At 70.2% G+C, this 54,122-nt stretch carries 55 protein-coding genes and 1 riboswitch (1 of these 56 running past the window's edge); of the genes, 27 read left to right on the top strand and 28 right to left on the bottom strand.

What is annotated here, in order from left to right:
- The 3 genes in view from AB6A66_RS15645 to AB6A66_RS15635 are tightly spaced (at most 42 nt apart) and all read left to right on the top strand, a layout consistent with a single transcriptional unit that may run on beyond the window.
- Positions 1–206 carry the 3' portion of a thiol-disulfide oxidoreductase DCC family protein gene (locus AB6A66_RS15645; RefSeq protein ID WP_371056622.1) on the top strand. Its footprint begins 175 nt before the window's first position, so only the last 206 of its 381 coding nucleotides appear in the window; its start codon lies off the left edge, out of view; its stop codon occupies positions 204–206.
- Between the two features lie 42 nt (positions 207–248).
- Positions 249–836, top strand: a complete 588-nt coding sequence (locus tag AB6A66_RS15640) for a thymidine kinase (RefSeq protein ID WP_371037094.1) — start codon at positions 249–251, stop codon at positions 834–836.
- A gap of 41 nt (positions 837–877) precedes the next feature.
- Positions 878–1,132, top strand: a complete 255-nt coding sequence (locus AB6A66_RS15635; RefSeq protein WP_371056621.1) for a hypothetical protein — start codon at positions 878–880, stop codon at positions 1,130–1,132.
- Positions 1,133–1,216: 84 nt separating this feature from the next.
- On the opposite strand, the gene AB6A66_RS15630 is transcribed toward AB6A66_RS15635, so the two are convergent.
- The 8 genes from AB6A66_RS15630 to AB6A66_RS15595 form a co-directional block, all read right to left on the bottom strand.
- Complete coding sequence (locus AB6A66_RS15630) at positions 1,217–2,170, bottom strand: 2-hydroxyacid dehydrogenase (RefSeq protein WP_371037096.1); 954 nt, start codon at positions 2,168–2,170, stop codon at positions 1,217–1,219.
- Positions 2,167–2,505: a tRNA-binding protein gene (locus AB6A66_RS15625; RefSeq protein WP_371056620.1), complete on the bottom strand. Its 339-nt coding sequence runs from the start codon at positions 2,503–2,505 to the stop codon at positions 2,167–2,169. The genes AB6A66_RS15630 and AB6A66_RS15625 overlap by 4 nt, the downstream gene beginning before the upstream one ends.
- On the bottom strand, positions 2,498–3,313 hold the full coding sequence (proC, locus tag AB6A66_RS15620) for a pyrroline-5-carboxylate reductase (protein ID WP_371056619.1): 816 nt from the start codon (positions 3,311–3,313) through the stop codon (positions 2,498–2,500). Before proC ends, AB6A66_RS15625 begins: the two co-directional genes overlap by 8 nt.
- A gap of 36 nt (positions 3,314–3,349) precedes the next feature.
- On the bottom strand, positions 3,350–3,850 hold the full coding sequence (locus AB6A66_RS15615) for a YbjN domain-containing protein (RefSeq protein WP_371037099.1): 501 nt from the start codon (positions 3,848–3,850) through the stop codon (positions 3,350–3,352).
- Between the two features lie 299 nt (positions 3,851–4,149).
- Positions 4,150–7,272 (bottom strand): efflux RND transporter permease subunit, encoded by a 3,123-nt coding sequence (locus AB6A66_RS15610; RefSeq protein ID WP_371056618.1) that lies wholly within the window; start codon positions 7,270–7,272, stop codon positions 4,150–4,152.
- Complete coding sequence (locus AB6A66_RS15605; protein ID WP_371056617.1) at positions 7,269–8,462, bottom strand: efflux RND transporter periplasmic adaptor subunit; 1,194 nt, start codon at positions 8,460–8,462, stop codon at positions 7,269–7,271. Before AB6A66_RS15605 ends, AB6A66_RS15610 begins: the two co-directional genes overlap by 4 nt.
- Before the next feature lie 79 nt (positions 8,463–8,541).
- A complete protein-coding gene (gene bfr / locus AB6A66_RS15600) occupies positions 8,542–9,027 on the bottom strand; it encodes a bacterioferritin (RefSeq protein ID WP_371037102.1) in 486 nt (161 codons plus the stop codon).
- Positions 8,993–9,268, bottom strand: coding sequence for a bacterioferritin-associated ferredoxin (locus AB6A66_RS15595; protein ID WP_371037246.1), 276 nt, complete (start codon positions 9,266–9,268; stop codon positions 8,993–8,995). Before AB6A66_RS15595 ends, bfr begins: the two co-directional genes overlap by 35 nt.
- A 247-nt stretch (positions 9,269–9,515) precedes the next feature.
- Here AB6A66_RS15595 and AB6A66_RS15590 point away from each other — a divergent pair, with 247 nt between their 5' ends.
- The 4 genes from AB6A66_RS15590 (at position 9,516) to AB6A66_RS15575 (ending at position 12,989) form a co-directional block, all read left to right on the top strand.
- Positions 9,516–10,295, top strand: a complete 780-nt coding sequence (locus AB6A66_RS15590) for an HAD-IIB family hydrolase (protein WP_371056616.1) — start codon at positions 9,516–9,518, stop codon at positions 10,293–10,295.
- 13 nt (positions 10,296–10,308) lie between these two features.
- Positions 10,309–11,529: a glycosyl transferase gene (locus tag AB6A66_RS15585; RefSeq protein WP_371056615.1), complete on the top strand. Its 1,221-nt coding sequence runs from the start codon at positions 10,309–10,311 to the stop codon at positions 11,527–11,529.
- Between the two features lie 140 nt (positions 11,530–11,669).
- Positions 11,670–12,107 carry a cytochrome c gene (locus tag AB6A66_RS15580; protein ID WP_371056614.1) on the top strand — a complete coding sequence of 146 codons (438 nt, stop codon included), beginning with the start codon at positions 11,670–11,672 and terminating at the stop codon, positions 12,105–12,107.
- A 510-nt stretch (positions 12,108–12,617) separates the two neighbouring features.
- A complete protein-coding gene (locus AB6A66_RS15575; protein ID WP_371056613.1) occupies positions 12,618–12,989 on the top strand; it encodes a DUF6746 family protein in 372 nt (123 codons plus the stop codon).
- Between the two features lie 18 nt (positions 12,990–13,007).
- On the opposite strand, the gene AB6A66_RS15570 is transcribed toward AB6A66_RS15575, so the two are convergent.
- Complete coding sequence (locus AB6A66_RS15570; protein WP_371056612.1) at positions 13,008–14,744, bottom strand: alpha-amylase family glycosyl hydrolase; 1,737 nt, start codon at positions 14,742–14,744, stop codon at positions 13,008–13,010.
- Between the two features lie 216 nt (positions 14,745–14,960).
- Here AB6A66_RS15570 and AB6A66_RS15565 point away from each other — a divergent pair, with 216 nt between their 5' ends.
- Genes AB6A66_RS15565 through AB6A66_RS15550 form a run of 4 tightly spaced genes read left to right on the top strand, consistent with a single transcriptional unit; the run spans position 14,961 to position 18,938 of the window.
- The gene (locus AB6A66_RS15565) at positions 14,961–16,376 is read left to right on the top strand and encodes a circularly permuted type 2 ATP-grasp protein (RefSeq protein WP_371056611.1); all 1,416 of its coding nucleotides are present in this window, start codon (positions 14,961–14,963) and stop codon (positions 16,374–16,376) included.
- Between the two features lie 4 nt (positions 16,377–16,380).
- Positions 16,381–17,334 (top strand): alpha-E domain-containing protein, encoded by a 954-nt coding sequence (locus AB6A66_RS15560; protein ID WP_371056610.1) that lies wholly within the window; start codon positions 16,381–16,383, stop codon positions 17,332–17,334.
- Positions 17,331–18,149: a transglutaminase domain-containing protein gene (locus AB6A66_RS15555; RefSeq protein ID WP_371056609.1), complete on the top strand. Its 819-nt coding sequence runs from the start codon at positions 17,331–17,333 to the stop codon at positions 18,147–18,149. The genes AB6A66_RS15560 and AB6A66_RS15555 overlap by 4 nt, the downstream gene beginning before the upstream one ends.
- Positions 18,150–18,209: 60 nt before the next feature.
- Entirely contained in the window at positions 18,210–18,938 is a 729-nt protein-coding gene (locus AB6A66_RS15550; RefSeq protein ID WP_371056608.1) for a peptidase, read from the top strand.
- Here AB6A66_RS15550 and AB6A66_RS15545 read toward each other — a convergent pair.
- The 3 genes from AB6A66_RS15545 to AB6A66_RS15535 form a co-directional block, all read right to left on the bottom strand.
- A complete protein-coding gene (locus AB6A66_RS15545) occupies positions 18,935–19,411 on the bottom strand; it encodes a hypothetical protein (protein WP_371056607.1) in 477 nt (158 codons plus the stop codon). The two genes, AB6A66_RS15550 and AB6A66_RS15545, sit on opposite strands and share 4 nt — an antisense overlap.
- Positions 19,408–19,560, bottom strand: coding sequence for a hypothetical protein (locus AB6A66_RS15540; protein WP_371056606.1), 153 nt, complete (start codon positions 19,558–19,560; stop codon positions 19,408–19,410). The genes AB6A66_RS15545 and AB6A66_RS15540 overlap by 4 nt, the downstream gene beginning before the upstream one ends.
- A gap of 155 nt (positions 19,561–19,715) precedes the next feature.
- Complete coding sequence (locus tag AB6A66_RS15535; protein WP_371056605.1) at positions 19,716–20,759, bottom strand: zinc ABC transporter substrate-binding protein; 1,044 nt, start codon at positions 20,757–20,759, stop codon at positions 19,716–19,718.
- An 85-nt stretch (positions 20,760–20,844) separates the two neighbouring features.
- Here AB6A66_RS15535 and AB6A66_RS15530 point away from each other — a divergent pair, with 85 nt between their 5' ends.
- From AB6A66_RS15530 to AB6A66_RS15520, 3 genes are read left to right on the top strand one after another with little or no spacing between them, the layout of a single operon-like run.
- Positions 20,845–21,327, top strand: a complete 483-nt coding sequence (locus AB6A66_RS15530; RefSeq protein WP_371037115.1) for a transcriptional repressor — start codon at positions 20,845–20,847, stop codon at positions 21,325–21,327.
- Positions 21,324–22,073 carry an ATP-binding cassette domain-containing protein gene (locus AB6A66_RS15525; RefSeq protein WP_371056604.1) on the top strand — a complete coding sequence of 250 codons (750 nt, stop codon included), beginning with the start codon at positions 21,324–21,326 and terminating at the stop codon, positions 22,071–22,073. The genes AB6A66_RS15530 and AB6A66_RS15525 overlap by 4 nt, the downstream gene beginning before the upstream one ends.
- On the top strand, positions 22,073–22,870 hold the full coding sequence (locus AB6A66_RS15520; protein WP_371037117.1) for a metal ABC transporter permease: 798 nt from the start codon (positions 22,073–22,075) through the stop codon (positions 22,868–22,870). The genes AB6A66_RS15525 and AB6A66_RS15520 overlap by 1 nt, the downstream gene beginning before the upstream one ends.
- A gap of 18 nt (positions 22,871–22,888) precedes the next feature.
- Here AB6A66_RS15520 and AB6A66_RS15515 read toward each other — a convergent pair whose 3' ends face one another.
- From AB6A66_RS15515 to AB6A66_RS15495, 5 genes are all read right to left on the bottom strand, one after another.
- Complete coding sequence (locus AB6A66_RS15515; protein WP_371056603.1) at positions 22,889–24,919, bottom strand: TRAP transporter permease; 2,031 nt, start codon at positions 24,917–24,919, stop codon at positions 22,889–22,891.
- A gap of 4 nt (positions 24,920–24,923) precedes the next feature.
- Complete coding sequence (locus AB6A66_RS15510) at positions 24,924–25,331, bottom strand: DUF1850 domain-containing protein (protein ID WP_371037119.1); 408 nt, start codon at positions 25,329–25,331, stop codon at positions 24,924–24,926.
- A gap of 63 nt (positions 25,332–25,394) precedes the next feature.
- Entirely contained in the window at positions 25,395–26,348 is a 954-nt protein-coding gene (locus AB6A66_RS15505) for a TAXI family TRAP transporter solute-binding subunit (protein ID WP_371056602.1), read from the bottom strand.
- Between the two features lie 129 nt (positions 26,349–26,477).
- Positions 26,478–27,926 carry a glutamine synthetase family protein gene (locus AB6A66_RS15500; RefSeq protein WP_371056601.1) on the bottom strand — a complete coding sequence of 483 codons (1,449 nt, stop codon included), beginning with the start codon at positions 27,924–27,926 and terminating at the stop codon, positions 26,478–26,480.
- Positions 27,923–29,245 carry a Rieske 2Fe-2S domain-containing protein gene (locus AB6A66_RS15495; RefSeq protein WP_371056600.1) on the bottom strand — a complete coding sequence of 441 codons (1,323 nt, stop codon included), beginning with the start codon at positions 29,243–29,245 and terminating at the stop codon, positions 27,923–27,925. Before AB6A66_RS15495 ends, AB6A66_RS15500 begins: the two co-directional genes overlap by 4 nt.
- Before the next feature lie 118 nt (positions 29,246–29,363).
- Here AB6A66_RS15495 and AB6A66_RS15490 point away from each other — a divergent pair, with 118 nt between their 5' ends.
- A complete protein-coding gene (locus AB6A66_RS15490) occupies positions 29,364–30,134 on the top strand; it encodes a helix-turn-helix domain-containing protein (protein WP_371056599.1) in 771 nt (256 codons plus the stop codon).
- Here the strand turns inward: AB6A66_RS15490 and AB6A66_RS15485 are convergent.
- Complete coding sequence (locus tag AB6A66_RS15485; RefSeq protein ID WP_371056598.1) at positions 30,131–30,484, bottom strand: hypothetical protein; 354 nt, start codon at positions 30,482–30,484, stop codon at positions 30,131–30,133. The genes AB6A66_RS15490 and AB6A66_RS15485 overlap by 4 nt on opposite strands.
- Before the next feature lie 187 nt (positions 30,485–30,671).
- A riboswitch (cobalamin riboswitch) is annotated at positions 30,672–30,892 on the top strand.
- Positions 30,893–31,031: 139 nt separating this feature from the next.
- Between AB6A66_RS15485 and AB6A66_RS15480 the strand changes: the two genes are divergently transcribed.
- The 4 genes from AB6A66_RS15480 to AB6A66_RS15465 are packed head-to-tail and all read left to right on the top strand — an operon-like array spanning position 31,032 to position 35,452.
- A complete protein-coding gene (locus AB6A66_RS15480; RefSeq protein ID WP_371056597.1) occupies positions 31,032–32,855 on the top strand; it encodes a TonB-dependent receptor plug domain-containing protein in 1,824 nt (607 codons plus the stop codon).
- A complete protein-coding gene (locus AB6A66_RS15475) occupies positions 32,830–33,717 on the top strand; it encodes an ABC transporter substrate-binding protein (RefSeq protein WP_371056596.1) in 888 nt (295 codons plus the stop codon). The genes AB6A66_RS15480 and AB6A66_RS15475 overlap by 26 nt, the downstream gene beginning before the upstream one ends.
- Positions 33,714–34,697: a FecCD family ABC transporter permease gene (locus tag AB6A66_RS15470; RefSeq protein WP_371056595.1), complete on the top strand. Its 984-nt coding sequence runs from the start codon at positions 33,714–33,716 to the stop codon at positions 34,695–34,697. Before AB6A66_RS15475 ends, AB6A66_RS15470 begins: the two co-directional genes overlap by 4 nt.
- A complete protein-coding gene (locus tag AB6A66_RS15465) occupies positions 34,694–35,452 on the top strand; it encodes an ABC transporter ATP-binding protein (protein WP_371037128.1) in 759 nt (252 codons plus the stop codon). The genes AB6A66_RS15470 and AB6A66_RS15465 overlap by 4 nt, the downstream gene beginning before the upstream one ends.
- Before the next feature lie 12 nt (positions 35,453–35,464).
- On the opposite strand, the gene cobT is transcribed toward AB6A66_RS15465, so the two are convergent.
- The 3 genes from cobT to AB6A66_RS15450 all read right to left on the bottom strand — a co-directional run bounded on the left by cobT (position 35,465) and on the right by AB6A66_RS15450 (position 37,304).
- Positions 35,465–36,481, bottom strand: coding sequence for a nicotinate-nucleotide--dimethylbenzimidazole phosphoribosyltransferase (cobT, locus tag AB6A66_RS15460; RefSeq protein ID WP_371056594.1), 1,017 nt, complete (start codon positions 36,479–36,481; stop codon positions 35,465–35,467).
- Positions 36,465–36,989, bottom strand: a complete 525-nt coding sequence (gene cobU, locus AB6A66_RS15455; protein WP_371056593.1) for a bifunctional adenosylcobinamide kinase/adenosylcobinamide-phosphate guanylyltransferase — start codon at positions 36,987–36,989, stop codon at positions 36,465–36,467. Before cobU ends, cobT begins: the two co-directional genes overlap by 17 nt.
- Before the next feature lie 69 nt (positions 36,990–37,058).
- Entirely contained in the window at positions 37,059–37,304 is a 246-nt protein-coding gene (locus AB6A66_RS15450; protein ID WP_371056592.1) for a hypothetical protein, read from the bottom strand.
- A gap of 493 nt (positions 37,305–37,797) precedes the next feature.
- Here AB6A66_RS15450 and AB6A66_RS15445 point away from each other — a divergent pair, with 493 nt between their 5' ends.
- The 7 genes from AB6A66_RS15445 (at position 37,798) to AB6A66_RS15415 (ending at position 46,419) form a co-directional block, all read left to right on the top strand.
- Positions 37,798–39,282 carry a SulP family inorganic anion transporter gene (locus AB6A66_RS15445; RefSeq protein ID WP_371056591.1) on the top strand — a complete coding sequence of 495 codons (1,485 nt, stop codon included), beginning with the start codon at positions 37,798–37,800 and terminating at the stop codon, positions 39,280–39,282.
- 10 nt (positions 39,283–39,292) lie between these two features.
- Positions 39,293–40,147: a universal stress protein gene (locus tag AB6A66_RS15440; protein ID WP_371056589.1), complete on the top strand. Its 855-nt coding sequence runs from the start codon at positions 39,293–39,295 to the stop codon at positions 40,145–40,147.
- A gap of 257 nt (positions 40,148–40,404) precedes the next feature.
- A complete protein-coding gene (locus tag AB6A66_RS15435) occupies positions 40,405–42,924 on the top strand; it encodes a cation:proton antiporter (RefSeq protein WP_371056588.1) in 2,520 nt (839 codons plus the stop codon).
- A gap of 139 nt (positions 42,925–43,063) precedes the next feature.
- Positions 43,064–44,071: an ACR3 family arsenite efflux transporter gene (arsB, locus tag AB6A66_RS15430; RefSeq protein WP_371056587.1), complete on the top strand. Its 1,008-nt coding sequence runs from the start codon at positions 43,064–43,066 to the stop codon at positions 44,069–44,071.
- Positions 44,072–44,124: 53 nt separating this feature from the next.
- Positions 44,125–44,442, top strand: a complete 318-nt coding sequence (locus tag AB6A66_RS15425; protein WP_371037136.1) for an ArsR/SmtB family transcription factor — start codon at positions 44,125–44,127, stop codon at positions 44,440–44,442.
- Positions 44,443–44,497: 55 nt separating this feature from the next.
- Complete coding sequence (locus AB6A66_RS15420; RefSeq protein ID WP_371056586.1) at positions 44,498–45,547, top strand: permease; 1,050 nt, start codon at positions 44,498–44,500, stop codon at positions 45,545–45,547.
- Complete coding sequence (locus tag AB6A66_RS15415) at positions 45,544–46,419, top strand: transglutaminase domain-containing protein (RefSeq protein ID WP_371056585.1); 876 nt, start codon at positions 45,544–45,546, stop codon at positions 46,417–46,419. The genes AB6A66_RS15420 and AB6A66_RS15415 overlap by 4 nt, the downstream gene beginning before the upstream one ends.
- Here the strand turns inward: AB6A66_RS15415 and phnE (AB6A66_RS15410) are convergent.
- The 4 genes from phnE (AB6A66_RS15410) to phnD form a co-directional block, all read right to left on the bottom strand.
- The gene (gene phnE / locus AB6A66_RS15410; protein ID WP_371037139.1) at positions 46,412–47,224 is read right to left on the bottom strand and encodes a phosphonate ABC transporter, permease protein PhnE; all 813 of its coding nucleotides are present in this window, start codon (positions 47,222–47,224) and stop codon (positions 46,412–46,414) included. The genes AB6A66_RS15415 and phnE (AB6A66_RS15410) overlap by 8 nt on opposite strands.
- On the bottom strand, positions 47,221–48,024 hold the full coding sequence (gene phnE / locus AB6A66_RS15405; RefSeq protein WP_371037140.1) for a phosphonate ABC transporter, permease protein PhnE: 804 nt from the start codon (positions 48,022–48,024) through the stop codon (positions 47,221–47,223). The genes phnE (AB6A66_RS15410) and phnE (AB6A66_RS15405) overlap by 4 nt, the downstream gene beginning before the upstream one ends.
- On the bottom strand, positions 48,021–48,842 hold the full coding sequence (gene phnC / locus AB6A66_RS15400; protein ID WP_371037141.1) for a phosphonate ABC transporter ATP-binding protein: 822 nt from the start codon (positions 48,840–48,842) through the stop codon (positions 48,021–48,023). Before phnC ends, phnE (AB6A66_RS15405) begins: the two co-directional genes overlap by 4 nt.
- Before the next feature lie 66 nt (positions 48,843–48,908).
- Entirely contained in the window at positions 48,909–49,859 is a 951-nt protein-coding gene (gene phnD, locus AB6A66_RS15395) for a phosphate/phosphite/phosphonate ABC transporter substrate-binding protein (RefSeq protein WP_371037142.1), read from the bottom strand.
- A 313-nt stretch (positions 49,860–50,172) separates the two neighbouring features.
- Here phnD and chrA point away from each other — a divergent pair, with 313 nt between their 5' ends.
- On the top strand, positions 50,173–51,390 hold the full coding sequence (gene chrA, locus AB6A66_RS15390; protein ID WP_371056584.1) for a chromate efflux transporter: 1,218 nt from the start codon (positions 50,173–50,175) through the stop codon (positions 51,388–51,390).
- A gap of 230 nt (positions 51,391–51,620) precedes the next feature.
- On the opposite strand, the gene AB6A66_RS15385 is transcribed toward chrA, so the two are convergent.
- From AB6A66_RS15385 to AB6A66_RS15375, 3 genes are all read right to left on the bottom strand, one after another.
- Entirely contained in the window at positions 51,621–53,252 is a 1,632-nt protein-coding gene (locus AB6A66_RS15385; protein ID WP_371056583.1) for an oleate hydratase, read from the bottom strand.
- Between the two features lie 305 nt (positions 53,253–53,557).
- Positions 53,558–53,752, bottom strand: coding sequence for a hemin uptake protein HemP (gene hemP / locus AB6A66_RS15380; RefSeq protein WP_371037145.1), 195 nt, complete (start codon positions 53,750–53,752; stop codon positions 53,558–53,560).
- A 28-nt stretch (positions 53,753–53,780) separates the two neighbouring features.
- The coding region (locus AB6A66_RS15375; protein ID WP_371056582.1) for an energy transducer TonB at positions 53,781–54,122 on the bottom strand (342 nt) is incomplete at its 5' end.

The following is a 54,122-nucleotide window of genomic DNA, read 5'->3' as shown; positions in this document are numbered from 1 at the left end:
GGCTCTACGTCCTGAAGGACGGCACGCTGCATGGCGGGCTCGACGCGTTCCTCGTGCTCTGGCGGCAGATGCCCCGTTACCGCTGGCTCGCACGGGCGGTGGCGCTGCCGGGCGTGCGCCAGGCGGCCTCCGCGCTTTACGACTATGTGCTCGCCCCGCTCATCTACCGGTGGCATCTGCGCCGAAAGGCGCGCGCCCGCGCCTGAGGCGGCTTGCATCGCCGCCGCGCCTCGCCGAAGAACGCGGGCATGGCGAAGCTCCATTTCCATTACTCGACCATGAACGCCGGCAAGTCGACGCTGCTCTTGCAGGCGTCGCACAACTACCGCGAACGGGGCATGGACACCTATCTTCTGACGGCGGCCCTCGACACGCGCGCGGGCCGGCGACGCATAGGCTCGCGCATCGGCATCGGATCCGAGGCCGATACCTACGCGCCGGGCGAGGACCTCGAGGCGAAGATCGCGGCACGGCGCACCGCGGGCCCGCTCGCCTGCGTCTTCGTGGACGAGGCCCAGTTCCTGGAGCCGGACCAGGTCTGGCAACTCGCGCGCGTGGTGGACGATCTCGACCTGCCGGTCATGTGCTACGGGCTGCGCGTCGATTTCCGGGGCGAGCTTTTCCCGGGCTCCGCGGCGCTTCTGGCGCTGGCCGACGAGATGCGGGAGGTGCGCACGATCTGCCATTGCGGGCGAAAGGCCACCATGGTCGTGCGCCGGGGCGCGGATGGGGCGGCGCTGACCGAGGGCGCACAGGTTTGCATCGGCGGCAACGAGACCTACGTGTCGTTGTGCAGGCGCCATTGGCGGGAAGAGATGGGCGACCGCCGTCTCTGATCCCCGCGCCGGGAAATCCACACGAGCGAAAGGAGGCCCAATTGGACCGCCTGAGCATCTTTCTCACCCTCGCAAGCGGCCCCGTCGCCGCCGGCAGCCTCGTGATCGCGGTGCTGAGTCTGGGCTACTACAACTGGCTCGCGATCGGCATCGCGGCCGCGATCGGCTTCGCGCTGGCGTGGCCCACGGCCTACCTGATCTCCCGCAGGATCAAGCGCCGCGACCCGGACTGGAAGCCCGACGCCGAGCCCGGAGATTACGGCCCGCTGCCGCCCCGCGACGCGCCGGAGGTCTAGGGCGAAGAAAGGTTTTCGATCGAAAACCTTTTGCCGTGCACAAGCCCGAGAGACCCGCCGCGAAGGTTCGATCGAACCTTCGCGCTAAACGGGGTTGGGCACGTCCCGCCCGTCGAAGAACGCGACAAGGTTGTCCACCGCCATCAGCCCCATCGATTCCCGAACCTCGAGGGCGGCCGTGCCGAGATGCGGCAGCAGCGTGACGTTCTCCAGCGCGTTGAGCGCCGCGGGCACCTTGGGCTCGCGTTCGTAGACGTCGAGCCCGGCGCCGGCGATCTCGCCCGCCTGGAGCGCCGCGATCAACGCGTCCTCGTCCACGATGTCGCCCCGCGCGATGTTGACGAAATGCGCATGGCGCGGCATCGCCGCGAACACCTCGGCGCCGATCATGTGGCGGGTCTCTGCCCCGCCCGGCAGCGCGACGACCAGAACATCGACCGTTTCCGCCAGCGTCGTGAGCGTGTCGCAGCGGCGCGCCGGGAAGTCGAGGTCCCGCGCGGAGCGGTTGAAATAGGCGACCTCCATCCCGAAGCCATGATGGCAACGCCGCGCGATCGCCTGCCCGATCCGGCCCATGCCGACGATGCCCGCGCGTTTGCCGGTGACGTGGAGGCCCAGCATCTGCGTCGGATGCCAGCCCTCCCACATGCCCGCACGCACCATCCGCTCGCCTTCGGACGCGCGGCGACAACTCATCAGGATCAGCATCATGCCGATGTCGGCGGTGGCATCCGTGACCGCGCCGGGCGTATTGGTCACGGCAAGGCCGCGCGCCCGGGCCGCCTCGACGTCGATGTGGTTGTAGCCCACTCCGAAATTGGCGAGGATCCGGCAGCGCGGTTGCGTGAACTCTGCGAAGACCTCTTCGGAATACCGGTCGCCGAGCGTGGGCAGCACACCGTCGTATAGCACCAGGGACGACCGCATCTCGGCCACGCTCATGGGGGCCGTGTTCCGGCGCACCTCCACCTCGAAGCGGTCGGTCGCGGCCTCGATCACGCGGTCTGGAAGCGGGCGGGTGATCAGGATGCGGGTCATTGCAGGCGCTCTCCGTTGGGAACCGGCCGATCCGGCGAGACGAGGACGATGGCGCCATCGGCGTCCGCGAAACCCAGCACCAGCACCTCCGAGAGGAACCGGCCGATCTGCCGCGGCGGGAAATTCACCACGGCCGCGACCTGCCGCCCGGGCAGGGTATCGGGATCGTAATGCACTGTGATCTGCGCCGAGCTTTTCCGTTCCCCGATCTCCGGCCCGAAATCGATCCAGAGCTTCACGGCCGGCTTCCGCGCTTCGGGGAAGGGGGCCGCGCGGGTCACGGTGCCCACGCGGATATCGACGGCAAGGAAGTCGTCCATGCCGATCTCAGCCATCGCGCAGTTCCCGCGAGCGGCGCGCCGCCGCCGAAACGCTGCGGCGCAAGAGCGGACGCAGGCCCGCCGCCTCGTCCATCAGGACCGAAAGCCCCGCCTCGGTCGTGCCGCCCGGGCTCGTGACGTTGCGGCGCAGCTGGTCCGGCGCCTCCTCGGCAGCCTCGGCGAGCGCGCCGGCCCCGGCGACCGTGCCCTTGGCAAGCTCCATCGCGAGCGCGGGCGGCAGGCCCTCGGCCTCCCCCGCGGCGGCGAGCGCCTCGATCATGTGGAAGACGTAGGCGGGACCCGACCCGGAGACGGCGGTCACCGCGTCCATCTGGTCTTCGCTGTCCAGCCGGACGACCTTGCCCACCGCCGAGAGAAGCACCTCCGCCCGGTCGAGCGCCGCCCGGCCCGCCACGGCATTGCCGACGATGGCGGTGACGCCCCGGCCCACGGCCGCGGGCGTGTTCGGCATGGCGCGCACGACCGGCGTTCCCGGGCCGAGCGCATCCTCGAAGAAACGGATCGGCGTGCCGGCCGCGACCGACACGAAAAGCGTCTCGCCCCCCGCGTAGCCCTCGAGCACGGGCAGCGCGTCGCGCATCATCTGGGGTTTCACGGCGACGAGCGCGACCGCGGGCGGCGCCGCCGGCATCTCGTTCAGGTGCACGCCCTGCCGCGTCAGCCAGTCGGACGGGTTCGGGTCCGTGACCCAGACCGCCTCCGGCGGCAGCCCGCGGGACAGCCACCCCGCGAGCATCGCGGACCCCATCTTGCCGCAGCCCAGAAGGACGAGGCCGCGCCGCGCGATGTCGTCGAAGTCCATGGGCCCTCCGCCAGTTCCCGCCGCCAGGCCCCGGTTCTACGCGCGGCCGTAGGCCTCGGCAATGGCGACCTGCAGCGCCTGCGGCGGGGTCTTGTCACCCCAAAGCACGAGCTGGAAGGCCGGGTAGTAGCGCTCGGCCGACAGTACCGCGGCGGTGATCATGGTGTCGATCTGCTCGGGGCTCGCCACCTGCTCGCCGGCGAGAACGAGGCCGTAGCGGTAGACCATGAGCTTCTGCGCCTGCCACCATGTGAAGGCCCCGGCCCAGCAGCGATCGTTGACGAGGTTGAGCGTCTCGTGAAGCGCCGGCAGGCGCTCCGCAGGGGGCTCCATCTCGAAGGTGCAGATCATCCGCAGCGTCTCGTCATAGGCCGACCAGGCCAGCGTGATGGAGTAGGTGCGCCACTGCCCCTCGACCGCCATGGCGATCTGGTCTTCCGCGATGCGGTCGAAATCCCAGTCGTGGTGCTCGGCCAGGTGCTCGACGATGTCGATGGGGTGAATGTCTTCTTCCAGGAACTGCTCGGACACGGACATGGGGCCACCTCTCTGCCTGTGCGCCGGGGCAAGCCCGCCCCAAGCGCTTGGTGCCTGCTCAAGGAAAAGCGGTTCATGGCCGCTTACCTCACCAAATATGGTGCTGCGTGCATGATGGGCTGTAAAGCGATATTTTCGTGAACACCCCAAGAAGTTGGGGGGCAAGGGATCGCCTACCGCAATAAAGGGCGGTGCGCCGCACGCGCCGACGATCTGGAAGTTGCCCGCGGCGGCGCCCGCACGGGGGTGCAATCAGGGCGTGGCCCGCCGGGGCGGCCCGCGTCTTGCGCGGCGCCGGTTCACGCGGGCGACGGGGCGCCGGACGAGGCCACCGCCCGCTTCTCGCGCGGCTCGCCGAGGATCAGCATGGCCGGCGTCAGCACCAGCGTCAGCACCGTGGCCACCGTCAGGCCCCCCGCCACCGCCGCGCTCAACTCCGTCCACCACTGGGTGGAGGGCGCGCCGTAGACGATCTCGCGGCCGAAGAAATCGATCTTGAGCCCGATCACCATCGGCATCAGGCCGAGCGCGGTGGTCACCGAGGTCAGCACGACGGGGCGGAGACGTTGCGCGCCCGCGCGCAGCGCCGCCTCGAGCGGGCTCTGCCCCGCCCGTTTCAGGTCGTTGTAGGTGTCGATGAGGACAATGTTGTTGTTCACGACGATGCCGGCCAGCGCGATGACCCCGATGCCGCCCATCACCACGCCGAAGGGCCGTCCGGTGACGACGAGCCCCAGAAGCACACCGGCCACCGAGAAGACGATCGCCGACATCACCACGAAGGCCTGGTAGAAGCTGTTGAACTGCGTCACCAGCACCGTGAACATCAGCGCGATGGCGACCGCGAAGGCGATGCTGAGGAATTGCATGGCGTCCTGCTGCTCCTCGGCCTCGCCGCCGAAGGACCAGGTGACCGAGGGCGGCAGATCCGCGCCCTCAAGCGCCGAGCGCAGCGCGGTGATCTGGTCGTTGACCAGTAGTCCCGGCGCCACGTCCGCCTCGACGGTGACGACGCGGTTTCGGTCCACGCGCTTGATCGTGCCGGTGCGCGGGACCGGATCGAAGCTCACGAAATTGCCGATGGGCACGAGCCCGGACGAGGTCGGCACGCGCAGGCCGCGCAACTCCTCGAGGCTGCGGGCCGAGGCGGGAAACCGCACGCGGATGTCCACTGATCCGTCGGCGTAGTCGGGGCGGTAGTCGGCCACGGTGATGCCGCGCGTCAGAAGCTGCACGGCCTGTCCGAGCAGCGTCACGTCCGCGCCGAAACGCGCGGCCTCGCTGCGGTCCACGCGCAGCGCCCATTCGACACCCGGCAGCGGGCGCGAGTCGGAGATGTCGGTGAAGCCGCCGATCCGCGCCATCTCGGCCAGCACCGTCTCGACGGCCCGCGCCTGCGTCTCGGGATCGGCCACGCGCAGCTCCAGCTGCACCGGCTTGCCCTGGCTCGGGCCCTGCTCCTGCGTCTGGACCTGCACGGCGATGCCGGGGATCTCGGCCATCTCGGCGCGGATGTCGGTGCCGATCTCCGCCGCGGGGCGGCGGGTGTCCCACTCGGCAAGCTCGAGCTGAATCGTGCCGATCACCTCCTCGTCGTCGCGCTGCCCGCCGCCGGTGCGGGCATAGACCGAGGCGATCTCGTCGCGGGACACGAGCCGCCGCTCCGCTTCGCGCACCAGCGCGTCCTGCTCGTGGATCGAGAAATTGTCGCGGGCGCGCACGGTGACCTGCATGAAATCCGGCTCGGGCGAGGGAAAGAAGCTGATGCCCCGTCCGAACTCGCCGTAGAGCGCGAAGGCGCCCAGCAGCACCGCGAGCGCGAAGCCCAGCGTCGTGCCCGGCCGCAGCACCGCCCGCTCCACGAAGCGGGCATAGCGCCCCGTCCAGCCGCCCGCGCGGCGCGGGTCGCCGCGTTCGGCCGCCTCCAGCGCGGCCTTCTCGGAGGCGGTCTGCGGCTGCACCCGCCCGATCAGCCCGCCGAGGACCGGGATGAAGATCAGCGCCATCGCGAGCGATGCCGTGAGCGTCAGGATCACGGTGATCGGCAGGTATTTCATGAATTCGCCCACCGTGCCCGTCCAGAACAGGAGCGGGAAGAACACGCTGAGCGTGGTGATCGCCGAGGCGATCACGGGCCAGGCCATGCGCTTGGCGGCGAAGGCGTAGGCCTCGGGCGGGGCAAGCCCTTCCTGAAGCTTCCGGTCCGCGAGTTCGGTGGTCACGATGGCGCCGTCCACCAGCATCCCCACGACGAGAATCAGCGAGAACAGGACCACGATGTTCATCGTGTAGCCCATCGCCCAGAGCACGCCGACGCCGGTGAGGAACGCGCCCGGTATCGCCAGCCCCACCAGAAGCGCCGACCGCAGCCCCAGCGCCCACACCACCACCACCATGACAAGGATCACGGCCGTGATGACGTTGGCCTGCAGGTCGCCCAGCACCTCGCGCACCTGCTCGGACTGGTCCTGCCGGTAATCCACGCGCAGCGAGTCGGGCCAACCCGCGCGGGCCTCCGCCACGGCGGTCTTCACGTCCTCCACCGTCTCGATGATGTTGGCGCCCACGCGCTTCTTCACCTCGAGCGCAAGGGCCGGCTGCCCGTCGATCCGCGCGAAGCTCGTCGGATCCTCGAAGCTGCGGCGGATCGTGGCCACGTCGGCGAAGGTCACGACGGTGTCGCCGCGCACCTTCACGGGCAGGTCCATCACGTCCTGGACGTTCTCCACGAGGCCCGGCACCTTGAGCACGATGCGCCCCGCCCCGGTCTCGATCGCGCCCGCGGCGACCAGGCGGTTGTTGCGCTGGATCTGGCCGATGAGCTCGTCGAAGGAAATGTTGTAGGTCTCGAAGACGGTCGGATCGATCTCGACCTCGAGAAGCTCGTCGCGCGCGCCGCCCACATCCACCTCGAGCACGCCCGGCAGCGCCTCGATGCGGTCCTGCAGGCGCTCCGCCAGCTCGTTGAGGGTACGTTCGGGAACCGGCCCCGAGAGGATCACCGTCAGGATCGGGAAGAGCGCCGTGTTGACCTCGTTGACCGAGGGCTCCGTGGCGTCGGAGGGCAGGTCGGCCTTGGCGCGGTCCACCGCCTCGCGGACCTCGTCGAGCGCCTCGCCGCTGTCGAAGCCCGGGTCGAACTCCATCGTGACCGAGGCATAGCCCTCGCCCGCGCTGGCCTGCATCTCCTTCACCCCGTCGATGGAGGCGAGTTCCGTCTCGAGCGGGCGGACGAGCAGGCGTTCGGAATCCTGCGGCGCGATCCCCTCCAGCGTGGTGACGACGTAGACCACCGGGATCGGCACCTCCGGTGCGCTTTCCTTGGGGATCTGGACATAGGCGACCGTTCCGAAGGCCAGCAGGAACACGAGCGTCATGACCACGACCCGCGTGCGGGCGAAGGCGGCGTCGATCACGCTCATTCCGTGTCGTCCCCGGCCATGGCGGGGCGCACGTCCTCGGGCGCGCGGGAGACCGCGGCCTCGGATTCGGGCCGTGGCGCGACCTTTTCGCCCGCGTTCACGAAGCCCTGCCCCACGGTGATGATCCGCGCCTCGGCGGGCAGTCCCGAGACCCAGACACCGTCCGTCTCGGCGCGGACGATCTCGACCGGATGGAAGGCGACGCGATCGTCCTCCTCGACGACCTTGACCCCGAGCCGGCCATCGGGATCGAGCGACAGGATCGCAGGGGACAGGAAATGCGCCTCCACCTCGCCCGTGGGAACGCGGACGCGCGCGCTCAGCCCCGCGGGGATCGCGCCATCGGCGTTTTCCACCTCGATCTCGGCTGCGAAGGTGCGGGTCTCGGCGTCGGCCGCCGCGGCGACGAAGCTGACCGTGCCGGGCCGCGTCTCGCCCGTGATGAACCGGACCTCGGCCGCCTGGTCCGTCTGCACGCCCGCGAGGATCTGCTGGGGCACGCGAACGGTGACGGTGAGCGGGTCCAGATCGACGACGCGCGCCACCGCCCCGCCGGCCTGCACGAATTCCCCGCTCTCGACCGTCAGCGCCTCGAGCCGCCCGTCGAAGGGCGCGCGGATCGCCGTGTCGCGCAGCGCCTCCCGCGCGGAGGCGAGTTGCGCCTCGGCGGCGGCGAGCGCGGCGCGGGTTTCCGCGACCCGGTCCACGGTCGCGACGCCACGCTCCAGTAGCGTCTCGGCATTCTCGTAGTCCCGCCGCGCGCGGGCGAGTTCCTCTTCCGCGCGGGCCAGATCGGCTTCGCGCTGCGCGGGGGCGATGCGCGCGATCACGTCGCCGGCGCGAACGTCCGCGCCCTTGCGCACCGGCACCTCCGCCACGCTGCCGGAGGTTTCGGCACGCACCTGCGTATCGCGCTCGGGCACGCCCTCGCCTTCGGCCACGAAGACCGTGGTCACGGACTCCGCGCGTGACGCGCGCACCGCCACGCTGACCGCCTCGGGCGCGGCGTCGCGCCCGGGCGCGGCCGCCTCGTCGCCGCTGGAACCGGGCAGCAGGTAGCCGCTGCCCATCCACGCCACGAGCGCGACGACCAGGAGCGCCGCCAGCCATTTCGAGCGGCGAGAGCCCGGATCGTCGTCGAAACGAAGCCGTTCGGCCCCGCCGCCGCTGTTGTCGTCGCTGGCAGTCATGTCGGTCCCGGGTTGATGCGAGTCGCCTCGCGTTTACCACCGGCCACCCGGGCCGGTCACGCGTAACCGCGCGACAACGTCACTCCGCCTCGTCGGCCGGTACCGCGTTGAGCAGGCCGTAACGCTCTTCTCCGAGCTTCTCAAAGAGGTCGAGCTGCGTTTCGAGGAAGTCGATGTGCCCCTCCTCGTCCGCGATGAGGGTCTCGAAGAGGTCCTTCGTCACGTAGTCGCCGACGCTTTCGCAGTGCTCCCGCGCCTCGATGTAGAGCGTCCGCGCCTCGTGTTCGGCCGCAAGATCGCATTCGAGCGTGTCGCGAAGGGTCTGGCCGATGCGAAGCGGGTCGAGCTTCTGAAGGTTCGGGTGCCCCTCAAGGAAGATGATGCGCTCGATCAGGCGATCGGCGTGATGCATCTCCTCGATGCTTTCCTCGCGGGATTTCCTGGCGATCCGCCCGAATCCCCAATCATCCTGAAGCCGGTAATGCAGCCAGTACTGGCTGACCGCGGTCAACTCGCTGCGCAGCGCCTTGTTAAGATACTCGATGACCTTCTCGTCGCCCTTCACGCCTGTCTCCTTCCGTGGGTTGCGATCGCAGATTGCTAAGCTCGGCCGGAACTTTCAAGCTTTCGCATCGCCGCATCGCGTCCACGAAAAGTGGCAGGCATCCGCCGCAATCGGCCTTCTTGCCGAGCGCCCGGTAAACCTTGCCGGGCGTGATGAGCGTTTCGGGATCTGAGGCGCGCATCCAGTCCACCGCCTTGCGGATCTCGTCCTCGCTGATGGCCATGCAATGGCAGACGATCATGTACGCTCCTCCTGCGCCGTGGCCGGGCCTACTCCTCGGACGACCTTTGGCGCGCCTGCCCGGCCGCGCCTTGATCTCGCGCAAGGTGCGGGATCCGCGCCCCGTGGGGCGCCCGGGCGACTCAACCGACCGATCTGCCGACTGACCTCGTTCCCTTATAGCTGACGAAAACAGTTGGGCTTGTCAAGCGCCGCTCGTCCCCCCGGCGCGTTCGTGGCATAGACGGCCAAAGACGAGGGAAAGGCGCATGGACGGGCTGGCCATCTTCACCGATCTCGACGGCACGCTTCTAGACCACGAAAGCTATGATGCCGGCCCCGCGCGGCCCTTGCTCTGGCGGCTTTCGCGGGCCGGCATCCCGGTGGTGATCGCCAGTTCGAAGACGGCCGCCGAGATCGCGCCGCTTCGCCGGGCGCTGGGGCTCGCGGCCTCGCCCGCGATTTTCGAGAACGGCGCCGGGGTGCTGGGCCCCGGAGCGGAGCCGCCCGAGGATACCACCGCCCGCGATCGCCTCCTTGCCGCGCTCGCCAGCCTGCCACCGGACCTGCACGCGGGCTTCCGGGGCTTTGCCGAGATGAGCGTGGCCGAGGTCGCGGCCTGCACGGGCCTGCCCTCTGATGCGGCCGCCCGCGCCCGCGCCCGCACCCACACCGAGCCGGGGCTCTGGACGGGGCCGGAGCCGCAGCGCCGCACCTTCATCGACGCCCTTGCCGCGCGGGGCGTCGCGGCGCAGGAGGGCGGGCGCTTTCTCACGCTGTCGGCGGGCGGCACGAAGGCCGGCCGGATGGCCGGGATCGCCGCGCGTCTCGGGGCCCGCGTCACCGTGGCCCTCGGCGATGCGCCGAACGACGTCGAGATGCTGGAGACCGCCGATCACGGCATCGTCGTCGCGAACCCGCATCATGCCCCGCTGCCGGAGCTGGCCGGAGAGCGGCAGGGGCGCATCACCCGGACGGCGAAGCCGGGACCGGACGGTTGGGCCGAGGGGCTGGAGGCGCTACTCTCGCGTCTCGGGTATCGGATCTGAGGCGGAGGGAGAGATGGCGGATTTCCACCAGAACGGACAGGTCGCCACCCTGCACGACCTGCGGTCCGTGAACCCGGACACGCTGTCCCATGCCGTCGCCACCTTCGCGCGCGACCGCCCCGTGACGCTGGTTCTGCCCTCGCTCTATTCCGAGATCGAGGGCCCGGCGCTTTCCGGCATCCTCGACGAGCTGGCCCAGGTTCCCTACCTGCACCGCATCGTCATCGGGCTCGACCAGGCCGACGCCGCGCAATACGCCCACGCCATCGAGTTCTTCGCACGTCTGCCGCAGGATCACGTCGTGATCTGGAACGACAGCCCGCGGCAGCGCGCGCTGGGCGAAAGGCTGAAGGCGCACGGCCTCTACCCCTCCGAGCCCGGCAAGGGAAAGAATGTCTGGACCTGCCTCGGCTACGTGCTGGCGCGGCGCGACACGGCGGTGATGGCGATCCACGACTGCGACATCACCACCTACTCGCGCCACATGCTGACGCGGCTCGTCTATCCGCTGGTCAACCCGAACTTTCCCTACCAGCTTTCCAAGGGGTTCTATCCCCGGATCGGCGAGGGGCGGATCAACGGACGGGTGACGCGGCTGCTGGTCAGCCCCCTTCTCGTGGCGCTGCGCAAGGTGATCGGCGACCGCGACTACATCGATTACCTGCGCTCCTTCCGCTACCCGCTCTCGGGCGAGTTCGCCATGCGCAGCGTGATGCTGCCGGATCTGCGCATTCCCTCGGACTGGGGGCTGGAGATCGGCGTGCTGTCCGAGGCGTGGCGCAACCTCGCCCCCAAGGCTGTCTGCCAGGTCGAGATCGCCGACGCCTACGACCACAAGCACCAGGACCTGTCGCCGGACGACGCGGCCACCGGGCTCAACCGGATGTCCACCGACATCTGCAAGGCGATCGTCCGCAAGCTCGCCGCGGACGGGACGGTGTTCACCCAGAACACCTTCCGCACGCTCAAGGCCGTCTATTACCGCGCCGCGCTCGACATGCTGGAGAGCTACTACAACGATGCCGCGATGAACGGGCTCTCGATCGACCGCCACAAGGAAGAGCAGTCCATCGAGCTTTTCGCCGAGAACATCATGCGCGCAGGCCAGGTCTTTCTCGAGAACCCGTTCGAAACGCCGTTCATCCCGACCTGGTCGCGCGTGAACTCGGCCGACCCGGAGCTCCTTTCCGACATGCTGCGGGCGGTCGAGGAAGATCTGGCCGACATCGCATGAGACCGCCGCGAAACGTCGCGACAAGGCGGGCGGTCGCGTGGCGTTGACAGTGATCAATGAACCGCCGCGCATCCGCGTCAATCTGGACAGGCCGCCCGGGGTCAGGCCCGGCGGCGCGCGCGAGCAGGGGGGATAGGGGTATGAAGGATCTGGTGCTTCTGGCGATCGCCGCCTGCCTCGCAGCAGCCCCAGCGCAGGCGCAGGATACGTCATCAGGCGAGACCGAATTGGGACGCAAGGAGTACGTGGTGGCCTGCGCCGGCTGCCACGGCGCAACGGGCAAGGGCGACGGTCCGATCGCGCAGCTCATCGACATCACGACGCCCGATCTGACCCGGCTTGCCGCACAGGCCGGGGGGCGCTTCCCGTTCCGAGAGACGCTTCTGACCATCGACGGTCGGAACGACCTCAGGGCCCATGGCAGCGAGATGCCCGTCTGGGGCGACCGCTACATGAGTGCCTCCGAAAGCGTGGCGATGGCGCAGTTCCCCGGCATGAGCGCCGAGGTCGCGCAGGCGATCACCCGCGGCCGGCTTCTGTCGCTGGTCTACTACCTGGACTCGATCCAGCAGGAGTGATCGGCCCCGATCGCGCCCGGGCTTCCGACACGGTCCCCGACGTTTCTTGCGGTTATGCGCGGCGTCGACTTTCGGCTCGCCGACCACTGAGCGGCGCCTTCCTGGCCGTCGCCGACCGGGGTGCCCGGCGCGACCGCGCCCGGAACAACGCCCCGGCGGCCACCGCCCTTCGCACAATGCGCCCGCGTCCCGAAAGCGCACCGGTGGCGCCGGCGACGAGCCCGGTCCGGAGGCGTCTCGGATATTGACAGCGCCGCCGCGCCACGATTACTGACTAAAATTGTCAGTTATAGGGCACAGCCAGATGCACGCGGTCGATTCGCTCCCACACAAGGAACCGGCAGGGTCGCACGGAGCCCGAACGGCCCGCGGGCCGGGCTCTTCCCCGGGCGAGAAACTGCGAACGAAAAGAGCGTGCCTCGACGGTGAACGGCCCCTCGCTGGCGACAGGACCCCGCAACCGGGCCGGCGGCCGTGCCGGCCCGTCCACATGAAGGAAAGGACCAGACCATGACCCGTTTTGGAGGTTTCGCCGCCGCCGCTCTGGCGCTCGCTGCCGCGCCCGCCCTCGCCTCGGACGAGATCGATCACTACGCCGCCGAATCCTCGGAGACGATCGAGGAGGCGGTCACCAACTTCGTCGAATATAACGAGAAGGTACGGGCGTTGCTCGACCGCGACGACCTTTCCGAGGCCGACATGGAGGAGATCCACCAGTACACCTACACGATCGAGGCGGCGCTGGCGAAGATGAACGAGGACTTCTCGGCGCTGGCCGTCACGCTCGAGGACCTCCACCTCGCCTCGGAAGACTACGACGAGGCCGAGGTGCGCAGCATCTCTGAGGTGTATTTCGAGACCGCGGGCGCGCTCGCGCGGTGACCGCCGCGCGCCCGGGCCTCAGCCCCGGTTCGAGATCCACCGGCACTGGTAGGGCCGAAGCCTGATGGCGTCGCCCACCGGTGCCACGGGGTCGCCCGACAGCAGGTCGCGCCAGGCGTCGCCCTCGATCAGGTTGACGGCCGTCGGATCGATCTCGACCTCCTGCGCGCTCACGTTGTGCAGCGCGAAGACGGACTGCGCGCGATCGAGGCTTTGCCGCCAGAGGCCGAAGACGCGCTCGTCGAGCTGAAGCGTGAACTGCGTGGCGTTGGGGTGGAAGGCCGGCTGGCGGGCGCGCAGGGCCATGCGCCGCTTGAGCTCGCCCAGCACGCGCGCCTGCACGGAGGAGGGATCCTTCAGCCGCGCCTGAAGGTCGGGATAGTGCCAGCGGTGACGGTTGATCGCCCGCGCGATGCCGGTCTTTTCGACACCCGCGTGATCGTTGCCGGTGGCCAGCAGCGCGTGGATGTAGAAGGCCGGAATGCCTTCCATCGCCATCACGATGGTCTGCGAGGCGAGGAAGCGTTCGACGTGATGCCCCGTCTCGCCGTCGAAGGTGGCGCCCAGCGCGTCGAAGAAGGTGACGTTGAGCTCGTAGGGCTGCTGGGAGCCGTCCGGCATCGTCCGCATCGACACGAGCCCGCCCTGCCCCTTCGCGCAGGCGGTCATGCGCGCGATCTCCTCGGCGGGCAGGACGCCTTCGGCCGGGCGCATGCCGATCCCGTCATGGCTGGCCGAGAAGTTGAGGTAGGCGCAGCCCATCTGCGCGGGCGGCATCGTCGCCTGCCAGCGGATGAGCCAGCGCGCGGTGCCCGACTGGAGCGCATGCAGCAGAAGGGGAGGCAGCGAGAAGTTGTAGACCGCGTGCGCCTCGTTGCGGTTTCCGAAATAGGAGAGATTCTCCGCCTTCGGCACGTTCGTTTCCGTAAGAAGGATGATCGGCTCCACCGCGTAATCGCAGAGAAGCCGCATCAGGCGCACGATCGCATGGGTCTGCGGCAGGTGGATGCAGGGGGTGCCGATCTCCTTCCAGAGGAAGGCCACCGCGTCCAGGCGAAGGATGCGCACGCCCTGGTCGATATGCAGCCGCATGATCCGCAGGAACTCCAGCAGAACCTCGGGGTTGCCGAAATCGAGGTCGACCTGGTCGTGGCTGAAGGTGCACCAGACATGGCGCGGCCCGTTCGCCGTCTCGACCCGGCGCAGGAGCGGATGCGTGCGCGGGCGCACCACCATCGAAAGATCCGCCTCCGGGTCCGCCTCGAGGAAGAAGCGGTCGTAGGGCGCGTGCCCCTGAAGATAGGCCGTGAACCAGGGCCCCTGGCTCGAGACGTGGTTCAGGACGAGATCCGACATCAGCTTGAAGTCGCCGGCGATGCGCCGGATATCGGACCAGTCGCCCAGCGCGCGGTTCACGGCGCGATAATCCGTCACCGCGAAGCCGTCGTCGGAGGTGAAGGGAAAGAAGGGCAGGATGTGCACCCCGTCCACGGTGCCCTTCAGGTTGCGGTGCAGGAAATCCTGCAAGAGGTCGAGCGGCTTGTGCACCCCGTCCACGATGGAATTGCCGTAGGTGATGACGAGCGCGTCGCGTTCCGACCAGAAGTTGTTGGACGGCACGCGCGCGCGGCGCCGCCTCGGCCGGTCGTCGGGCCAGAACGCGTCGCGAATTTCCGCCGCGAGGGCGGCTCCGTCCGCCTCGGGATAGATGGCGGAAATCAGGTCGGCAAGGCGCGCGTCGAAGGTCGAGGTCATGGGTCGGGTCGGACGCTCCGGTCTGGCATTTCGCGCCACAATAGACACTCTCGGCCGGCGCCCAACCCCCGGTCTCGTTGACGAGGCGCCCAACAAGTGGGCATCGTGCCTTCGATTGCCGCGGCATCCAGCGCGTATCGGCTTTTCGGCGTGCTGCGCCGTTTCCCCGGCGGCGGGCGCGCCATCTGATGAAGGCGACGGAACGGACGGAGTCGGATGGACGCGAACTTCTTCAACGAGATGTACCAGGCAGGCGCGCCCCGGCAGCCCTACCGCGCGCTGGAAGCGTGGCACCGCGAGATGCCGGGCGAGCTGCGGCATCTCAAGCAAGTCGAGGCAGAGGCGCTCTTTCGCCGCTTCGGCATCACCTTCGCGGTCTACGGCGAGGGCGGCGATCCCGATCGCCTCATTCCCTTCGACATGTTCCCGCGCGTGTTCACGGCCACGGAATGGCGGCGGCTCGAACGCGGCATCAAGCAGCGGGCCCGGGCGCTGAACGCGTTCCTGTCGGACATATACGACCGGGGCGAGATCGTGCGCGCGGGGCGCATCCCGGCCCGGCTGGTCTATGGAAACGAGGCCTACGAGATCGCGGCGGCCGGCGTGCGGCCTCCGCTCGGCGTCTACAGCCACATCGTCGGGATCGACCTCGTGCGCACTGGCCCCGACCAGTTCTACGTGCTCGAGGACAATTGCCGCACGCCCTCGGGCGTTTCCTACATGCTGGAGAACCGCGAGATCATGATGCGCATGTTCCCGCAGCTTTTCCAGCAGATGCGGATCGCGCCGGTGGACGGGTATGCGCGGCTGCTCAAGCGCACGCTGGCCTCGACCGCGCCCGCAAGATGTCCGGGCGATCCCCGCATCGTCGTGCTCACGCCCGGCCCCTACAACTCCGCCTATTACGAGCACAGCTTCCTCGCCGACCTGATGGGCGTGGAACTCGTGGAAGGACAGGACCTCTTCGTCGAGGGCGACCATGTCTGGATGCGCACCACCGAGGGGCCGCAGCGGGTCGACGTGATCTACCGGCGCATCGACGACGCGTTCCTCGATCCGCTCTGCTTCCGCCACGACAGCGCGCTGGGCGTTCCCGGCCTCATGAACGTCTACCGCTCGGGCGGGGTGGCGATCTGCTCGGCGCCGGGCGCGGGCGTCGCCGACGACAAGGCGGTCTATTGCTACGTGCCCGAGATGATCCGCTTCTATCTCGGAGAGGCGCCGCTTCTGGAGAACGTGCCCACCTGGCGCTGCGGCGAGCCCGACAGCCTGGCCTACGTGCTCGACCGGCTGGACGAACTCGTGGTCAAGGAGGTGCACGGCTCGGGCGGCTACGGGATGCTCATCGGCCCCAAGGCCGACGCGGCCACGCGCGCGACCTTCGCCGCGAAACTGCGCGAGGCGCCGGCGAACTACATCGCGCAGCCGACGCTTTCGCTCTCGACCTGTCCCACCTTCGTGGACGAGGGCGTCGCGCCCCGGCATGTCGACCTGCGGCCGTTCTGCCTCGTGGGCGAAACCGTGGAGCTGGTGCCGGGCGGCCTGACCCGGGTCGCGCTCGCCGACGGGTCCCTCGTGGTGAATTCCAGCCAGGGCGGCGGCGTCAAGGACACGTGGGTGATCGCGGAATGAGCCGATGCTGAGCCGCACCGCCGCCAACCTCTTCTGGATCGCACGCTACCTCGAGCGCGCCGAGACGACCGCGCGGCTTCTGGACGTGGGCTTCCGCAACGCGCTCCTGCCCAACACCGACGGCGGGTTGCGCAACGAATGGGAGGCCATCCTCCAGGCCAAGGGCGTCGCGCAGCGCTTTTCCGAGAAATACGGCGATCCGGTGCAGCGCAACGTCGAGACCTTCCTCTTCTTCGACCTCGACAACCCGTCCTCTGTGGGCGCCTGCCTCGCCTCGGCCCGCGAGAACGCGCGCATCGTGCGCACCGCGCTCACCAGCCAGGTCTGGGACGCGATCAACACCGGCTTCCAGGAGTTCCGGGAGATGACCCGGACCGAACGCTCCAAGCTGCCCCTGCCCGAACTCACCGACTGGGTGACGCGGACCACGGCGCTGATCCGCGGTGCGATCGACGCCACGCAGCTGCGCGACGACGGCTACCATTTCCTCAACCTCGGCTACGCGATCGAGCGCGCCGACAACACGGCGCGGCTGCTGGACGTGAAGTATTACGTGCTGCTGCCCAGCGTCACCTATGTCGGCTCGGGTCTCGACAACTACCAGTGGACCACGCTGCTGCGCGCGATGTCGGCGCACCGCGCCTACAACTGGGCCTATGGCGGAGAGCTTTCGGCCACGCGCATCGCCCATTTCCTGATCCTGAACCGCGCCCTGCCGCGCTCGCTGCTGACCTGCGCCGGGATGGCGGCAGAGCACCTGGAGGCGCTTTCGCGCGGCTACGGGCGCTCCACCATGGCGCAGGCGCGCGCGCGCGCGCTTCTCGCGGGGCTCGCCGAGGCGCAGGTCGAAGAGATCTTCGACGAGGGGCTGCACGAGTTCCTCACCCGCTTCATCGGCGAGACCGCCTCGCTCGCCCAGGCCGTGCACGACGTCTACCTGACCGGGGAGGCGCGATGAGGATCCGGATTTCCCATCTGACCCGCTACCGCTTTGCACAGCCCGTGCGCGGCGCGGTCCAGAGCCACAACCTCACCCCCGTCGACACCGACGGCCAGCGCGTCGTCGACTGGTCGGTGGAGGTCGAGGGCGCGACCTGGGGCGCGCCCTTCCGCGACGGGGCGGGCAACAGCATCCGCACGATGAGTGTGCGCGGCCCGATCAACGAGGTCGCGGTGGCGATCCTGGGCACGGTCGAGACCCGCGACACCGCCGGCGTCCTGCGCGGCCACCGCGAGGCGGTGCCGCCCCTGGCCTATACCCGGCCCACGCGGCGCACGCAGCCCGACCGCGCGCTGGCCGAGCTGTCGCGCGCCGCGCTTGCGGGCCTAGACGGCGCCCCGGCGCTCGAACGGGCGCATGCTCTCGCGGCGGCGGTGGCCGACGCGATCGCCTACCGCCCCGGCGAAACCTCGGCCCACACCACCCCTGCAGAGGCGCTCGCGCAAGGCGCGGGCGTTTGCCAGGATCACGCGCAGGCGCTGATCTCCGTGGCGCAGTTCGCGGGGATCCCCGCGCGCTACGTCACCGGATATCTCTTCGCCAGCGCCGACGGCACCCCCAACGAGGCGAGCCATGCCTGGGCCGAGCTTCATGTCGCAGGCCTCGGTTGGGTGGGCTTCGACCCGGCCAACCGGTGCTGCCCGGACGGGCATTACGTGCGCCTCGGCTCGGGGCGGGACGCGGCCGAGGCCGCGCCGATCCGCGGCGTGGTGCGCGGCGATGCGAAGGAAGAACTCGAGGTGCGGGTCGCGGTCGAGGACGCGCAGCAGTAACCCCGTTGCGGGCCGCGCCGGCGCGCCCTATCGTTCGCGCCAATCGAAGGGGAACGGTCCATGACCTATTGCGTGGGCTTGCTGTTGAAGGCGGGCATGGTGCTGCTGTCGGACACCCGCACCAACGCGGGCCTCGACAACATCGCCACCTACCGCAAGATGTTCACCTTCGAGCGTCCCGGCGAGCGCGTGATCGCCATCATGACGGCGGGCAACCTGTCGGTCACCCAGACCACGCTGGCGCGTCTCGCCGAGGCGGCGAACGACCCCGAGGCCTGCGAGGCGCGCTCGATCCTGCGGGCGCCGACGATGCTGGACGTCGCCGGCATCGCCGGCGAGATGCTCTCGCAGGTGATGGTCGAGACGACCCAGCGCATGGACCGCATGCATCAAAGCGCCTCGGCCTCGCTCATCGTGGCGGGCCAGCGCCAGGGCGGCCCGATGCGGATGTTCCTCGTCTATCCCGAGGGAAACTTCATCGAGGCCACGGAGGACACGCCCTACCTGCAGATCGGAGAGCACAAATACGGCAAGCCGATCCTCGACCGCGTGGTCACCGCGGACATGTCGCTTGCCGACGCGCGCAAGGCGGTGCTTTTGTCGATGGACTCCACCCTGCGGTCCAATCTCAGCGTGGGGATGCCGCTCGATCTCGTGGTGATCGAGCGCGATACCTTCGCGGTGGCCGAGGAACGCCGCATCGAGCCCAGCGACGAGGCTTTCGCGGCCCTGAGCGCGGCATGGAGCGGGGCGCTCCGCGAGGCGTTCACGCGGATCGGCGAACGCTAGTGCCAGCGCGCCCCGGCCGCCCTGCGCGGCCGGGCGTCGGGTCGGCCGGTCGCCTCCTCCGGGGTCGTGTTGCAGACGGCAAGGGCCAGCCCAGCGACCTCGGCCGCGGCGGCCAGCGCGCCCGCCATGTCGGCGCGCACGAGCAGGCAGGCGATCAGCATCGCGTCCTCGCGCTCGCCCGCGGCGGCCGAGGCGCAGAGCCGCGCGAAGGCGGCCTCGTCCCCGCCCACGCAGGGGCAGTTCGCAGAATGGCGCGCGAGTGGCCGGCGCGCGTGGCCCGTGACGATGCGGCAACAGGTATCGAGACCCGAAAGCGCCGCAGCCGCGCGGCGCGGGCCGAACCGCGCCTTGAGTGCCGGGCCGAACGTGGCGAGCCCCTGCGGACCGTCGCACCAGTGGCGGAACGCCTGCACGACCCGCGCCTCGCCCGCGCCGAGCTCGTCGAGCCGCGCCACGGGGGCACCGCCCCTCATCGCGCCGCCCGTTCTATGCGCTCGAGGACGGTTTCGAGATCCGGCTCGCCGGGCAGCGCGCCGTCAAGCGCCTGCTGGACCACCTCGTGCCAGCCGGGCAGTGGCTGTCGGGACGCCTGCCGGGGCTGGGGTTCGGTCCTTTCCTGCATGGCAGATCCTCCACTCTGACGTGACGGGCGGGCCCGCGCGGCCCTCTCCCCGAAATCCTGAGCGTTTCACTTTGCCGAGTCAATCCTGATTTTTTTTGTCGCCATAAAATCGGAGAATGGCGCAGGCCGATCGATCCGGCCCGCGCGAGCGGCGCCTAGAGGCACTCCGCCATGCTGGCCGCCATGCCGCGCAACAGCGCGGGGTAGAACGCCGGGCCGGGCTCCAGCGCCACGCCGAGCGGGTCGATCACCGCGGTGTCGAGTTCGCTTTCCGAGGCGACCGCCGCCACGAGGCCCGGGTCGAACTGGGGTTCCGCGAGAACGCAGGACACGCCGCGCTCCGCGATCGCCCGGCGCAGCGCGGACAGTCGTGCCGGCCCGGGATCGGTCGCATCAGCAAGGGCGATGGCCCCCGCCGCGTTCAGGTCGAAGCGATCCTCGAAATACTGGTAGGCGTCGTGGAACACCACGAAGGTGCGGTCCCTCACCGGCGCGAGCGTCTTCTCGATGTCCGAAACGGCGGCGTCGATCGCCTCACGGCCCGCGTCGGCGTTGGCGGCATAGGCCTCCGCATTGGCCGGATCCGCGTCGGCGAGCGCGTCCGCGATCAGGCCGAGCCAGGCCTTCGCGTTCTCAGGGTCGAGCCAGGCGTGGGGGTCCGTCCCGTCATGGGCGTGATCGTGCGCCCCCGCATGATCGTCATGAGCCTGCTCGTCATGGGCATGGTCATCATGGCCATGGTCCTCGTGTGCATGCTCCTCGTGGCCATGGTCCTCGTGTGCATGATCGTCGTGGCCGTGCGCGTCGTGGTCATGCTCTCCGTCAACCGGCTTGCCGCCAAGGAGCACCGTCTGGCGGAAGGGAAGCGTCCGTGTCTCCTCGGCCTCGAGAAGTTCCAGCACCACTGCGCCCTCGGCCAGCGTCCCGACCGCGCGCCCGAGCTGCGGCGACAGGTCCTCGCCGATCCAGACCACCAGCTCGGCCTCGGACAAGGCCCGCGCCTCGGACGGGCGCAGCGCGTAAGCGTGCGGCGACGCGCCCGCAGGCATCAGCAGCGACGGCGTGCCGACGCCCTGCATCACCTGCGCGACCAGCGAATGCACCGGCGCGATGTCGGCGGCGACGCGCGGCGGCTCTGCCAGCGCAGCAGGAGAGGACGCGGCGCCGAGCGCGGCGGCGGCGAGAAGACGCTTGAACATCGGAAGGCCCCTTGTGATTGTGTAACATATCGCCTAGCTGATAATTGGTATATTATAACATCGCAAGCCCTGAAACGAGAGCCGCATGTCCCTCATCGGATTCGAGCACCACAACCACGCAAGCTGTATCGAAAGCGCCGTCGCCGCCGCGGAAGGCTATTGCGCCGAGAACGGGCTGCAGTTCACCCCGGTGCGCCAGCGCGTGCTCGAGCTGCTGCTCGCGCAGCACCGCGCCATGGGCGCCTACGAGATCCTCGACGTGCTTCGCGAGGAAGGACTCGGCGCGCAGCCGCCCGTCGCCTATCGCGCGCTCGATTTCCTCGTGCGGCACGGATTCGCCCACCGCGTCGAGAAGCTGAACGCCTTCACCGCCTGCGCCCATCCCGGCGAGACCCACAGCCCCGTCTTCCTGATCTGCCGCGCCTGCAACACGGTGGCCGAGGCGCAGGCCCAGGGCGCGACCGGGATGCTCGCTTCCGCCGCGCGCGACAGCGGGTTCCGGGTCGACCGCGCCGTCGTCGAGGCCGAGGGCGTCTGTGCGCGTTGCCGCGAAGGCCACGCGGGATGAGCCTGATCGAGACGCGCGACCTGACCGTCCGGCTTGGCGGGGACACGGTGTTGAAGGACGTGAGCCTGGCGATCGCGCCGGGCGAGATCGTGACCGTGGTAGGCCCCAACGGATCGGGCAAGACGACGCTTCTGCGCGCGCTCATCGGCGCGGTCGGGGCTGCGGGGGGCACGGTCACGCGCACGCCCGGCCTGCGGATCGGCTATGTGCCGCAACGCCTGCACATCGACGCGACGCTGCCGCTGACGGTGACGCGGTTCCTGAACCTGCCCCGGCGCGTGCCCCGGGCCGAGGCGGACGCGGCGCTGGCGCGCGCGGGCGCCGGCGGTCTCGGCGGGCGGCAGATGTCCGATCTTTCCGGCGGGCAGTTCCAGCGCGTGCTTCTGGCCCGCGCGTTGCTGGAGCGGCCCGACCTGCTGATCCTCGACGAGGCGACTGCGGGGCTCGACCAGCCCGGGCAAGCGGCGTTCTACCGCCGGATCGAGGAGGTGCGGCAGGAAATGGGTTGCGCGGTGCTGATGGTGAGCCACGAGCTTCACGTCGTGATGAGCGCGTCGGACCGCGTGATCTGCCTGAACCGCCACGTCTGCTGCGAGGGCCGGCCCGACGCCGTCGCCTCCGCCCCGGAATACCGCGCGCTGTTCGGTACCGGGACCCAGGGCGCGCTCGCCCTCTACCGCCACGAGCACGACCACACCCACGACCTGCCGGCCGCGCACGAGACCGCGAAAGAGGCGGTCGGCTGATGCTCGACGATTTCCTGCTGCGCGCGGCGCTTGCCGGGGTGGGTGTCGCGCTTGCCGCCGCACCGCTGGGCTGCTTCGTGGTCTGGCGGCGCATGGCCTATTTCGGCGACGCCACCGCCCATGCCGCGATCCTCGGCGTGGCGCTGGCGCTCGCCTTCGACATCTCGATCTTCGCCGGCGCACTGGCCATGGCGCTCGCCATGGCAGGCACGGTGTCCACGCTGTCCGGGCGCGGCTTCGCCATGGACACGCTGCTTGGCGTGCTGGCCCATTCCGCCCTGGCGATCGGGCTCGTGTCGGCCTCCTTCCTCAGCGGGGTGCGGATCGACCTGATGGCCTATCTCTTCGGCGACATCCTCGCCGTCAGCCGCACCGACCTCGCGGTGATCTGGGCGGGCGCGGCGCTGGTGGTGGCGCTGATGGGCTGGCGCTGGCAGGCCTTGCTGACGGCGACGCTGAACCCGGACCTCGCACGGGCGGCGGGCATCCGGCCTGGACGCGAACAGCTTGTCCTCACCGTGGCGCTGGCCGTCGTGGTCGCGGTGGCGATCAAGGTCGTGGGCGTGCTTCTGATCGCGGCGCTTCTCATCATCCCGGCCGCCGCCGCGCGCCCCTTCGCGCGCACGCCAGAGACGATGGCCGCCATCGCCGCGCTGATCGGCGTCGCCGCCGCGCTCGGAGGGCTGCAGGCCTCCTTCGCCTTCGACACGCCCACCGGGCCCACGATCGTCACGGTGGCCGCGCTGATCTTCGCGGTATCCGGCGTGGCCAGCCTCGCGCTTCGCGCCGCGCGCTGAGGGGGGGGGGGCACGGGATCAGGCGCGGCGCGCGTCGGTTCGCGCCGGCCCGTCCGAGCCGCCGCGCGCCCGCATCCAGTTCCACGACAGCACGGCAAGGATGACCGCGGCGCCCAGAACCTCGACGCGGAGGTCGGGATAGAAGATCGCCACCGTCGCCGGGATCACCGCCACGCGCGAGAAGATGTCCATCCGGCCGAACAGCCAGCCTTCGATGGCAGCGGCGAAGGCGGCCAGCGCGAGGATCGCCGTGACGCCCGTCCAGAGCACGACCAGAGGCGGCCCGCCCAGCACCATCTCGGGGTTGTAGACCATGAAGAGCGGGATGAGGTAGAGGCCCTTTGCGAACTTCCACGCCTGAACGGAGGTGGCCATGGGCTTCGCCCCCGCGATGGCCGCGCCCGCGAACCCCGCAAGCGCGATGGGCGGCGTCACGTTGCTGTCCTGCGAGTACCAGAACACCACCAGATGCGCGATGATGAGCGGGATGCCGAACTCTTGCGTGAGCGCCGGCCCCACCAGCACGATCAGCACGATGTAGGCCGCCGTCACCGGCAGCCCCATGCCCAGCACGAGGCTCGCGATCAGCACGAGGAACAGCGCGAGCACCATGTTCCCGCCCGAGAAGGCCACCATCATGGACGAGAACTTAAGCCCCAGACCGGTGAGCCCGACGACGCCGACGATGATGCCCGCCACGGCGCAGGCCACCGAGACCGCGACCGCGTTCCGCGCGCCCAGCGCCAGCGCCTGCGCCACCAGGCGCGCCCCGTTGCCAAGCGCGGTCCGGATCCGCTCGGCCGTGGCCGGATGTCCCGCCCGCGGCTCGAGCACGAAGATGTCGAGCGCCGCGCGGAGCCCCGCGACACCCAGTATGGCGAGGATCGCCCAGAACCCCACCCGCATGGGCGAAAGGTTGTTCAGCAGCAGATAGACCAGCAGGAAAAGCGGGATGACGAATTGCCAGCCCTCCGCCATGACCCGGGCGAAGGTCGGAAGCTCGTCCCGCGGCATTCCCTTCATCCCCGCCTTCATCGCGACGATGTGCACGAAGAGATAGACCGTGCCGAGATAGAGGAAGGCCGGAAAGATTGACATCAGCACGATCTCGACATAGGGAATCCGGGTGTATTCCGAGATCAGGAAGGCGCCCGCCCCCATCAGCGGGGGCGTGATCTGTCCGCCGGTGGACGCCGCCGCCTCGATGCCGCCCGCCTGCGCGGGGCGGTAGCCCAGCCGCTTCATCAGCGGGATGGTGAAGGCCCCGGTCGTGACGACGTTGGCGATGGCCGAGCCCGAGATCGAGCCCATGCCCGCCGAGGCGACCACCGCGGCCTTCGCAGGCCCGCCCGGCCGATTCCCCGTGGCGGCGTAGGCGAGGTCGATGAAGAATTTGCCCGCGCCCGTGACCTCTAGAAACGCCCCGAAGAGCACGAAGATGAAGACGTAGGTCGCCGCCACGCCGAGCGGCAGGCCGAAGATCCCCTCCTGCCCGAGGTAGAGCTGCCCCACCAGCCGGTCGAGCGAGGCGCCGCGATGTTCCAGGATGCCGGGCAGCCACTCGCCGAGCCAGGGCAGTTCCCCGCGCGAGCCCGCGAGCGCGTAGAGGATCGCGGCGAGCCCGATCACGGTCATGCCCAGGCCCACCGCGCGCCGGCTCGCTTCCAGCACGGTGACGGTGGCGAGGATGCCCATCCAGATATCGGTCTGCGACCAGAACCCCGCCCGGTTGATGATCGCGTCGAGGTTCCAGGCGATGTAGCCGCCGGCGAGCGCGCCCGCCACGAGGAAGGCCCCGTCGACCAGCCACGCTACCGGGCCGCGCGGGCGGTCCGGCCCGGTGACCGGGAAGATCAGGAAGGCGAGCACCAGGATGAAGCTGAGATGGATCGTGCGCTGGTAGAAAAGCCCCAGCGGCTCGATTCCCGCCCCGTAGAGCTGGAAGAGCGAAAGCGCGATCCCGACAAGGAAAACCGCCACCGCGACCGCGCGGGGCTGCGCGCCCACTGGGGCGACGAGGCGGGTCGTGTCGGCGGGGATGGCGCTCATCCGATCAGTCCTCCGGCACGAGGCGGATCGTCACCCGTGCGCCGGCGGCCCGCGGCGACAGTCGGTGCGCCGCGCCGCCGGTGACGAGGCGGTGATCGACCCGCTCGGAGCCCACCCGGAGGCTGAGCGCGTTGTCGGGGATCGCCTCGCGGAGGCCCTCGATCCAGTAGCCGCCGCGCGGCGCCGAGACGAGCCGGCCGCCGCGCCCCTCGACCGTGCCGAGACCTGCGGCGAAATCATGCAGGTAGGACCGCCGAAGCACCATCTGCCCCCCGTCGTTCACGAAACAGTCCGCCACCTCGCCGCCCGTGACCGAATGGTTCCAGCGCAGGCACCACTCCCCGCCCTCGGGCGCGCGTTCCGCCAGCAGAACGTGGCCGTCCGCGCCTTCGACCGTCAGCATGTCGGCCATGGCGGGCGCGGCGGCAAGGAAAAGGGCGGCCGCAACCGGCCGCCCCCATCGGCGTTGCACGGCTCAGTCGCGCAGACGGTCGGGAATCTCCGCGCCCGTCTCCTCGTAGTAGCGCAGGGCGCCCGGGTGCATCGGGATCGGCGTCGCGCCGAGGGCGAATTCCACCGTGGTGTCGTTCGCCGCCGGGTGCACCGCGATCAGCTCGTCCACGTTCTCGAACATGTTCATGGTGATCTGGTAGGCCAGTTCCTCGTCCATGGCCGCATTCACCACGAGCACGTTCGGCACCGCGATGGTCGGCACCGGCGCCTCGACGCCTTCGTAGATGCCGGCGCGGAGCGTGTAGGCCGCGAAGGTGCCGTGCTGCTCCTGGCCCGCGGCCACCTCTTCGTCCGTCAGCGGCACGAGGCGGATGTCGCGGGTCGCGGCGAGGTTCATGATCGACGAGGTCGGCGGCCCGACCGACCAGAAGCCGGCGTCGATGTCGCCGTCGCGCAGCGCGTCCGCGGTTTCGTTGAAGTTCAACCGCTGCTCGTCGATGTCGTCGTAGGTGATGCCGTTCGCCTCGAGGATGCGGCGGGCGTTCACCTCCGTGCCCGAGCCGGGCGCGCCGACCGAGACGCGCTTGCCCACGAGATCCGAGAGGCCCTCGATGCCGCTGTCGGCAAGCGTCACGATCTGGATCGCGTTGGGGTAGATCGAGGCGAGCGCGCGGGCGTCCACGGCGCGTCCCTCGAACTGGCCCGCGCCCTCGTAGGCATCCACCACGGTGTCGGCGAGCGCGATGGCGATGTCGACGTCCTGGCGCGAGATGAGCGCCATGTTCTCGACCGAGGCGCCGGTGACCTCCGCTGTGGCCGAGGCGCCCTCGACGTGGCGGCCGATCAGCTCGGCAAGGCCGCCGCCGTAGGGATAGTAGGTGCCGCCGGTGCCACCGGTGGCGATGGCGAGATCCTGCGCCTGCGCGCCGGAACCGAGCGCCACGGCAGCCGCCGCGGCGAGCATGAATCGTTTCATGGTCGTCCTCCCAGTTGCCGGGAGCGGGTGTGCCCCGCCCCTCGTTTGCACGCCCAGTTCATTGCCCGTGGGCAGAGATGTCAAGCTCTGGCCCCATGGGCCCCTGTGGCGAAGAGCGGCTGCCCGCGCTCAGAAGAGCCCGTAATACTCGCGCTGCTCCCATTCGGAGACGGTGGTGAGGTAGCGCCGCCATTCCGCCCGCTTGATCGTGGAAAGCCACCGGACGGTATCCGCGCCCCAGACGGCGGGCCAGAGGTCGGAGGCCTCGAACGCGTCGACCGCAGCGCCCAGATCGGCCGGAAGCCGTGGCGCGTCGCTGCCATAGGGATCCTCGACCGGCTCGGGCGCCGGAAGCCCGCGCGCCGTCCCGTCTCGTCCCGCCTCGATCTGCGCGGCGAACACCAGGTGCGGGCAGGCGGCCGGTTCGGCCACGCGATTCTCGACCCGGCTCGCCGCGTCGCCCGGCGCGATCAGCGCGCGGATCATGGCCCCCTTGTTGTCGCGGCCCCACTGGATGCGGTCCGGGGCCAGCATGAAGGGCTGGTAGCGCTTGTAGCCGTTGACCGTGGGCGTCGTGAGCATGCAGCTTTCCTCTGCCCGCTCCAGAAGTCCCGCGATCCAGCCCGACGCCGTCGGCGTCAGCCCCTCGCCCTCGGGTGCGAAGAGGTTGCGGCCGCTCGCGTCGCCCACCGACTGGTGCAGGTGCCAGCCGCAGGGCACCACGCCCTCGAGGCGCGGGCGCGACATGAAGCTCGCATGGAGGCCCATGCGGCGGCAGACCTCCTTGGTGGCGTGGCGGAAGAGCACCATCGCGTCGGCGTGCGCCAGCGGATCGGCGGGCTCGAACGTCATCTCGCACTGCGACGGCCCGAACTCGACCTCCATCGAGCGCACGGGCAGGCCGAGCTTCTGCGACGCGCGGCGGATCGCGTCCATCGCCTCTTCCAGCGCGTCGTAGCGCGCCTCGGTGAGATACTGGTAGCCTTGGGCAAGAAGCGCCGTCTCGGGCGGGGCGCCGGGCATGCCGGCATCGGCGTGGGCAAGCCGCGCGTCCTCGACCCGGTGGACGTGAAACTCCACCTCGAGCCCGCAGGTCATGCGCAGACCGTCCTCGGCAAGGCGCGCCACCGACCGCTTGAGGATCGAGCGCGGGCAGAACGGCATCTCGCCGCCGTCGGCGTAACGCAGATCGCACAGCATCCAGCCGTTGTGCTGCGACCAGGGCAGGACACGGAAGGTTTCCGGATCGGGCAGCATCAGCATGTCGCCCGCGCCGTTGAGCCGGCCGTCTCCGAGGCCGGGGCCGCCCTCCCAGACGGGGAAGACGGTGCGGTGCGACGTGTCCTTCAGCAAGAGCGTGGAGGTCATCGCCACGCCGGAGCGGAAGGCCGAGGCAAGCGCCGCGGCCGCCAGCGCCTTGCCGCGCAGGATGCCGTGCTGGTCCACGAAGGAGAGGCGGACCACCTCGAGCCCGCGGCGCTGCACCTCTTCCAGCACCTCGGCCGCCCGCGCGAGCGCGGCCGCGTCGTAGAGGCCAAGCCGCGCCGTGCGCCCCCCTTCGAGGTCTCCAGCGCTCATTCCGCGGCGAGCGGTGCGGACCAGTCGCAACGGGCGCGGCGATGGGCGTCGGCCTCGCGCCAGAGCGCGTCCCCGCGATCGGTCGGCCCGATGGCGTCGATGGAGACCGGCCCCTGCACCCGCTCCGCGCCCGCGCCGCGCAGCGGCAGGTCGTCGATCTCGCCCGCCTCCACCTTGTCGATGGCCGCGCGCAGCATCCGGCGGTAGCGGATGATGGCGACGTCGGTCTTGCCCAGGTGCTCCTGCGTGCGGTCCTGGATCGCACCCATGCTCTCCACCGCCCACTGGTCGTGCACGTTGATGTCGAGCCCCATGCCCGTGTAGGTCTCGCGCGCCTGCTCCTCGGGGTCGTAGCCGTAATTGTTGCGCCGGTTCTTAAGCGGCGCGTAATCGGGTAGCCGGTGCTCCTTCAGGCGCTGCTCGCGCATCAGTTCCCGGTTCACCGGGTCCGTGTAGCTGGTGAACATCGAGAACCAGTAGCAGTGGGTGTCATCCACCGGAACGTGCCACTGGGTGATGGTCATCTCGTTCGAGATCGGGATGCAGATCGCCTCGGGGAAGACCTGGTTGGTCACGCGGACATGGCTGCGCCCGTCCTCCATGTGCCGCAGCGCGACAAGGCGCAGGCCGTGATCGGTCTCCTCGACCCTGATCTCGGGGCGCGGATACTCCCGCAGAAGCTGCGTCATCGGCATGTCGGTCTGCCCTGCCCGGTCGCGGAACTGCTTGCCATAGCTCTCGGCCGGGTCCTCGTCCTGGAGGAAGCGGTGCAGGAAGGAGGCGTGCACCGGGTCGATGCCCACCTCCATCGCCTGCAGCCAGTTGCACTCCCAGAGGCCCTTGAAGGCGAAGACGTGGCTTTCGGGCGCGCGGAAGCAGTCGAGATCGGGGAAGGCCGGCGGCTCGCCCGGCCCCATGTAGGCCCAGACGATCCCGTTCTTCTCGACCACCGGGTAGGCGGTGGTGCGGATGTTCCCGGCAAGCAGCGAGCCCTCGGGCTCGCCCGGCGTCTCCACGCACTGGCCGGTCCGGTCGAAATGCCAGCCGTGGAACGGGCAGCGCAGGCCGCCATCCTCGCGCCGGCCGTAGCAGAGGTCGGCGCCGCGGTGCGGGCAATGCCGCCCGATGAGCCCGAGCTTGCCGGACGTGTCGCGGAACAGCACGAGGTCCTCGCCCATCAGCCGCACGGGAATCACCGGGCGCGGCCCCGACAACTCTTCCGAAAGCGCGGCGGGCTGCCAGTAGAGGCGCAGGACGGCCCCTGCGCCGGAGCCCTGCTCCACGCGCGTGATCCTGTCGTTGAGTTCCTGGCTGATCATCCGGGCCTCCTTGCCAAGCGTGAATTGGCATTTGCGCGAAAATCGCACTGGCGATACATTATCGGAATGTTGAGTCAGCCGCGCGGGACTGTCAAGCGCGCGAGGGAGGGTCGCGGCGATGGCCGGAACCACAGAGATCTCCACCTCGGACACGTCGCTCACCTTCGCCAAGGGGCTGTGCGTGCTGAAATGCTTTGACGCCGACGCGCAGCAGCTCACCATCCCCGAGATCGCCCGGCGATGCGGCATCGACCGCGCGGTGGCGCGCCGGCTCGTGCTCACGCTGGTGCGGCTGGGCTATGTCCGGCAGACCAGGCGCAGCTATTCCCTGTCGCCGCGCATTCTCGTCCTGGCGGGCGGGTTCCTGCAGGGGCGCCGCTTCGGCCTTGCGATCCAGCCGGTGCTCGAGGGATTCGCCGCGCAGTGCGGGCAGCCGCTGTCCATGGCGATGCGCGACGGGGAAGACGCGATCTTCCTCGCCCACACGGGCGGCGACGGGCTGGCGCCGCGGCTGGGCTTCACCGTGGGCAGCCGGCTGCCGCTTCTCGCCACCGCGATGGGCCGCGCCCTCGTCGTGCAGGAACCGCCCGAGCGCCGCGCGCAGCTGGTGGCCGAGGCACCGGTCGCGGCTTGGACCGAGAAGACCATCACCGACCGCGCCGCCGTGATGCGCCTCATCGAGGGGGCCGCGCCCAGCGGGATCATGCACTGCGACGGCGAGTTCGAGCCGGGCGTCACCGCCACGGCGATCGGGTTTCGCTGCTCGGGCGGGGAAATCGCCGCGGTCGGCCACTCCGCGGAAGGGTCCTTTTACGAGATGCCGGGATTCCGGCCGCGGATCGAGGCCACGCTGCAGCGTTGCGCCTCGGCGCTGCGGGGGCTTCTCTAGCCGTCCTGCAGGCGCGGCATGTAGGTCGGCTGCAACGCGCCGAGCGCCTCGCGCACCTCGGGGGACGGATCGCCATAGACCGTCATGCGCAACGGACGCACCAGCGCAAACAGCGGGCGCGCGAAACGCCGCGTGAACCCCTGCAGATGCTCGACCACGGCGGTATCGTTCGAAAAGCCCATCAGCAGATGCAGCCGTTCGCCATCCTCCGAAAGATGGACATCGCATTGCAGCGTGCCCGCCTCCTCCTCCCGGGCCTGGTAGAGCAGGTCCCGCGCGATCGCGGCCAGATCGTCGTCCGGCGCGCCGCGCAGTTCGGTCTCGAGCACCCAGCGCAGATAAAGCGTCATTGCGCACCCCTCCCGCGCCGCGACGGTGCAGCTCGCTTCGGCATCATCCTCGTCATCACCAGACCCCGAGTTTCCAGTCGGGGCGAGGCATAAGACAGAATCGCTGCCGCGCTAAGCCGAAAAGCGACAGCGCGGCGCCGTGGCCGCCACCGGGTCGAACGCGCTTGACAACCGCGCCGGGCGGCGGGCACCTTCGCCCTGCTTCGGTTCCGGCGTTTCGGCGTCGGATGAAAAGGGAACGCAGTGAGGATCCGGCTTCGCGCCGGCCCGAATCTGCGGCTGCCCCCGCAACTGTGAGCGGAGAGCGAAGCCGGAACATGCCACTGCGGCGCCTAGGGGCGCGGCGGGAAGGCCCGGCCAAGCGACGACCCGCAAGCCAGGATACCTGCCGAGGCGATCACCCTGTCCTGGCGCGGGGCGCGCCACGGGCAACGGACCCTTCCGTCGAGGTGACAATCGTTTCGTCGTCCGCGAGGGGCCGGTCATGCCGTCCGTCGCGGGCATTCACCGCCCGTCGGCCCCCGGGCCGCCACGAAGGGACAGATCCATGACCCGCCTTCCACTCTCCGCATCCGCCGCCGTCGCGGCGCTTCTTTCCGCCTCCCAGGCCCTGGCCCAGGAAAGCTTCGATCTGGGGGAGATCGTCGTTTCCGGCGCGCTCGTCCCGCAAGAGGTCAACCGCACCGGCGCCATCGTCGACGTCCTCGACGAAGAGGCGCTCGACGAGGCCCCGCTGACGCTCGAGCGCACGCTCGATCGCATTCCCGGCGTGTCCTTTTCCTCCAACGGCGGCCTCGGCAGCGCCAGCACCGTGCGGATTCGCGGCCTCGGCAGCGCCTATGTCGGCGTGCGCATCGACGGCATCGACGTGAGCGACCCGTCGGCGGTTCAGCTCGGCTTCGACTTCGGCGGCCTGACCAGCGCGGGCCTGCAACGCGTCGAGGTGGTGAGGGGCTCGCAATCGGCGCTTTACGGCTCCGAGGCGATCGCGGGCGTGGTGGACGTGACCACCTTCCGCGCGAGCGAGCCCGGCACCTTCGTCAAGGGCTTCGCCGAGGGCGGCAGTTTCGGCACGGCGCGGGGCTCGGTCGGGGTGGCGACCCGCGGCGAGCGCGGCGCGCTCGCCTTCAACCTCGCGCGCACCGAGACCGACGGCATCTCGGCCCGCGCGGGCGATTCGGAGGACGACGGCTACGAGGAGACGTTCCTGTCGCTCTCGGGCGATTACGAGGTGGGCGAGGGTGTCGTGCTCGGGTTCTCCGCCTTCCACCGTGACGCCGAGGCGGAAATCGACCGCTCGACCACCGACAACAGCGGCACCAATTTCCTGGAGCAGACCGGCGCGCGTGTCTTCGCGGAAATCGCGGCCTTCGGCGTGGATCACACCTTCAGCTATTCGACCTTCCGCTCGGAACGCCGCGACCCGGGCGGCGTCATCAAAGCGTTCGACGGCGACCGCGACCAGCTTTCCTATCTCGGCACGATGGAGCTGTCGGGCGGGACCACGCTCAGCTTCGGGCTCGACCGCACCGAGGAGGAGTACGAGACCGATTTCGACGCGGGCTCTTCGGTGACGACCTCGGCGCTGGCCGAGGCGATCTTCCGTCCGCGGGACGACCTCGATATCGCGGTTTCGCTGCGCTACGACGACAACGACGATTTCGGCGGCAATACCTCCGGGCGCGTCGCGCTCGCCTGGCGCGCGCGGCCGGACACGACGATCCGCGCCGTGGTCGGCACCGGATTTCGCGCGCCGTCGCTCTTCGAGCGGTTCAGCGCCGCGGGTGATCCGACCCTGAAGGTCGAGAAAAGCCGCAGCGTGGAGCTTGGCGTCGAGCGGCGCTTCGGCGAGGAGAGCTTCGTGCAGGCGACGGCCTTCTACGCCGAGATCGACGACCTGATCGGCTTCGACGGCGCCGCCACGGCCTGCGGCAGCGGCTTCGGATGCTACAACCAGGTTCCCGGCACCACGGTCAGCAAAGGGCTGGAGATCGAGGGGCGCTACGCCCACACCGACCGCGTGGCCGTCTTCGGCGCCTATACCCTGACGGACGCGGAAACCGACGGCACGCGGCTCGCGCTCGTGCCGCGCCACGACCTCACCCTCGGGGTGGACGTCGATTTCACCGACCGCCTTCGCGGCACCTTCGACGTGCAGCGCGTGGCCGACGTGGAGCCCAGCGCCTTCGCGCCGCCGAACAACGACGTGGGCGACTACACGCTGGCCAACCTGGGCTTTTCCTACGCGGTGACCGACACGGCGGAGGCCTATCTGCGCGTCGAGAACCTCTTCGACGAGGATTACGAGACGGTAGGCGGCTACAACATGCCGGGCCGGGGGATCTATGTCGGGCTGCGCGCGTCGTTCTGATCGGCGGCTCCGGCGCGCCGCGGCGGCGCTCGGGCTCTGGCTCGGGCTGTCCGTCGCGGCGGCGGGCCCGGGCGGCGCGGACGAGGCGCCGCCCGCCCGCGTCGTCTCGATCAACCTCTGCACCGACCAGCTCGCCATGATGCTCGCGGCGCCGGGGCAGCTCCACTCGGTGACGAACCTCGCCACCGATCCGCGCGTCTCCGCCATGGCCGAAGAGGCGGCCGCCTTCCCTTCGAACCGCGGCGCCGCGGAGGACATCTACCTCATGCGGCCCGACCTCGTGCTCGCCGGGCGCTACACGGCCCAGCCCACGGTCGCCATGCTGCGCCGCCTCGGGATTCCGGTCGTCGTGTTCGATCCCGCGCTCTCTCTCGACGACGTGCGGACCCGGATGGTCGAGATGGGCGCGGCGCTGGGACAGGAAGAGGCCGCCGCGCGCGCGGTCGCGATCTTCGACGCGCGCCGCGCCGCGCTGCGCGAGTCCGTTTCGCGCCGGCCAAGCGCGGCGCTCTACTACGCCAACGGCTACACGGCGGGCGACCGCTCGCTGGCCGGCGAGATCCTCGCCGCCGCCGGCTTCGAAAACGTGGCCGAGGCGGCCGGCCTCTCGGCGGGCGGGCGGATGCCGCTCGAGGTGCTGGCGCTGGCCGCGCCCGAGGCCGTCGTGACCGCCCGGCCCTATCCCGGCGCCTCGCGCGCCGAGGATATCCTCGACCATCCGGTGGTGCGCGCCCTGCGCGAGGGCCGTGCCGCGGGCGCCTTCGCCGACCGCGACTGGATCTGCGGCACGCCGCATGTGCTGGCGGCCATCGAGTCGCTGGCCGAGCTGCGCCGCACCCTGCCGCCGGAGGGGCCGGAGTGACGCGCCTCGCGCTTCTTCTCGGTGCGCTCGTCGCGGCCCTCTTTCTGGGCTCGCTCACCATCGGGCCGGCGGGCGTGGGCGCGGGCGAAAGCCTTCGCGCCCTCGTCTTGGGCGATGCCGGCCCGCTCACCCTCGTGATGCGCGAGATCCGCCTGCCCCGCGCGCTCCTCGCCGCCATCGTGGGGGCGAGCCTCGGCCTCGCGGGCGCGGCCATGCAGGGCTACCTGCGCAACCCGCTGGCAGAGCCGGGGCTCATCGGCGTCTCGGGCGCGGCGGCGCTCGGCGCGGTGATCGCGCTTCAGACGGGCCTCGCGGCGAGCTGGGCGCTCGGCCTGCCCGCCGCCGCGCTCGCCGGGGCGCTCGCCGCCGTGCTTCTCGTCGTCGCGCTCGCGGGCCCGCGGGGCACCTCGCTCACGCTCATCCTCGCCGGCATCGCGATCTCGGCGCTCGCCGCCGCGCTCACCTCGCTGGTGCTCAACCTCTCGCCCAACCCCTTCGCGGCGAGCGAGATCGTCTTCTGGATGATGGGCTCGCTCGCCGACCGCTCGATGAGCGATGTCTGGGTCGCGCTGCCCTTCACCGCGCTCGGCTGGGCGCTTCTGATGACGATGGGGCGGGGGCTCGACGCGCTCACGCTGGGCGAGGACGCGGCGGGCGCGCTCGGCATCCGGCTCGGGCGGCTTCAGGCCGCGCTCGTCCTCGGCACGGCGAGCGCGGTGGGCGCGGCGACCGCGGTGGCGGGCACCATCGGCTTCGTGGGCCTCGTGGTGCCACATCTTCTGCGCCCGCTCGTGGGCGCGCGGCCCTCGCGGCTTCTGTGGGCCTCGGCGCTCGGCGGGGCAGCCATGGTGCTCGCCGCCGACATCGCGGTGCGCCTTGTCCTGCCCGAGCGTGACCTGAAACTCGGGGTGCTGACCGCGCTCGTGGGCGCGCCGCTCTTCCTGCATCTCATCTACCGGACGCGAAGGGAGATGGGATGAGCCTGCTGTCGCTGTCGGATCTCTCGGTGCGGCTGCGCGGGCGCGACGTGCTGGCGGGCGTCACCCTCGACATCGGCCCCGGAGAGGTCGTGGGGCTGATCGGCCCCAACGGCGCGGGCAAGACGACGCTGATGCGCGCGGCGCTCGGCCTGCTGCCCGCCCGCGGCCACAGCAGCCTTGCCGCCTTGCCGCCGCGCGCCCGCGCCCGGGCCGCGGCCTGGATGCCCCAGGCGCGCGAGATCGCCTGGCCCGTCAGCGTGGAGACGCTGGTGATGCTCGGCCGGATCCCCCACATGGCCGGTGGCCAGCGCCCGTCGGAGGGCGACATCGCGGCGGTGGAGCGGGCGCTTGCCGCCATGGGCCTCGGGTCGTTCCGCCACCGCACCGCCACGCGGCTGTCGGGCGGCGAGCAGGCGCGCGCGCTGATCGCCCGGGCGCTTGCCCAGGACACGCCCCTCATCGTGGCCGACGAGCCCATCGCGGGGCTCGATCCCGCGCACCAGATCTCCACCATGAAAAGCTTCGCGCGGATCGCGGAAGACGGGCGCGCGGCGCTCGTGTCGATCCACGATCTGGGTCTGGCCGCGCGCCACTGCACCCGGCTCGTGCTGCTCGACGGCGGGCAGGTAGCCGCGGACGGGCCGCCCGGCGAAGTGCTGACACCTGCCCGCCTTGCCGAGGTGTTCCATGTCCGCGGCTTCTTCGAGACCACGGCGGCGGGCCCGGTCTTCCAGGCGCTCGACGTGATCGGCTAGGGACCGCAGCTTTCAGCCGCCCGCGACGCCCGCCTCCGCGAAGGTCGCCATCCCGTCATGGCAGGCCAGCGCCGCGCGGACCACCCCGAGCGCCAGCGCCGCGCCCGAGCCCTCGCCCAGCGCCATGTCGAAGTCGAGCACCGGGCGCCGGCCCATCGCGTCGAGAAGGCGGCGGTGCCCCGGTTCCCGGCTGACATGACCCGCGAGGCAGTGATCGAGCGCGCCGGGCGCCGCCGCGTGAAGCGGGGCCGTGGCGGCGGTGCAGATGAACCCGTCCAGCAGCACGGGAATCCGCCGCGCGCGCGCCTCCAGCACCGCCCCGCAGATCGCCGCCTGTTCGCGCCCGCCGATCCGGGCGAGCCAGTGCAGGCCCCTTGTTCCCGCGTGGCGGGCGAGCCCTGCCTCGACCGCCGCGAGTTTCCGCGCCCGCACGGCATCGTCCGCACCGGTGCCGGCACCCACCCAGCCTTCCGCCGGGCCGCCGAAGACGGCCGCGGCAAGCGCCGCCGCGACGGTGGAATTGCCGATGCCCATCTCGCCCAGCACGAGGATGTCCGCATCCGGATCGACCGCCGCCGCGCCTTGGCGCATGGCGTCGAGCGTCTCGTCCTCGCCCATCGCCGGGCCTTGGGTGAAATCGCCGGTCGGGCGGTCGAGGTCGAGCGCCACCACGGCGAGCGCCGCCCCCGTGACCCGGCAGATCTGGTTGATCGCCGCGCCCCCCGCCTGGAAATTGGCGACCATCTGGGCCGTTACCGCCTGGGGGAAGGGATTGACGCCCTGCGCGCAGATCCCGTGATTGCCCGCGAAGACGAGCGCCTGCGCCGTCTCGAGCCGGGGGCGCGGATCGCCACGCCAGCCCGCGACGAAGACCGCGATCTCTTCCAGCCGGCCGAGCGAGCCAGGCGGCTTCGTCAGGCTGGCCTGACGGGTGGCCGCAGCGCGGGCCGCCGCGTCGTCGAAGCCGGGCAGCGCGCCGACATGGGCGGCCAGATCGTCCAGCCGCGCGGGATCAGGGATCGCGGTCATTGGGTTTCAGCCTCAGGGGGCAGCCCGCGACGGAGAGCCAGACTTCGTCCGACTCGGCCGCGACCCGCTGGTTGAGCCAGCCCGCCGCGTCGCGGAATTGCCGCGCGAGCGCGTTCTCCGGCACGATCCCGGCGCCCACCTCGTTGGTCACCAGCACGACCGGCGCGCGCTGCCGCGCGAGGGTATCGGCCAGCGCCTCGGCCTCGGCGCGCCAGTCGCGCCCGCCGAGGACGAGATTGCTGAGCCAGAGCGTCAGGCAATCCACGAGGCGCGGCCCGGCGCCGTCGCTGTTGTCGAGCGCGGCCGCCAGCGCCAACGGCGCCTCGAGCGTGCGCCAGCCGTCCCCGCGCCCGGCGCGATGGGCGGCGATTCGGTCCGCCATCTCGGCGTCGCGCGCCTCGGCGGTGGCGATGTAGACGGGACCCTGCCCGAGGCGAAGCGCCAGCCTTTCGGCCAGGCCGGTCTTGCCGGACCGCGCGCCACCTGTCACGAGAATCTTCGTCGCCATGCCAGGGCAGAAAGCAGAGCCGCGCGGCGAAGGGAAGAGCCGCTTTGCCGGACGGTCGGCGCGGGGCGTTCAGCCGGGCGCGTCCTGCGCCCGCGCCCAATCATGACGGGCGCGCCGCGGCTCCTGTCCCCAGACCATCCAGAGGAGCGCGCCCTGGAGGTAGAGCGCGCCCCCCCCGAGACCGAGCCACGCGGCCCGCGAGGCGAGGCTTTCGCGCGGGATGTCGAGCAGCAGATTGATCGCCGTGTCACCGAGGATCACGACCAGTATCCCCGTCAGCAAAACCTTGTGCAGCATAAGCAAAACAGTTTTCACCGTTACTCTCCTTGTTCACTCGTGATGCCACGGGTCTGGACGACAGGGCGCGAACTGGTTTGGCGGAAAGCTGATATTAGTGAGTCATTGACCGCGAAGAGTCCTGCCAGCACGCGAAAACGGAAAATTAAGCAAGCCCGCGAAACAATCCACGAGCCGCGCCTTTTGCCGCGCCGCGCCTGGTGCCGCGCACGCGAGGAGGCGGCCGAAAGCCGCGGCCGGCCCGTGCATGATCGGGTCCCGCCCAGTTCGGTGGCATTCGTTCAGCCGAAGTGCCGGATAGGCGCCGACATGACGCCGGAGAGGCTCGTGGCCGAAGACGCGACCCCGTTCGCGCCGGATCCAACCGAGCGGTTGCATGCGACCAGAATCCCTGTATGACGCGCGCATCCCGCCCGGGTCGGCCGTGCGCCACGACCCCTTGCCGGAGCATCGCCGACGATCCCGGGCGCGCCGACACAGCGCGTCGCCACGACCCGCCAACGGGGTGACCATGAACGCGCTCTACGCTTACCGTGACCAGTGGATCGGGAACATCCGCGGCGATATCCTCGCCGGTCTCGTCGTCGCACTGGCGCTGATCCCCGAGGCGATCGCGTTCTCGATCATCGCGGGCGTGGATCCCAAGGTGGGGCTTTACGCCTCCTTCTCGATCGCGGTGATCGTCGCGATCACGGGCGGCCGGCCGGGCATGATCTCCGCGGCGACGGCGGCGACCGCCGTGCTGATGGTGACGCTGGTGAAGGAGCACGGGCTGCAATACCTGCTTGCCGCGACCGTGCTCGCGGGGCTCATCCAGATCGCCGCCGGCCTCGCGCGGCTGGGGCAGCTCATGCGCTTCGTCTCGCGCTCGGTCATCACGGGCTTCGTCAACGCGCTCGCCATCCTGATCTTCCTCGCGCAGATCCCGGAACTCACCGGCGTGACGTGGGTGACCTACGCCATGGTGGCCGCCGGCCTCGCCATCATCTACCTCTTCCCGATGCTGACCACGGCGCTGCCCTCGCCGCTCGTGACCATCGTCGTGCTGACGGCGGCGGCGATGGCCCTGGGGCTCGACGTGCGCACGGTGGGCGACATGGGCGATCTGCCCGACACGCTGCCCGTCTTCCTGATCCCCGACATCCCACTGAGCCTCGAGACGTTACAGATCATCCTGCCCTATTCGCTGGCGGTCGCCGCAGTCGGGCTGCTGGAAAGCCTGATGACGCAGACCATCGTCGACGACCTGACCGACACCGCAAGCGACCGGAACCAGGAATGCATCGGTCAGGGCGTCGCCAACACCGCCACCGGCTTCATCGGCGGCATGGCCGGCTGCGCGATGATCGGCCAGTCGATCATCAACGTGAAATCGGGCGGCCGCGGGCGGCTTTCGACCTTCACGGCCGGCGCGGTGCTGCTTTTCATGATCGTCGCGCTCGGCGATGTGGTGGCCCGGATCCCGATGCCGGCGCTGGTGGCGATCATGATCATGGTCTCGATCGGCACGTTCTCATGGTCGTCGATCAGGAACCTGCGCGATCATCCGCGCTCGTCCTCGGTCGTGATGCTCGCCACCGTCGTGGTGACGGTCTATACCCACAACCTCGCCATCGGGGTTCTGGTGGGCGTGCTGCTGTCGGGCATCTTCTTCGCCGGCAAGATCGCCCAGATCTTCCGCGTCACCTCCGAGATCTCGCCGGACGGGCGCGCGCGCACCTATGTCGTCGAGGGGCAGCTCTTCTACGCCTCGGTCGAGGATTTCATGGCCTCGTTCGATTTCCGGGAGGCGCTGGAGCGGGTCACCATCGATGTCAGCCGCGCCCATATCTGGGACATCTCGTCGGTGGCCGCGCTGGACATGGCCGTGCTCAAGTTCCGGCGCGAGGGCGCCGAGGTCGAGATCGTCGGCATGAACCAGGCGTCGGAAACCATCGTCGACCGGCTCGCCATGCACGACAAGCCGGGCGCGATGGACAAGCTGATGGGGCATTGAGGGGAAGCGCATGACCGCAGTTCTGATGGCGCTGGTCGACGGATCGGCCTATTCCGAGAGCGTCTGCCGCCACGCCGCGTGGATCGCGTCGCGCACCGGCGCGCAGGTCAAGCTCTACCACGTGCTCGACCCGCGCCGCGCGCGCAGCAAGCGCGACCTCTCCGGCTCGATCAGGCTGGGGGCGCGTTCGAACCTGCTCGAAAAGCTCACCGCGCTCGACGAGCAGCACGCGAAACTCGCCCAGGCGCAGGGCCGCGCGATCCTCGAGGACGCGAAGGCGCTGGTCGAGGCCGAGGGCGTCGGCGACGTGGTCACGCGCCTGCGCCACGACGACATCGTCGATACGGTCGTGGCCAAGGAGGGCGCGGTCGACATGATCCTGATCGGCAAGCGCGGCGAGGCGGCGGGCCTCGAGAAGACGCATCTCGGCTCGAATTTCGAGCGGATCGTCCGCGCCAGCCAGAAGCCCGTCTTCGTCGCCAACCGCGCCTTCCGCCCGATCAAGCGGGTGCTGATCGCCTATGACGGCGGCGTGTCTGCGATGAAGGCGGTGGATCACGTCGCGCGCGATCCCCTGTTCACCGGGCTCGACGTGGTGGTGGCCACCGTGGGCGCGGACAACGAGGAAATGCGCCGCGCGCTGGCCAGCGCGCGGGCCACGCTCGACGCGGGCGGCCATGTGGCCGAGACGCGCGTGCTGGACGGCCAGCCCGGCAAGGCGCTGGGCGAATTCGTGGACGGCGAGGGCATCGACCTGCTGGTGATGGGCGCCTACGGCCACTCCCGGATCCGGACCCTCGTCATCGGTTCGACCACGACCGAAATGATCCGCTCGTGCAAGGTGCCGGTGGTGCTGATGCGCTGAGCGCCGCCGAGGCGCGGTAGCGCCACGCGGCGCCGCGGCGGTTCCGGGACGCGAGGATCGAGCGGCAAGGCCCCGACAGCCGCCGCGGGCGCGCGAAAGGTGGCACCCCGCGGTTTTGAAGGCGCCATGGCGGCGCGGCGGCACAGGGCCGAAGGATCCTCTCGCCCTCAAAGCCCGCCATGCGCGGGCCGCGGCCCCGGTGTCCGATGGCACGCAGCGGCAATTCCCCATCCCGGATTTTCCGGTTATTTCAAGCCATGGACATCGTTCTCGTCACCACGATCATCGCGTCGCTGTTCCTCGTCATCGGCATGGCGGAGCCGCTGGCCGCGCGGCTGCGCCTGCCTTACAGCGTGATCCTCGCCGTGCTCGGCGTGCTGATCGGGGCCGGCGCGACCTTTTTCCTGCGCACCGAACTCACCGATGCGTTGAACCCGGTGGCCGAGGCGATCCTCGGCCTGCCGATCCGGTCGAATGTCTTTCTCTACGTCTTCCTGCCCACGCTGCTCTTCCAGGCCACGCTGGGGATGAACCTGCGCCGGATGCTGGACGACTGGGTGCCCATCCTCGTGCTTGCCGTGGTCGCGGTGGTCGTGGCGACGCTGAGCGTGGGGTACGCGCTGTCGTGGACGAGCACGCTGCCGCTCGCGGCGTGCCTGCTGATCGGGGCGATCGTGTCCACGACGGATCCTTCCGCGGTGGTGTCGATCTTCCGCTCGATCTCGGCGCCGCGGCGGCTCGCGCGGATCATCGAGGGGGAAAGCCTGCTCAACGACGCCGCCGCGATCGCTCTCTTCGGCCTGTTCATGGGCTTCGTGATGCTGGGCGTGCCCGATCCCAGCCTGCGCGACGCGCTCGCCCGATTTCCGATGCTGATCCTGGGCGGCGTGCTGACGGGCTGGCTGGCGGCGCGCGTCGCGGTGTGGGTGATGGCGCTCTTCAGCCGCCATGAGCTCGCGCAGATCTCGATCTCCGTCTCGCTGCCCTATCTCGCCTATATCGGCGCGGAACAGAGCATCGGCGCCTCGGGCGTCATCGCGGTCGTCGCGGCGGGGCTGACGCTGAACCTGGCCGGGCCGGGCCGCCTGCCGCCGCAGGCGTGGGCGAACCTGCGCGAGGTCTGGGACCTGCTCGCGCACTGGGCGGGGGCGCTGATCTTCATTCTCGCCGCGCTGCTGATCCCGCGCCTGCTGGAAGAGGTCCGCGTCGAGGACTTCGTCCTGATCGGGGTGGTGATCCTTGCCGCCATCGCGGCGCGGGCGGTGATCCTCTTCGTGCTGCTGCCGGCGCTCACCCTGCTGCGCCTTTCGCCGCAGGTCGAGCGTCCCTACCGGGCCGCGATCCTCTGGGGCGGCTTGCGGGGTGCGGTGACACTCGCCCTCGCCCTCGCCGTGACCGAAAGCTTCCGCGTCCCGGTCGAGGTGAAGCGCGTGGTGGGCATCCTCGCCACGGGCTTCACGCTCTTCACGCTGATCGTGCAGGGCACCACGCTGCGCGCCGTGATCGCCCGGCTCGGCCTCGATCGCCTGTCGCCCATCGACGAGGCGCTGTCGCGGCAGGTCGTGGCCGTCGCGCTTCAGACCGTCCGCGAGGACGTGGCGCGCACCACCGACAATTACGACCTCACCCGCAAGATCGTGCGCTCGGAGGCCAAGCGATTCGGCGACAGGCTGGACCAGGCGGTGAAGATGGCGGAGGCCAGCGCCGACATCCTCGACCGCGACCGCATCACGCTGGGACTGATCGCGCTGGCCGGGTTCGAACGCGACACGATCCTCGCGCGGGTGCGCGAGCGCACGATCTCCGCCCGCATGGCCGACCAGCTTCTGTCGGATGCGGAAAGGCTGATCGAGAACGCCCACTCGGGCGGGCGCAGCGGCTACCAGCGCGCGGCGCGCCGCAGCATCGCCTACGGGCGCGCGTTCCGCGCGGCGGTGGTGCTCAACAGCCGGCTGGACGTGTCCTGGCCCTTGGCCCGCATGACGGCCGACCGGTTCGAGGCGCTGCTGGCGCAGCGCCTCATCCTGCGCGACCTCGGGGCCTTCATCGACGGCCGCATCCGGCGCATCCACGGACGGCGGGTCGCGGAACTGCTGCACGAGTTGCTGTCGCGGCGGATCGAGGCCGTGGAGACGGCGCTGGAAGGGCTGCGCCTGCAATACCCCGGCTATGCCGAAAAGCTGGAACGGCGTTTCATCCGGCGCACCGCGCTTCGCCTCGAGGAACGGGAATACACCGCCATGCGCGAGGACGGGCTGATCGGCGCCGAGGTCTTCACCGCGCTGATGCAGGGGCTCACGCTGCGGCGCACGGCGGCGGAGGAACGACCGCGCCTCGACATCGCGTTGCAGCGCTCGGAGCTTTTCAGGCAGTTTCCGCTTTTCGCCGATCTCGACGACGCGGGCCTGCGCCGGCTCGGGCGCGCGCTGAAGACGCGCTACGTGAATGCGGGCGAGACGATCATCCACAAGGACAGCGCCGCCAAGAGCGTGTTCTTCATCGCGTCGGGCGCCGTGGAACTCGAAAGCGCGGGCCAGACCTGGCGGCTGGGCCGGGGCGAGATGTTCGGGCAGATGGCGATCCTGATGAACAAGGCGCGCCGTGCCGAGGTGCGGGCCATCGCACCGTCGACGCTTCTGGTCCTCGACGAGGAACGCTTCCGGCGCCTGCTGTCCCGCAGCACCGCCTTGCAGGACGCGGTCCGGGCAAGCGCGGAAAAGCGCGGGATCGCGCCCGACGCGCTTTTCTCGGAAGATTCGCGGTCGCGAGCGACCTGACGGACTTTCGCCGCGGCCTCTGGTGGTGGCGTTCCTGACGCTTGCCTTCCCGATCACCCGGGCCCGCCGGATCGCGTCCCGTTCTCACCCGATCCGGCGACGTGTCGACAGCCCGTCACGGATCGCCTATCCGGAGGGCATGGGCAGTTTCGAACGCTACCTCTCTCTCTGGATCGCGCTGGCGATGGTCGCCGGGATCGCCATCGGCAGCACGGTGCCGGCGCTGGTCGAGGCCATCGCGGCGGCCGAGCTGGCCCGCGTGAACCTGGTCGTCGCCGTGCTGATCTGGGCGATGGTCTATCCGATGATGGTCGGCGTCGATCCGGGCAGCCTGAAGGACGTGCTGAAGCAGCCGCGGGGCCTTGCCATCACGCTTGCCGTCAACTGGCTGGTCAAGCCCTTCACGATGGCCGCGCTGGCGGTGCTGTTCTTCCAGGTCGTGTTCGCGGACCTGATCGCGCCCGCGGACGCGGAGCAATACATCGCCGGGCTGATCCTCCTCGGCGCCGCGCCCTGCACGGCGATGGTCTTCGTCTGGTCGCAGCTCACGCGGGGCGACGAAGGCTACACGCTTCTTCAGGTGAGCGTGAACGACATCGTGATGGTCTTCGCCTTCGCGCCGATCGTCGCCGTGCTGCTGGGCGTCACCGACATCGAGGTGCCGTGGGAGACGCTGGTGCTGTCGGTGATCCTGTTCGTCGCATTGCCGCTCGCGGCGGGCATCTGGACGCGCGCGCGGCTGGGCAGCGCCGCGCGGATCGAGGCGTTCCGCGACCGCATCAAGCCCTGGTCCATCCTGGGCCTGATCATGACGGTGGTGATCCTTTTCGGGCTGCAGGGCCAGGTGATCCTCGACCGCCCGCAGGTCATCGCGCTGATCGCGACACCGATCCTGATCCAGTCCTACGGCATCTTCGCGCTGGCCTATGCCGCTGCCTGGGCGCTGCGCGTGCCACACCGGATCGCGGCGCCCTGCGCGTTGATCGGCACATCGAACTTCTTCGAGCTGGCCGTCGCCGTGGCGATCAGCCTTTTCGGCCTGAACTCCGGCGCGGCGCTGGCCACGGTGGTCGGCGTGCTGGTCGAGGTGCCGGTGATGCTGTCGCTCGTCGCCTTCGCCAACCGCACGCGCGCCCGCTTCGCCTGAGCCACGTCGAAAAAGAACTCGACAAAACCGGAATCGTGGTTATATTTGCCGCCATGACCACGACAAGCCCCACCGCCCGCGCGCTCGCCGCCCTTGGCCACGATGCCCGGCTCTCCATCTTCCGCCTGCTCGTGAAAGCGGGGGACGAAGGGCTGCGCGTCGGCGATATCGGCGCGCATCTCGGGCTCGCGCCCTCGACGCTCGCACATCATCTTTCGACGCTGGTCGATGCCGGGCTCGTGGTGCAGGAAAAACGCGGCCGCGAAGTCTTCAACCGGGTCGACTACCCGGCGATGCACGAGGTGCTGGCGTTTCTCACCTCGGAATGCTGCGCCGGCGTGACCATGCAGCCCGCGGAGGGCGCGGCATGACACGCCCACACGGTTTTTTGCCGTCGAAAACAACCAATATCCCGGAGAAATGGACATGACCGACACGACCCTTCCCGCACCGGGGCTGCGCGCCGCGATCGGAACGATCTGGCGCGCGCAGCGTGTCTGGCTGGCCTCGGCCCTGATCCTCACGGTGCTGGCCATCCTCGACCCCGGGCAGGCCGCCGACAGCGCGGCCTTCGCGGGCGGGGCGCTTCTGCGCACGGCGCCCTATCTCGTCCTGTCCATCGCCATCGCCGCCTGGGCGGGCGCCACGGGCGCGGACAACCTGATCGCGCGCGCCTTCACGGGCGCGCCGCTTCTGATGATCGGGCTCGGCGCGCTGGCGGGGGGGATCTCTCCCTTCTGCTCCTGCGGGGTGATCCCGCTGATCGCTGCGCTCCTGGCGATGGGCGTGCCGCTTTCGGCGGTGATGGCCTTCTGGCTGGCCTCTCCGATCATGGACCCGTCGATGTTCGTGCTGACCGTGGGCGTGCTCGACCTCGACTTCGCGGTCGCCAAGACCGTGGCCGCGATCGGGCTCGGCGTCTTCGGAGGGATCGTCGTGCATCTTCTGGCGCGCGGCGGGGCGCTTTCGAACCCGCTGCGCGAGGGCGTGGGCGACGGCGGCTGCGGCGGCTCGAGCGTGCGCGCGCCGAAACCCGTGGCGTGGCGCTTCTGGGAGGAGCGCGAGCGCCGGGCGAAATTCGGCAAGACCGCGCTCAACACGACGCTGTTCCTCGCCAAGTGGCTGACGCTCGCCTTCCTTCTCGAAAGCCTGATGCTCGCCTGGATCCCCGCGGAGACGGTGACGGCGGCGCTTGGCGGAGACGGCTTCATGCCGATCGTGACGGCGACCTTCGTGGGCGTTCCGGCCTACCTGAACGGCTACGCCGCGCTTCCGCTGGTGGGCGGGCTGATCGAGCAGGGCATGGCGCCCGGCGCGGGCATGGCCTTTCTCGTGGCGGGGGGCGTGACCTCGATACCGGCGGCGATGGCGGTCTGGGCGCTGGCCCGGCCGCCCGTCTTCGCCCTCTACATCGCGCTTTCGCTCACCGGCGCCTTCGCCTCGGGCGTCCTGTTCCAGCTCTGGACGCTCGCATGAAACGGCTGACCGTCACGGTGGAAGAGCCCGCCTGCGCGCTTGTGCTCGCGCCGGTCGGGATCGCGACCCCCCACGACGCGGTGACGGCCCTCGACGTCACGGGGGGCCGTATCGAACGGGTGCTGGGCGAACCCGAACTGGGGCTTGGCGCGGCGCTTCTCCGGCCTGCCGGCGGTCCGCTCGTTCTGGACTACGCGGTGGCGCCCGCGCCGGCCGGGCAACCTTACCCCGAGGCCGCGTTCCGCCCGCGCGCCAACCGTTTCACCGCCGCGGCGGCGGAGCTTGCCGACGCCAGCCGCGGGATCGCCGCGCGGGCGGGCGGCGGCCGCGTCGGCATCGCGGCGCTGGTCGCGGTGGCCGAGGCGCGCTTCGACTACGCGCATCCCGAGACCCGCTTCAACGACGGCACGGACGCCGTGCCCTACCTGTCCTGCGGGACGACGCCCGGCTCCTGCGTGGACATCAACACCTATCTCGTCGCGAGCCTGCGCGCGGCCGGCTACGAGGCCGCCTATGTCTACGGCCACTTCTTCCCGGCCGATCGCGGCGGCGTCACCCATGACATGCATTGCTGGGTCGTCACGCGCCATGACGGGGAGGTCCTGGAATGGGACATCGCGCATCACATGAAGGCCGGGCTTGGACCCACGCGGGCCGCGCTCGATCCCCGGCCCGGCCGCCGCGTGGCGCTGGGACATTCCATGGGCCAGAGCTACGACGACCCCCGGATCCCGCCCATGCTGAAACTGCTGTCCGAGCCGCTGGCCCTGCACGACGGCGCCGTGCGGCGCTTGTCGCTCTCCGTGCGGCTGGCCGATGCCCGGGCGCCGGGCGGGGCGCCGGCGGAAGGGCCTCTTGCCGGCGTCAGATGATGGCGTGCCGCATCCGGGCGGAGACCCATTCGCTGACCACCACGGTGCCGAGGATCAGGATCAGGATGACCGAGACCTGGCTCCAGGCGAGCGTGTTGAGCGAGGCCTGAAGCTTCAGCCCGATGCCGCCCGCGCCCACCAGCCCCAGGATCGTGCTTTCGCGGATGTTGATGTCCCAGCGAAAGACCGAGATCCCCCAGAAGGCGGGCATGATCTGCGGCACGATGCCGTAGTTGAGGACCTGCGCGCCGCTCGCGCCGGTGGCCTCGATCGCCTCGATCTGGCGGGCGTCGGTCTCCTCGATGGCCTCGTAGAGCAGCTTGCCGATGAAGCCGATGGAGCGCAGCGCGATGGCGACGATGCCGGCCAGCAGCCCGGGCCCGATGATCGCCACGAGCAGCAGCGCCCAGATCAGCGAGTTGATCGAGCGCGACGCCACGATGACGAAGAGCGCGAGGGGCCGCAGGATCGTCGCGGAGGGCGTCGTGTTGCGGGCCGCGAGGAAGGCGATCGGCACCGCCATGACGACCCCGCCGATGGTGCCCAGCGTGGCGATGTTGATCGTGTCCCAGAGCGGCAGCCAGAGCTCCGACATGTAGGACCACCTGGGCGGCACCATGCGGCCCCCGATATCGGCGGCCTGGCGCGGCGCATCCGCGACGAAGAACCAGATCGTGTCCTTCGTCATCAGTTGCCAGCACCACACGAAGAGCGCCACCAGCGCCAGCCAGCCCGCCCAGAGCAGCAGCCGCGCGCGCGGCGTGCGGAATCTCCAGACCTGGCTGTAATGGGTGATCTCGCTCATTGCAGGAACTTCCGCAGATAGCTCGAGCCGTATTCGGCGACCATGACGATACCGATGATGATGAGCAGGATCGCCCCGGCGCTGTCGTATTCGTAGCGGTCGATGGCGGTGTTGAGCGTGGCGCCGATACCTCCGGCACCGACGATCCCGATCACCGCGCTTTCGCGGAAATTGATGTCGAGGCGGTAGAGCGACAGGCCGATCAGCCGCGGCATCACCTGCGGCTGGATCGCGTAGTTGACCAGCTGAAACCAAGAGGCGCCGGTGGAGCGGATGGCTTCGGCCTGCGCCTCGTCGATTTCCTCGATATCGTCTGCCAGCAGCTTGGCGATGAAACCGATGGTGGCGAAGCTCAGCGTCAGGAACCCGGCGAAGGGGCCGAAACCGAACATCGCGACGAGGAAGATCGCGATGATCACCTCCTGCAGCGCGCGGCTCACCGCGATGATCGCGCGACAAACGTAGTAGACCGCCGCCGGGGCGAGGTTGCGCGCGGCGCCGATGCCGATCGGCACGGAGATCGCCACGCCGACGACGGTGGACGTCAGCGTCATCGTCAGGCTTTCCACCAGCCCGCGCGAGATGTCGCCCCAGCGGCTGGCGAAATCGGGCTGCAGGAAGCCCATGACGAAGCGCTGCCCGCGTTCCAGACCGACGGCCACGCGTTCCCAGTTGACCTCGACGGTGCCGATGGCGAGGACCAGGTAGGCGACGATGCCGACCTGCAGCGCGATCCGCCAGCGCCGGTCCTTCACGATCTGCGGCGGACGGCGCCAGGTGGCGGGATAGGGCGCGCTCATTGCGCGAGCGCCTCCAGCCGCGCCTTCGCCTCCGCCTCCGCCTCGGCCTGTTCCTCGTCGCCCTGCCGCATCGCGTTCCAGTCTTCCTCGCCGTAGATCCTGGTCAGCGCGCTCTCGGTCAGCTCCGCGGGCGGTCCGTCGAACACCACGCGGCCCGCGCGCAGCCCCACGATCCGCTGCATGAACTGCTGCGCAAGGGGCACGTCGTGGATGTTGACGATGGCCGGCAGGTCGCGTTCGGCGCAGATCTCTGTGAGCAGGCGCATGATCTGGCGGCTGGTCTTGGGGTCGAGGCTGGCGGTTGGCTCGTCCACCAGCAGAAGCTCGGGCTCCTGCGCGAGCGCACGGGCGATGCCGACGCGCTGGCGCTGCCCGCCCGACAGGGCGTCCGCGCGCTTGTCGGCCTGTTCCATCAGCCCGACACGGTCGAGCAGGCGATAGGCGCGCCGGATGTCGTCGGGCGGATACTTCCGCAGGAAGCTGCGCCAGAACGGCACATAGCCGAGGCGCCCCGACAGGACGTTCTCCATCACGGTCAGCCGCTCCACGAGGGCGTATTCCTGGAAGATCATGCCGATCCTGCGGCGCTGGCGGCGCAGATCGGCCTTGCCCAGCCGGGCCAGATCGACGTCGCCCAGCATGACCTTGCCGGCACTGGGCTCCACCAGGCGGTTGATGCAGCGGATCAGCGTGGACTTGCCGGCCCCGGACGGCCCGATCAGCCCCATGATCTGCCCTTGCGGCACGCGCAGCGTCACGTCGGCGAGCGCGGCGTCGCCTGTCCTGTAGGTCTTGGAAAGCCCCTCGAGGTGCAGCATGTCGGTCCCGCGAAATGCAAGGCGCGGGCGACGCCGGGCCGCCCGCGCCGGAACAGGTCGATCAGATCAGTTGCACTCGTAGACGACGCCGTTGGCCTCGTCGATGGTGCGGATCACGGCCCAGTCGTCCTGGAAGGTGATCTCGATGAACTGGTCCTCGCCGTTGCGGCCGAACTCCTCGGCCAGCGCGGTGCCCTCCCAGTCGAAGCTGAAGAACGCCTCGCGGATCTTTTCCTGAAGCTCGGGGGCGAGGTTGTAGACCGTGCCGTAGCCCGTCGTCGGGAAGGTCTGCGACTGGTAGATGGTCACCAGCTGATCCTCGGAGACCACCTCGCGGTCGATCATCCGGCCCTTGACCGAGTTGGCGATCGAGGCGGCCATGTAGTCCTTGTTGGCGACGCCGAGGATCGAGTTGTCGTGCGCGCCGGAGAAGGCGGGCTCGAAATCCGCGCCGGCCTCCATGCCGAACTCCGCCTTGAGGATCGCGGAGGGCGCCTTGAAGCCCGAGTTCGAGGTTTCCGAGGTGAAGGCGAGCTGATTGCCGCGGATGTCTTCCACGCTCTCGATGCCCGAGCCCGGATAGGTGATGATCTCCATCTCGTAGCCGAAGGAACCGTCCTCGGCCGCCATCATCGCGAAGGGGCGGAAGCCGGCGCAGGCCACGGCGAGCGGATTCGAGCCGGTGTTGAAGCCCGCCACATGCAGACGGCCGGCGCGCATCGCCTCGATCTGCGCGGCGTTGGACTGCACGGGGAAGAACTGGACCTGCTTGCCCGTCACCTCGGCCATGTGCTCGAGGAAGCCGGCCCACACCTCGGCATAGACGGCCGGATCCTCGACCGGCGTGTAGGCGAAGATCAGCGTGTCGGGGTCGATCCACTCCGACGGATCCTCGGGGATGTCGGCAATGAGATCACCGTCGTTGTCGACGTAACGGTCGCCGAGCTTGAACTCGGCATGCGCGGGAAATGCCAGCGCGAGCGCTGCGACGGCGGACAGTGTAGCGAAGGTTTTCATGAGTCTCCCCCATATTCTGCGGTTCGGGTGGGGCGTAACGCCCGTAGATGACAGGCGCATGACATCGCGCGCCATCGGGCGGCCGCGCACGGCCTGACCTTGCGGCAGGGCCGGCCGTGCGCGCCTCCCCCCGGCGCAAGGGGCCGCCTGCCCGCCCCGACCTCCGGCGCTGCGGAGCCCGCGTGTCGCCGGGCGGGCGCCGATTGGCAGCCGCCGGGAGTTCGACTAGGTTCCGTTGCGGGCACACCCCGGCGAGGCTGTCCCGAACCCGGGGTCCGGGAGACGAACGCTGGCGCGAAAGGCGGGGCACGTCATGGACGAGACAACGGACAGGGCCGCGGCCGGCCCCGGGACGGGCCGCGCGCGCGAGGTCTTCGCGGTGTTCCTGAAGCTGGGCCTGACCTCTTTCGGCGGGCCGATCGCGCATCTGGGCTATTTCCGGGACGAGCTGGTCACGCGGCGGCGCTGGCTTTCCGATCGGGATTATGCCGATCTCGTCGCGCTCTGCCAGTTCCTGCCGGGCCCGGCGTCGAGCCAGGTAGGCTTCGCGCTGGGACTGACGCGGGCCGGCTGGCCGGGGGCGCTCGCGGCCTTCACCGCCTTCACGCTGCCGTCGGCTCTGGCGCTTCTCGCCTTCGCGATGACGGCCGCATCGATCTCCGGGCCCGTTGGCACCGGCGCGCTCGACGGGCTGAAGATCGTCGCCGTGGCCATCGTCGCGCAGGCCGTCTGGGGCATGGGCCGGTCGCTCTGCCCGGATCGTGCGCGCGCGAGCATCGCGGTCGGCGCCGTCGCCCTGCTGGCCGTCGTGCCGGGCGCCCCGGGCATGGTGGGCGCGATCGCGCTCGGCGCGCTCGGCGGGCTGGCGCTGGGCGCGGGCGACGCGCAGCCGGCCGGTGGCCGTGTCGCCATGCCGGTGGGCCGGAGACAGGCCGGGCTTGCGCTGGCGGCCTTTGCCGGTCTTCTGCTCCTCCTGCCGCTGATCGCGGGCCAGTCGCAGGCGCTGGCCGTCATCGACGGCTTCTACCGCTCGGGCGCGCTGGTGTTCGGCGGCGGCCACGTCGTGCTGCCCCTCCTGCAGGCAGAGACCGTCGTCCCCGGCTGGGTCACCGCGGACGCCTTTCTCGCCGGCTACGGCGCGGCGCAGGCGGTGCCCGGGCCGCTTTTCACCTTCGCCGCCTATCTCGGCGCGGTGCTGGGGCCGGACCCGAACGGGGTGGCCGGCGCGGCGATCGCGCTGGCGGCGATCTTCCTGCCGGGCTTCCTGATCCTCGTGGGCGTGCTGCCGTTCTGGGACCGGTTCCGGAAGATGGCGCGGGCGCAGGCGGCGATGCGCGGCGCGAACGCCGCCGTGGTGGGCATCCTCGGCGCGGCGCTCTACACGCCGGTCTTCACGGGCGCCGTGGGCGACATGCGCGACTTCGCGCTCGCGCTCGCCTGCCTCGTCGCCCTGATCGCGTGGAAGGTGCCCCCCTGGGCCGTGGTGCTCTGCGCGGCGGGGGGCGGCGCAGGTCTCGCGCTCGCGGGCTGAGCGAACGCGGCGCCCCGGCGCCTCACCGCGCCACGTGCACCGGGCAGCCTCCGTGGCGCACCATGCGCGCCGCGTGGCGGCCAGGAGGTCATCCCGGAAACCCGGCGAGGCGCGCGGCCACCTCCAGCACGTGCCGGTCGCGGTTTTCGTTGCGGATGTCGGCGGCGTGGAGGCCGCAGCGTACGGGGCCCGCCATTCGGGAGCCGGCGTACCGGCTTTCGGTGGCCGGCTCACCGCGCCGTGTCCGCCCGGCCCGTCGCGTCCGCCGATGCGGGGGCGGTGGATGCGGCTCCGTCGGTCAGCAGAACCCGTGCGGCGCGGAAGAGCACGGCCGGATCCCGGTCGGTGCGCACGACGGGCAGCGGCGGGCTCCGGCCCGTCAGCGCATGGACGGCGGCGCGGGCGCTGCGCACCGAATACTCGACCGTGAAGACGGTATCGAGCGGCTGCTCCACGAACTGTCCCATCAGCGCGAAGTTCTTCGCGCCGGGCGGGCATGTCGCGGGCCGGTCGCCCGAACGCCGCGGCATGAACTGGCTTGTGATGAACGGCATCCGGCAGGGCACGACCCGGGCGCCGTCGAACCAGCCCATCCGATCCGCGCCGAGGCGCAGCTGGCCGGCCAGTTCGGCGAGGATTTCGTCGCCCGTGGCCTCCCACATCGGCTTCGGGACGTAATCCCCGTTCCGGTCTCCGCGCAATCCGTAGCCCCAGAACACCGTCGTGTCGGGTGGTTGCGCGCGAAAATGCGGCTGGCGGAAGAAGACGAAGGACATGAGCCATCCGCTGTCGCGGATCGTCACGAGCCCGCCCGTGCCGGTTGCGTTTCCTGTCAGTTCCTCGACGAAATCCCGGAACCCCGGCTCGCGCAGGGTGACGGTGAAGGAAGTCCAGGCGGTGCGGCGGGTGTCGGCGCAGAACGCCTCCGGGCGGCCGAACCCGTCATGGCGGGCCGCGAGCGACTTCCAGAGATCCCAGGACGGCGTCGGCGCGGGCTCAAGGGACGGCGCCCGGTCGTTCGAGCCATATGTCGCGCCGTCCACCATGGAGCCGAGCGTGACATAGACGCGGTCCTGCTCTCCGAGCGCCAGCCGCCGGCCATCGGCGAGGTCGATGCGGTCCACCCGGCGGCCCTCGGCGTCGCCCCGGATCGACAGCCCCGTGACCCGGGCCTCCCGCTCGAAGGCGACGCCGCGCTCTTCCAGCCACGCGACCAGCGGCGAGACCAGGCTGTCATATTGATTGTAGCGCGTCCTCAGAACCCCGGCGATGCGCGTGAGGCCCGGCAGGAGATGGATGAAGCGGCGCATGTAGCGGCGCATTTCGGCCAGCGCGTGCCAGGGCTGGAACGAGAACATGGTGGACCACATGATCCAGAAGTTGCTCTCGAAGAAGTCGCGGTCGAACCAAGACCCGATCGTGCGGCCCGCAAGGCGGCGTTCCGGAACGATCAGCAGGCGGTTGAGCGCGACGATGTCGCCCGCGCCGAGGCCGAGATGCGCCATGTCCGCCTTCTCTCCCGCCGCGATCAGCCGGCATCTGGACGCGGCGCGCACCTCCTCGTTGAACGAGAGGATGTCCCGGCTCACGGAGATGTCGGGATCGTCGGCCGACGGGATATCGTCAAAAAGATCGAAGGTGTTCACGAAATTGCGCTCGAACATGCGCCCGCCCCGGGTCAGGTAGCCCTCCGCCACGCCGCCCGAGGCGTCGAGCGCGCCGCCCGGTTGCGGCTGGTCGTCGAAGATGCGGATGGAGGCGCCCGGAACCCCCGCGTCGCGGATCAGAAACGCCGCCGCGGCGAGCGAGGCGATCCCGCCGCCGATCATGTAGTGGGCCGCCCGCCCGTCCCTGCCAGCCATGCTCCCGCCCGCGCCCGGTCCCGCCGCCCTCGCCGCGGCGGAAAGCCTCTTCCCCGGGCCCACATTCGCCGCCGGGGCGACCGGCTGTCATTGATCTTCGTCATCGGGGCGTCGTCCTTGACGAGCCCCCCTCTCGCGACCTTCGAGGCCCCGAGGAAGAGAACGCTCCGCCTCCGGCTGCTGGCATGCACAAGCGCATGCTCCAGCACGCGCGGCCAGGCATCTACGGCGCGCTTTCCACCGTGCCGGCTCCTCCCCGTCTGCGGGCGCCGTGCCCCGGATGCGGCGAGGCGTCCGCGCAGTGTCTACTTCGTCAGGATGAGCTTGCCCGCCCTGGTGATCCGCAGCGTGTAGATCTGGCCGTCGAGGTCGATCTCCGCGGTCGATCCCCCCGCCATGAGGTCATGGGCGTCGTGGCGCGGCAGATCCGGCCGGGCGGACAGGCTTCCGGCGCAGGAGGCTTCTCCGGATCGACGGTCGCTTTCGACACTCCTTTCCATGGCACGTCGCTCCTGCTTTCTCATGGCGTCACCGGCCCGCGAACTCGAAGGAGAAGCTCCGCGGCGCGCCGCGCGGCGGGGCCGGGAAGGGCGCGGCGCGGCGGATGTGGTCGAGCGCCGCGCGGTCGAGATCGCGCGCGCCGGAGCTTCTCAGGACGCTGACCGCGACGAGCTCGCCGCTCACCCCGATCCGGAAGCCGACCACCGCGACGCCGCGGGCGCGCACGCGCGCCTTCCGGGTGCGCGCGATCTGGCGCAGCACGCGGCCGCCGTAATTCGCGGCCTCGGCGCGGCCGCTTTCCGCCCTCGGGCTGGTCGTGACCGTCGCGGCGCGCGTCGCCTCGGCGTCGCGGGCGCCCTGGGCGTCGCC

This window comes from Rhodosalinus sp. K401 (assembly GCF_041365735.1).
In the GTDB taxonomy this organism is placed as follows: Bacteria; Pseudomonadota; Alphaproteobacteria; order Rhodobacterales; family Rhodobacteraceae; genus Rhodosalinus.
Note: the sequence above shows the minus strand (reverse complement) of the source record. Positions and strands in the feature narration are given on the sequence as shown.

Excerpts from the sequence above, each read along its gene's own strand:
- AB6A66_RS15640 (WP_371037094.1), top strand. The coding sequence starts at position 249 with ATGGCGAAGCTCCATTTCCATTACTCGACCATGAACGCCGGCAAGTCG.
- AB6A66_RS15630 (WP_371037096.1), bottom strand. The coding sequence starts at position 2,170 with ATGACCCGCATCCTGATCACCCGCCCGCTTCCAGACCGCGTGATCGAG.
- AB6A66_RS15625 (WP_371056620.1), bottom strand. The coding sequence starts at position 2,505 with ATGGCTGAGATCGGCATGGACGACTTCCTTGCCGTCGATATCCGCGTG.
- proC (WP_371056619.1), bottom strand. The coding sequence starts at position 3,313 with ATGGACTTCGACGACATCGCGCGGCGCGGCCTCGTCCTTCTGGGCTGC.
- AB6A66_RS15615 (WP_371037099.1), bottom strand. The coding sequence starts at position 3,850 with ATGTCCGTGTCCGAGCAGTTCCTGGAAGAAGACATTCACCCCATCGAC.
- AB6A66_RS15610 (WP_371056618.1), bottom strand. The coding sequence starts at position 7,272 with ATGAGCGTGATCGACGCCGCCTTCGCCCGCACGCGGGTCGTGGTCATG.
- AB6A66_RS15605 (WP_371056617.1), bottom strand. The coding sequence starts at position 8,462 with ATGACTGCCAGCGACGACAACAGCGGCGGCGGGGCCGAACGGCTTCGT.
- AB6A66_RS15595 (WP_371037246.1), bottom strand. The coding sequence starts at position 9,268 with ATGATCGTCTGCCATTGCATGGCCATCAGCGAGGACGAGATCCGCAAG.
- AB6A66_RS15590 (WP_371056616.1), top strand. The coding sequence starts at position 9,516 with ATGGACGGGCTGGCCATCTTCACCGATCTCGACGGCACGCTTCTAGAC.
- AB6A66_RS15585 (WP_371056615.1), top strand. The coding sequence starts at position 10,309 with ATGGCGGATTTCCACCAGAACGGACAGGTCGCCACCCTGCACGACCTG.
- AB6A66_RS15580 (WP_371056614.1), top strand. The coding sequence starts at position 11,670 with ATGAAGGATCTGGTGCTTCTGGCGATCGCCGCCTGCCTCGCAGCAGCC.
- AB6A66_RS15575 (WP_371056613.1), top strand. The coding sequence starts at position 12,618 with ATGACCCGTTTTGGAGGTTTCGCCGCCGCCGCTCTGGCGCTCGCTGCC.
- AB6A66_RS15570 (WP_371056612.1), bottom strand. The coding sequence starts at position 14,744 with ATGACCTCGACCTTCGACGCGCGCCTTGCCGACCTGATTTCCGCCATC.
- AB6A66_RS15565 (WP_371056611.1), top strand. The coding sequence starts at position 14,961 with ATGGACGCGAACTTCTTCAACGAGATGTACCAGGCAGGCGCGCCCCGG.
- AB6A66_RS15560 (WP_371056610.1), top strand. The coding sequence starts at position 16,381 with ATGCTGAGCCGCACCGCCGCCAACCTCTTCTGGATCGCACGCTACCTC.
- AB6A66_RS15555 (WP_371056609.1), top strand. The coding sequence starts at position 17,331 with ATGAGGATCCGGATTTCCCATCTGACCCGCTACCGCTTTGCACAGCCC.
- AB6A66_RS15550 (WP_371056608.1), top strand. The coding sequence starts at position 18,210 with ATGACCTATTGCGTGGGCTTGCTGTTGAAGGCGGGCATGGTGCTGCTG.
- AB6A66_RS15545 (WP_371056607.1), bottom strand. The coding sequence starts at position 19,411 with ATGAGGGGCGGTGCCCCCGTGGCGCGGCTCGACGAGCTCGGCGCGGGC.
- AB6A66_RS15540 (WP_371056606.1), bottom strand. The coding sequence starts at position 19,560 with ATGCAGGAAAGGACCGAACCCCAGCCCCGGCAGGCGTCCCGACAGCCA.
- AB6A66_RS15535 (WP_371056605.1), bottom strand. The coding sequence starts at position 20,759 with ATGTTCAAGCGTCTTCTCGCCGCCGCCGCGCTCGGCGCCGCGTCCTCT.
- AB6A66_RS15530 (WP_371037115.1), top strand. The coding sequence starts at position 20,845 with ATGTCCCTCATCGGATTCGAGCACCACAACCACGCAAGCTGTATCGAA.
- AB6A66_RS15525 (WP_371056604.1), top strand. The coding sequence starts at position 21,324 with ATGAGCCTGATCGAGACGCGCGACCTGACCGTCCGGCTTGGCGGGGAC.
- AB6A66_RS15520 (WP_371037117.1), top strand. The coding sequence starts at position 22,073 with ATGCTCGACGATTTCCTGCTGCGCGCGGCGCTTGCCGGGGTGGGTGTC.
- AB6A66_RS15515 (WP_371056603.1), bottom strand. The coding sequence starts at position 24,919 with ATGAGCGCCATCCCCGCCGACACGACCCGCCTCGTCGCCCCAGTGGGC.
- AB6A66_RS15510 (WP_371037119.1), bottom strand. The coding sequence starts at position 25,331 with ATGGCCGACATGCTGACGGTCGAAGGCGCGGACGGCCACGTTCTGCTG.
- AB6A66_RS15505 (WP_371056602.1), bottom strand. The coding sequence starts at position 26,348 with ATGAAACGATTCATGCTCGCCGCGGCGGCTGCCGTGGCGCTCGGTTCC.
- AB6A66_RS15500 (WP_371056601.1), bottom strand. The coding sequence starts at position 27,926 with ATGAGCGCTGGAGACCTCGAAGGGGGGCGCACGGCGCGGCTTGGCCTC.
- AB6A66_RS15495 (WP_371056600.1), bottom strand. The coding sequence starts at position 29,245 with ATGATCAGCCAGGAACTCAACGACAGGATCACGCGCGTGGAGCAGGGC.
- AB6A66_RS15490 (WP_371056599.1), top strand. The coding sequence starts at position 29,364 with ATGGCCGGAACCACAGAGATCTCCACCTCGGACACGTCGCTCACCTTC.
- AB6A66_RS15485 (WP_371056598.1), bottom strand. The coding sequence starts at position 30,484 with ATGACGCTTTATCTGCGCTGGGTGCTCGAGACCGAACTGCGCGGCGCG.
- AB6A66_RS15480 (WP_371056597.1), top strand. The coding sequence starts at position 31,032 with ATGACCCGCCTTCCACTCTCCGCATCCGCCGCCGTCGCGGCGCTTCTT.
- AB6A66_RS15475 (WP_371056596.1), top strand. The coding sequence starts at position 32,830 with ATGTCGGGCTGCGCGCGTCGTTCTGATCGGCGGCTCCGGCGCGCCGCG.
- AB6A66_RS15465 (WP_371037128.1), top strand. The coding sequence starts at position 34,694 with ATGAGCCTGCTGTCGCTGTCGGATCTCTCGGTGCGGCTGCGCGGGCGC.
- cobT (WP_371056594.1), bottom strand. The coding sequence starts at position 36,481 with ATGACCGCGATCCCTGATCCCGCGCGGCTGGACGATCTGGCCGCCCAT.
- cobU (WP_371056593.1), bottom strand. The coding sequence starts at position 36,989 with ATGGCGACGAAGATTCTCGTGACAGGTGGCGCGCGGTCCGGCAAGACC.
- AB6A66_RS15445 (WP_371056591.1), top strand. The coding sequence starts at position 37,798 with ATGAACGCGCTCTACGCTTACCGTGACCAGTGGATCGGGAACATCCGC.
- AB6A66_RS15440 (WP_371056589.1), top strand. The coding sequence starts at position 39,293 with ATGACCGCAGTTCTGATGGCGCTGGTCGACGGATCGGCCTATTCCGAG.
- AB6A66_RS15435 (WP_371056588.1), top strand. The coding sequence starts at position 40,405 with ATGGACATCGTTCTCGTCACCACGATCATCGCGTCGCTGTTCCTCGTC.
- arsB (WP_371056587.1), top strand. The coding sequence starts at position 43,064 with ATGGGCAGTTTCGAACGCTACCTCTCTCTCTGGATCGCGCTGGCGATG.
- AB6A66_RS15425 (WP_371037136.1), top strand. The coding sequence starts at position 44,125 with ATGACCACGACAAGCCCCACCGCCCGCGCGCTCGCCGCCCTTGGCCAC.
- AB6A66_RS15420 (WP_371056586.1), top strand. The coding sequence starts at position 44,498 with ATGACCGACACGACCCTTCCCGCACCGGGGCTGCGCGCCGCGATCGGA.
- AB6A66_RS15415 (WP_371056585.1), top strand. The coding sequence starts at position 45,544 with ATGAAACGGCTGACCGTCACGGTGGAAGAGCCCGCCTGCGCGCTTGTG.
- phnE (WP_371037139.1), bottom strand. The coding sequence starts at position 47,224 with ATGAGCGAGATCACCCATTACAGCCAGGTCTGGAGATTCCGCACGCCG.
- phnE (WP_371037140.1), bottom strand. The coding sequence starts at position 48,024 with ATGAGCGCGCCCTATCCCGCCACCTGGCGCCGTCCGCCGCAGATCGTG.
- phnC (WP_371037141.1), bottom strand. The coding sequence starts at position 48,842 with ATGCTGCACCTCGAGGGGCTTTCCAAGACCTACAGGACAGGCGACGCC.
- phnD (WP_371037142.1), bottom strand. The coding sequence starts at position 49,859 with ATGAAAACCTTCGCTACACTGTCCGCCGTCGCAGCGCTCGCGCTGGCA.
- chrA (WP_371056584.1), top strand. The coding sequence starts at position 50,173 with ATGGACGAGACAACGGACAGGGCCGCGGCCGGCCCCGGGACGGGCCGC.
- AB6A66_RS15385 (WP_371056583.1), bottom strand. The coding sequence starts at position 53,252 with ATGGCTGGCAGGGACGGGCGGGCGGCCCACTACATGATCGGCGGCGGG.
- hemP (WP_371037145.1), bottom strand. The coding sequence starts at position 53,752 with ATGGAAAGGAGTGTCGAAAGCGACCGTCGATCCGGAGAAGCCTCCTGC.